This is a genomic window from Paenibacillus agricola (assembly GCF_011440305.1).
GTDB lineage: Bacteria > Bacillota > Bacilli > Paenibacillales > NBRC-103111 > Paenibacillus_S > Paenibacillus_S agricola.
The window spans coordinates 1-57,671 of record NZ_JAAOIW010000001.1 but is presented as its reverse complement, the minus strand read 5'-3'; the positions used below and the strand labels follow the sequence as shown (position 1 = coordinate 57,671).

Below are 57,671 nucleotides of genomic sequence, written 5' to 3'. Positions count from 1 at the left end.
TGATTATGGGAGCCGCTGTCGTTGGTATGCATTATACAGGGATGCTGGCAGCCAATTTTCAATTAAGCGCCAAATCGGAATTAACGACAGGTATGCTGCTGGATCAAAAATGGCTGGCTTATTTTATATCCGGAGGCACGCTCTTTACGCTTGGATTGTCATTGATCGGAATCTTCATTTCCAAAAGATTTTCATATAAAGATTCAGAAATTAAAGAAAAAACAGATGAAAATGTTCGGATCAATCAGGAGCTGCGCAAGCTCAACGAGCATTTGGAGCAATTAGTTAAGGAGCGAACAGCACAGCTGGAGAAAGCTCATGATGAAGCGATCCAGGCCAATCAAATTAAAAGCCAGTTTCTGGCCAATATGAGCCATGAGTTAAGGACGCCGCTTAATGCCATTATTGGATATAGTGAAATGCTCAAGGAAGATGCAGAGGAGCTTGGCGATCCGATGTTTGTGGATGATCTTGGTAAAATCAGCAAGGCAGGAAACCACTTATTGTCGCTGATTAATGATATTCTGGATATATCGAAGATAGAAGCCGGGAAAATGGAGCTGTACTTCGAGAGCTGCGATGTGGCTGGACTCGTCCACGATGTGTCAATGACGCTTAATCCACTAATGGAAGCCAATCAGAATCAATTGGAAATTCGCTGCGAACCAGACGATATGACGATCGATGTGACTAAGCTTCGACAAATATTGATCAATTTACTGAGCAATGCGAGCAAATTCACGAAAGAAGGTACGATTTTTTTTAATGGTTACCGCCAAACAAGAAATAACCGGGAAGGCTATTGCTTCAGCGTGAAGGATACGGGAATTGGCATGACGCCCGAACAGGTAAGCATACTATTTCAGCCCTTCACTCAGGCCGATTCATCCACTACACGCAAGTATGGAGGAACGGGTCTTGGACTTGCGATCAGCCAAAGATTTTGTCATATTATGGGTGGCGAAATTGATGTGGACAGTGAGCTTGGGTCTGGAAGCACCTTTACGTGCTGGCTGCCGGTCGCTCCGTTGGAGCCGGAGCCGGTCAAGGAATTGCCAGCCATCTATTTGGAGGATGTAGACGCAGCGAGCAAAGTCAGTATTCTTTTGATTGATGACGAGACTTTCAATCAGGAGCTGATGACGCGGTATCTGGCTAAAGAAGGCTGGACCTTAGCTTTTGCCGAAACGGGGCTGGAGGGGATTGCGATGGCGAAGCAGCTTCGACCCAAAGTGATCTGTCTCGATATCCTTATGCCGAATATGGATGGGTGGAGCGTATTAACGACACTGAAGAGTGACCCGGAGCTGATGGATATTCCCGTAGTGATCTGGTCCATGACCAGCGACAAGTATCTTGGTTATTCGCTGGGTGCATCCGAGTTTCTTATGAAGCCGGTGCAGCGTGACCGGCTTATTGATGTGATGAACAAATATGTCTCAAACCTTGCCGAGCATACGATACTAGTGATCGAGGATGACCAGCCAACAAGTGAACTCATGACAAGATTGCTCCATAAAGAGGGCTACTCTGTGACTCAAGCCCAAAATGGGCGGATCGCCTTGGAATATATGGAGCGGGCTATCCCAGAACTGATCCTGCTTGACTTGATGATGCCAGAGATGGATGGGTTTCAATTTGTTGTCGAGCTGCGTAAAAGGGAAGCTTGGAAAGCCATACCCATTGTTGTATTAACTGCCAAGTCGATAACGTCGGAGGATCGGTTGAAGCTTAATGGTTATGTCGCGAGTATTATTCAAAAAGGCTCGTATGGCCATAAATCGTTATTGGAGGAAATTCGCCAGTTTATAACGGTAGATTTGAAGGTATAGAGCTGCCCTGTACAGTGCTGACATTATAAGTAATATTGGAGGAATTATGGCTATGCATACTATTCTTTTAGTTGAGGACAACGAAATGAACCGCGATATGCTGTCTCGGCGACTAACCCGCAAAGGCTTTCGGGTTCTTACTGCTGAAGATGGTAGACAAGGTGTTGATCTGGCGATACAGGAGGCTCCAGATTTGATCCTTATGGATATGAGTCTGCCTGTTCTGGATGGCTGGGGTGCGACGCGACTGCTAAAAGCTACTCTTGAAACCCAGCAGATCCCGGTTATTGCATTGACAGCCCATGCAATGGCAGGTGATAAGGAGGAAGCGTACCAAGCGGGGTGCGATGATTTTGATACAAAGCCAATCGTGATGGAGCGGCTGCTGGAAAAAATATACGTAGGATTGGCAAAGCGTGAGAAAGAGCTACCCCTTAGTTTTGACCCATCGAATGGAGACCATCAATGAATGATATAGAGCTCTCAAAAATTTTAATTGTAGATGATCAAGAATATAATATCAGTCTTTTGGAGCGTATATTGGGTCGTGCCGGCTTTAAGCATATACACAGCACCATGGATCCCCAGCAGGTTCTGCTGATGCTTGAAGAGGTTAAACCGGATATTGTTCTGCTTGATTTACATATGCCGGGCTTGGATGGCCTGCAGGTTCTGAGGATGATCCGTGAGCAGACCGCGATGGATAGCTATTTGCCAGTGCTGATGCTTACTGCGGATGTTACATCCGAGGCCAAGCAGCGGGGCCTGCAAGCAGGAGTCAATGACTTTTTGACCAAACCGTATGACCGGACAGAGGTTATACTACGGATTAATAATTTGCTGAGAACCCGCAACCTCCATTTGCAGCTTCAGCAGCATAATAGTACGCTGGAGGAGAGGGTGCAGCAGCGCACGGAGGAGCTGCAGCAGGCCAAGGTCGAAATGCTTCAGCTTCTAGGGCGCGCAGCGGAATATAGAGATGATCTAACCGGACAGCATACGCAAAGGGTGGGATGGCTGTCAGGCTTGATCGCAGTCCGCTTGGGGCTGTCGGAGCAGCAGGTCAACCTGATCAAGAAAGCGGCTCCGCTTCATGATATCGGAAAAATCGGTATTCCTGACGAGATATTACTTAAACCTGGGCGCTTTGAGCCCCACGAATTTGAACGAATGAAGGCGCATACGTCCATTGGTGCCAGCATTTTGGAAGGGAGCTACTTCACGATCTTGAAGCTGGCCGGAATTATAGCACGTTCGCATCATGAGAAATGGGATGGCTCCGGCTATCCTGAAGGGCTGCAGGGAGAAGCGATTCCTCTAGAGGCGCGCATCGTCGCTCTAGCCGATTTCTATGATGCTTTAACCCATGAGCGACCTTATAAAAAAGCTTGGACACCGGAGGAAACCTTGGCCGAGGTGGAGAAGCAAAGCGGCCTCCATTTTGATCCGTATATTGTGGACGCGTTTATCCATGTGTTTCACGAATTTAATCTTGCCAGCATGGAAGTCTTGCCGATTGAAGGGCTTGATATATAACCGGTACTGAGCAGCGACGCTAAGCAAATGGATGCCTATTAAGGCTTATTATACAAAAAAAGCTTATAAAACCGTTACTGGTTTTATAAGCTTTTGTAATTATAGTTAAAATACCTTCGTCGTCCAGGATTCACAATTCCACGTTTCTGTAACGACATCGCGATAAAATTCCGGCTCATGAGAAATGAGCAGGATGCTGCCCTTATAAGCCTTTAGGGCACGTTTCAGCTCTTCCTTGGCATCAACATCCAAATGGTTGGTGGGCTCATCGAGCACTAGCAGGTTCGTTTCACGGTTAATCAGCTTGCATAGCCGCACTTTTGCTTTTTCGCCGCCGCTTAGCACCACAATTTTACTCTCGATATGTTGAGTCGTAAGTCCACATTTGGCTAGTGCTGCTCGCACCTCGAATTGGGAATAGGATGGAAACTCCTTCCAAACCTCCTCGATGCAGGTGTTATAGTTGGCCTCCTTTATTTCTTGCTCGAAGTAGCCGATACTGAGATGTTCTCCTCGTCGAACGGAGCCAGACAAAGCTTGAATTTCCCCAAGGATGCTCCGCAGCAACGTCGTTTTACCAATCCCATTTGCACCCACCAAGGCAATTTTTTGGCCACGTTCCATACGCAGATCCAGCGATCTGGATAAGGGCTCCTCATAGCCAATAACGAGATTCGTTGCTTCAAAGATCAGCTTGCCTGACGTTCTAGCATCCTTGAAGTTGAACTGAGGCTTTGGTTTCTCTCTGGCAAGCTCAATCACATCCATTTTATCGAGCTTCTTTTGTCTGGACATGGCCATATTTCGTGTAGCCACGCTTGCTTTATTGCGTGCTACAAAGTCTTTTAAATCAGCAATTTCCTGCTGCTGGCGCTTATAAGAGGATTCCAGCTGTTGTTTTTTCATTTCATGGACCTGCTGGAAATAGTCGTAGTCACCCGTATAACGGCTCAGCCCTTGATTTTCCATATGGTAGATTAGGTTAATGACGCTGTTTAAAAACGGAATATCATGAGAGATTAGAATAAACGCATTTTCATATTCCTGCAAATAACGTCTTAGCCAATTGATATGCTGTTCATCCAAATAGTTCGTAGGCTCATCCAGCAGGAGAATGTCCGGCTTTTCCAGCAGCAGCTTTGCTAATAATACCTTGGTACGCTGTCCACCACTAAGATCATGGACATCCTTGTCCAATCCGATATCGGTAAGTCCCAGACCGCGGGCGGTTTCATCGACCTTGGCATCGACCATATAAAAATCCTGGTTCGTCAATGTATCCTGAATCGTTCCTACATCCTCCAGCAGTTGCTCAAGCTCTTCAGGCGTTACCTCGCCCATCCTGAGGTACATATCGTTCATCTCTTGCTCCATATCGAATAGATATTGGAAGGCTCCTTTAAGGACATCGCGCATCGTCATGCCCTTGCTCAGCACCGCATGCTGGTCAAGATAGCCAACTCGCATACGTTTGGACCATTCGACCTTGCCTTCATCCGGCTGGAGCTTGCCTGTAATGATATTCATGAAGGTGGACTTCCCTTCACCATTGGCACCAATAAGTCCAATGTGCTCGCCTTTAAGCAGGCGAAACGATACATCCTTGAAGATAGCACGATCTCCAAAGCCATGGCTTAGCTTCTCTACATTTAATATGCTCATCATTAACACCTTTTCTTGTAAACTTTTTTCTCGCTTTATTATAAGCGTTAACGGGTGAACAACTCAATATAGGATTTATGAAAAAGTTGAAAATGGGGCTGTGAGCAGCTTTTTAATGAAGAATGTAACAGGTTCATGTAGAATGGGATAAAGTGAGGGAGGGGGCCATGGAAGATATAAATGAAGGAGTGGAAGTATAAGGATTGGGAAAAAGCTAGGAGGACTAAGGGATGGAAGTCGAGAAATTTCAGGCATTGGTTATTGATAAAAATCAAGAGGGTTTTCATATAGGCTTGAAGCAGATGGCTTTGGATAATCTGCCAGAGGGAGAAGTCTTGATCCGCGTCCAATATTCAAGCTTAAACTATAAAGACGGCCTGGCTTGCACGCCAAACGGCGGTATTGTACGCAGCTATCCGCACGTTCCGGGCGTTGATCTCGCTGGAGTGGTGATAACCTCGACGGATGTACGCTTCGAGCCGGGGCAGCAGGTCATCGTGACCGGCTTTGGGCTTGGCGTGTCGCACTTTGGCGGCTTTAGCCAGGTGGCCCGAGTGCCGGCCAAGTGGGTTGTGCCGCTGCCAGCCGGCTTACAGCCGCAGGAAGCGATGCTAATCGGGACAGCGGGCTTGACCGCTGCGATCAGCATCGAGCTGCTGGAGCATAACGGGCTGAGCCCCGAGCAGGGCTCAGTATTAGTGAGCGGCGCGACTGGAGGCGTCGGCAGCTTTGCCGTGGCGATGCTTGCCGCCAGGGGCTACAAGGTTGTCGCGGCAACGGGCAAAGCCAGCGAGCATGCTTATTTGCACGCGCTGGGTGCGCGGGAAATTATAGGCCGCGAGCAGCTAAACCCCGAAGTGCGCAAGCCTTTGGAAAAACAACAATGGGCGGCAGCTATCGACCCAGTTGGCGGCAGCTCGCTCGCCTTTATATTGGCGTCATTGCAAGCTGGCGGTGCGGCGGCTGTTAGTGGATTAACGGGAGGTGTGGACGTTCCAACAACCGTCCATCCTTTTATCTTGCGGGGCGTTCACTTGTTGGGTGTGGATTCTGTGAACTACCCGATAGACCGCCGCTCTTCATTGTGGGAGCAAATAGCCCGCGATTTAAAGCAACAAGGCCATTTGGAACACATAGCCAGATTAACTATACCTCTGCGGGAAGTGGCACATTATGCTGAAGAAATACGACAAGGGCGAATTCGCGGCAGAGTCGTCATTGAGGTTTAAATGTTGAAGGCTAGATCGCTTTATATATTTTCGATTGTTACATTAATCCTTCTTGGCATGGGCTCACGGCAATTTCCCGAAGCATTGCCTGCTTTTATTGTCCATCATGCTGGAGATGTTTGCTGGGCAAGCATGATCTATTATGTTTTCCGGTTTATTTATTTGGATAAGCCACGCTTATTTGCTCTGTTGATCAGTATGCTTTTTTGCAGTGCCATTGAATTTAGCCAATTATACCAGGCTGTATGGATCAATGATATTAGGCAGACGATACTGGGAGCCTTGATATTAGGAAAAGGGTTTTTAACTATAGATTTAATTCGTTATGCTGTAGGATTAATGATTGCTGTGTGGATTGACTATTATGGGTATAAACGAATAATGAATCGTACTTAAATGAAAGGAAGCCTTCGTATCCGCAGTTCTATGCGGCAGAGGGTTTTCTTTTTTATGCCCAAATGGCTTGACTCACTAAAATGAGTAGTGGTAAGACAAGAACGAATAAAAGGATATTAACAAAAAGGATGTTTCCATCTTGTTTTAGGATTCTTTCTAATCAAAACCCTAAACCGTTGTTAATTGAGTTCCAAACCCAACAACTCACTAAACCCAGAAGCGTTCGAACCAAAGCCGTCGCATGATCGGCCTCAAATAAATGTAAACAAAAAGGATGTTTCCATCTATTTGAGGCCGATCATAAAAATAAACCCGTTGTTAATTGATTTTTCCAATTTCCCTATTTCGAAGGCTCCTACAATTAGAGCGAATTAATAAACTAGAGGTTTGTTGGAGATGAGCTATGTAGGGAGAAGGCGTAGCGCTTTGAGCCTTCTGAGAATTAGAAGGTGCATACCTTAAAATTATTCTGGGCACGATAAAGGTGACTAATCTATGGGAGTGATTAGCTTTGAATGATCAAACATATTGGTACCTAGCATTAGCGTTAGCCAGTATTGCTCTTCTTATGTACATATCCGTTAAAACAAAGGATGTCAGATCATTTTGGTTATTTTTAGCGATAGTGGGTCTGGGTTATACAATCGAAGCTGTCATTTATTTCTTTGGAGGAAGCTATCAATACGATCCCGCAATCATCAAATATGATAGCTATTTTGATAGCAATTTAGGTGCAGTAGTATCTAATACCTTATCTTTACCTGTATCCGCAACCTTTATAGCGGTATTCCGCTTAAACTGGAAGTGGGTGCTTTTTATTATAGGCACCATTGTCGGGATAGAGTGGTTGTTTACAACGCTTCAAATATATAGTCATAATTGGTGGCGCTTGGAATATACAGCACTCGGCTTACCTGTCTATTATTTGATGGCAAAACTATTTTACCGGCACCTACTCAAGCCTATAAACAAATGGTTGGATGCGCTGGTGCTAGTTCTTATGACCGTGGCAATTACGGGTACGTTACATTTCATACCTATCCTTTTTTTAGCCAGCCGTTATTATCATCCAAATTGGTTTGCGTATACAGCACGAGATACATCAGCTTTCGCTGCAGTTCTCTATTCCGCAGAAAGCTTGTTTTATGTGTTTATGGCCAAGCTTCGTTGGATAAAACTTTGGATAAAGGCATTGATTAGCGTAGCTGTTATTTATGCTGCACAAAGGATTCTAAGCCTCGTAGGTATCTTGGAAAGTCATGTATGGTGGGATAGCTGGTACTACTTATTTGTATCGATAATCGTATTGTGGATCATTCAAAGAATAAGTAACCGCTTGGATATGAAAAGGGATAGCAGCTAAAATCCAGCCGCTATCCCTTGTTCAGTTTATTCATTGTCCTTATTTGCCAAAGTTAAAGTACGTGTCGGCATTGTTGTAGCAGATGCCACTCACCATATTGCCCAGCAGCTCGAAATCATCTGGTGCTTCGCCAAGCTCGACCCATTCTCCGATCATATCGCAGAGGATTCTTCTGAAATATTCATGTCTAGTATAAGACAAGAAGCTTCTCGAATCCGTCAGCATGCCCACGAAGCGGCTTAGCAGACCAAGATTGGCCAAAGCGCGCATTTGCTCCAGCATGCCGTCTTTGGTATCCAGGAACCACCAAGCTGCTCCTAATTGTACCTTGCCAGGAATGCCGCCGCCTTGAAAGCTGCCAATAATGGAGCCCAACACATAATGATCTTTAGGGTTCAACGAGTACAGAATTGTTCTAGGAAGAGCATCATCACTATCGAGTGCATCTAACAAGCGGACAATCGGCTGTGCCAAGGAGCTATCATTGATCGAGTCAAAGCCTGTGTCCGGTCCCAAGGTGTTGAACATCCGAATGCTATTGTTACGGTGAGCATTGATATGGAATTGCATAGCCCATCCCAGCTCTGCATAAAGCTTGCCCATGAATACAAGCGTATACGTCTTGTACTGCTTTTCTTCATCAAGGCTTACTGCAGACCCTTGAAGCGCCTTGGCAAATATAGCCGCGGCTTGCTCCTTAGTTGTTTCCGCATAAGCGACATAATCCAAAGCATGGTCGGATACACGTCCGCCAACAGAATGGAAGAAGCGGATTCTGGCTTCAAGAGCGCTTAACAATTGATCATAGCTACCGATCGCTTGTCCAGCAACCTCACCCAGCTTTTGTACCCATGGCACAAAGGTAGGACGATTAATTTCCAGCCCTTTATCAGGACGGAAGGAAGGGAGGACGGCCACATCAAAATCAGGCAATTCTTTAATTTTGATATGGTATTCCAAGGAATCCGTAGGATCATCTGTCGTGCAGATGACTCTGACATTAGATTTCTTGATTAAATCTCTGGCTCCAAAGCCTTCGCTATTCAATTGGGCGTTTACCGTTTCCCAGATGGCAGGCGCATTTTTTTCATTGATCAAATCATACACCCCAAAGAAGCGTTGCAGCTCCAAGTGGGACCAATGGTATAGCGGATTACCGATCGTCATCGGAACTGTCTTTGCCCATTCCAGATAGCGGTCATAATCGCTAACGCCTTCGCCACCCGTGACGAAAGGCTCTTTAACACCGTTGGCACGCATAGCTTTCCACTTGTAGTGGTCGCCGTACAACCAAGCCTCAGTCAAGTTTTTGAAGGTTTTATTTTCAAAAATTTCCTGTGGGCTTAAGTGGCAATGGTAGTCGATAATGGGTTGATCCTTCGCATAATCGTTATACAAACGGACTGCCGTCTCATTGGTAAGTAAAAAGTTGTCGTCGAGAAATTTTTTCATTATTACTCTACACCACCTGTATGATTATGGATTGACTATTTACCTAACAAATCCAAATGCTTGCCGATATGCTTGATCAAGGATTGCTCGAAGGCTTCCTCTTGGTCGTTAAGTGTGCTGAAGAACTCGTCCGCGAACAGCGACTTGCCTTGCTCGTCTTTGGCTTGTAGCAAAATCCCATAAGTGATATGAATCACTTGGCGGGCGTTATTTTCTTCCATATACGTTTCGTTCAAGTCTTCATCTTTAACTTGGTTAAGCGGTAAGATTTTGCTTAAATCAGTAGTAACATGGTAGTAAACAGTCGCTTCTTCAAAATGGTCTAACGCATATTGGTGCATACGGCGGTACAAATCCGGTTTCACCTTGGCAACCGTCCTTACAGCTTCCAGCCAATTCGTTCCGGCTGTTTTCACATGGAAACGACCTTTGGTGTGCTTGCCGATAATGGAGAACACGCTAAACTTATCGCTGCCGGAATGGATGCTAAGCTTGTAGCCAAAATCATCGGCAATATTGGAATGGATGATCAATTCTTCTTCGAATTTGGCGATATCTCCGATATAATCGATCCCTTTTTGGAACTCACCGATAAAACGTGGCGCCATACTATAAATCGTTAGGCCGCGCGAATAAAGCTCTTTGGCAACCAGAAAATGGGATTCTGGATCTGTAGGTGTTGCCGTTTCATCAATCGAAATCTCAAAATCGATTTCACGTCCAACGTTTTTAATATAAGTATTGTAAACATGCTCCATAAAGTCCACGGCAGGACCATAGATCAATACGTTTTTGATTATTGTAGCCTTATCGAAGGAGAAGGTGGAGCCGCCGCAGTCAAAGCTTTGGTCTAGATAACGCTGCTCATAATGGCTGCGGGTTGCTTCTGGAAGCTCGGCATACTTGGCTGCTTGGGCTTCAGCGGACAAGGCTTCAACGGAGTTGTCAATATATTCGGAGCAATCAAGCGTCAGCATTGTGAAGCCAAGGCCAAGCGCCAATTCAATGTCGGCCTCAACCTTAAGATGGTCGCCGTCAGCGCCATAGCCGTCTTTGTAGCCTTCTTGGAATACAGCGTAAGCAGCGGCATCCATAACTTGCTTGTAGTCACGTCCGGTTAAATTAAGCTCACGGATACTTTGTTGGGCGAGAACCGGTTGAACGCCTCTGCCTTTGATCGTTTTCAAGTGTCCAGGGGAAGCAATGCCCAGGCGGTCGCCTAGACCAATGGTTGAGCCTTGTGTACCGAAAGCGCGTGGAACTGTATAATCAAAGTATTTGTTCAATACTAGACGGTTCTCATGGGTTAAAGGGCAGATTTTGGTGCTGCCTTCAGCTTCGCCTTGCAGGTCATCAAATAAAGGACCTTTACCTGTTGCTACCAAATATTTGATGCCTTTGTTTTTGATCATAACTAGCTTGACATCACCGGACTCAGACAATGAATGCGGATACACTTTAATACTGCTTGAATTTTCAATACCAGTAACGCTGCCGTTATGCATAGCGTCTGTAATAGATTGATACGTGCTCATGAATGGAGCCTCCTTCAATATTTGAGTAACTCGATCATAACGCAAAAACCTATTATAATCTTTACCTATTTTGTCTATTTTGCTAACAAGTATGCGTATCTTGCTATGATGAAAGCGCTGATTCTGCTACAATGGACGGAGTAGCCAGAATAATGGAAGGCGGTGAATGGTAATGAGCGAGACGGTTTCACTTACCTACGGATCCGAAGAAGGTGATTTCTATATGCATCATATTAAAAGAACCGAGTTGTTTGAACGAAATAACCACTTCCACGGGACTTATGAAATTTATTATTTGCTTTCAGGGCAACGAAACTACTTTATAAAGGATCGCTCTTACTTGATTTCCCCAGGAGATCTCGTGTTTATTAATAAATATGATGTGCATAAAACGTCAGATGTGGGTGAACCGGGCCATGAACGGATTGTGATCAATTTCAGCGATAAATTCATCGATAAGGATCAACCCCTTTTTCATCCCTCGTTATTTAATGTGTTCGACCTGCCTGCCCATGTACTCAGCTTGAAGCTGCAGGAACAACTTTTTACACAGACGTTGATGGATAAGATGGATAAGGAGCTGAAAGAGAAGGCGGCAGGCTACGAGACTTACATTAAGCTGCTGCTTGTAGAATTGCTGCTATTCTCGAGCCGTTATGCGGAACGCAATGAAGCAGCTCCGTTCGAGCATGCAAGCCCTTTACATCGGAAAATATCCGAAATCGTCCAATACATTAACAGCAACTATGCGCTAACAATGACCTTAACCGGGATGTCTGAGCAGTTTTTCATGAGCCCTTATTATATGAGCCGTACATTTAAGGAGATTACCGGCTTCACCTTTATTGAATACGTCAATATGACACGTATTCGCGAAGCGCAGCTGCTGTTGCGCGAATCCGGCCGTAAAATTATCGATATTGCGGATGCTGTTGGTTTCGAGAACATTGCCCATTTCGGGCGGATGTTCAAAAAGCTGACAAAGCTGACGCCGCATGAATACCGCAAGCTGCAGCGGCAATCATGAAAGCGAATAGGAAGACTAAAGCGAATTAAGCCTTTTCTTGCGTTTATCGATCTCCTCAGTGACGATAAAAGCCAGATCCTCATTGCCGAATAGCTCCAGTACACCTAATAAGGTATGATCGGGAATATCGCCGGCTTCCTCCTTGGGCACGATCAGGTCAAGCGCATACTGTAACGACGCATTGGCTCCTTGCTCGGGATAGGCACGAAGATACAATTCGGCGGGGTCGAGATCGTGGTTCACACACCACTGGGCGAAGATATGTACCATTAATGATTCGTCACGCTGGTAATTACGGATCATCTCTTCATCGATTTCTTTTTGGCTCATGCTTAATCTCCTTTCACAATAGTTTACTATTCATTATAACGAAAGTTCAGGTGGATGCCTAATGATCATGAATGAAAAAATTAAAGCCCTGGAGGTTCAACTAACAGGGGTGGATGGCGAGGATCTGGGGGTAGTGTCCACCACGGCTGCGCTCGCACTAGCGAAAAAGCTTAAGGTTGACCTTGTTTGCACATCCATGATGAGCAGCCCGCCACCATGCAGGCTGATCAGAGCAGGAGCAGCTAAGCAAGCAGCCCAACAGGAGCGTAAACGCGAACAGGCCCCTAAATTGAAGGAGCTCCGTTTCACTCCACAGATCGAAGACCATGATTATGAAACGAAAAAGCAGCAGGCAGAGCGGATGCTCATCGCTGGGGATGCTGTCTTGCTGGTGGTTCGCATTCAAGGCAAGGAAGGTCCACAGGCTAAAGCCTTGCTGGAGAGGTTAGTGGGAGATTTAAAAACGGTTGGCAACCGAAAAACGGCCGTTCAAATAAGCGGCAAGCAAGCTGCGGTGCAAATCGATCCATTATTATGAAGCGGAATAACTGCTAGCCCTTCGTCTAAAGAACCCCGCTGGCCATGCTAGAAGGAAAGTTTCTTAAAGCTGCATAGACAAAAAAGCCCTCGATCCCGAAGAAAAAGGGCTATTCTATGCTTATATTCACTAATGGTTTGGAAGACAACACCTGTGGTTGCACTATCCTTATAAGGTTCCTTTTATGCGGTCTCTAAAAGTTCTACCAAAAAGATATTAGTCTTAATGGTTTGGTCGTTTCTATCGAGTTTCACAAAAATCCATTCATTCATTCTATTAGTAATAGTGCCTTTTCCATCGCGTGTTACAACTCTTGTTTCATTTAATTCGACTGTAAATGGATACTGTACGGATTGACTACGAAGTATTTTTCGCGGCATATAGACCATCCCTTTTCTCGTTATTTTCAAATAAAAAGCCTAATATCAAAATTGTCTATCTAACTGTTAAAAAGTCAGAGATTCAATGATGAAAAGGTAAATACTGAAATAACATACAAAGATGCTGACGGTGTTAACTAAAGGTTGGCGGATATAATAACGAATATTTAAGTAAGATACTTCTGTAAGATGTGTTACAGCTCAAAACAGTAATTCAGGTACAATCTACCATCTGAACGTTGAATGCTGGCAGTACCTGTAAAGTGTCTATGTTACCTTATAACCCATTATTGGTATTATCAATCAATTTATTGCTTAAAATTGATTGATAAGTATTTTTCTTAAAGGGTGCAGCGCCCGAAATGAAGAATATTGTTTAAGCGGATTCAGCTTGAGGAATGGGCCAACCTACGGATAAAGGAGGAAGCTTGAAAACTAATACATCTGGAAGCCGAGGCTGTCATAGCTCGGCTTCTTTGCGTTTTTTAAACCTATTCGGAGTGCATTTTAAAGGATATATCACTATCTAAAGTATTCTTTAGAAGATTCTCCAAATTAATCTAATTTCGACACCCTATTATTACATTATATTTAAATAATTTAAAATATTATGTAATTATGTCTTAAAAAATTACTAAAATACCTCATTTTATGTATTAATTTTAATGAACATGTCGTAACTCGGTGCTGGCATATCGATCAATTTCGAGACATTTTTTACAAAGTGGAGGGAAATTTAATGAAAAACAAAATGGCTAAAATTTTATTGTTCAGTATACTACATTACTTTATTTTAAGTTTATTTGGGGTGCCTTACTCCCTAGCTTCAGATGACCTCATGCCGCCAAATTCTCCATCCAATCTAGCAGTTCCTTCATTTACAGATACAACAGCTAATCTAACATGGAATTCTTCCACTGATCAAATAGGTGTTGTCAGTTATGATGTATATAAAAATTCGAATTATTTCACAACTGTCAGCGGAACTACCTACACGATCGCCAGTCTATCTCCGAACACACCCTACATGTTTAATATAAAAGCAAGAGATGGTTCAGGAAATATATCCATACCGAGTAATACCGCTACGATAACAACCCTCCCAATCATCATCTTGGATACGCTTACACCTAGTCCACCCACAAATCTATTGCTAACGAACAAAACAGACAAGAGTGCCCGATTAGCATGGACAAGCTCCACGGACAACATTGGGATAGCCGGATATGAGGTCTTTAGTGGTGACACCCTAATTGGCTCAGCTGGAACTACGGATTACACAGTTTCAGGGCTGCAGGCCGATACGACCTACAGCTTCACCGTAAAGGCGAAAGATGAAGCGGCCAACAAATCGGCATCAAGTGCGCCAGTTTCAGTCACGACACTGACGACCAATTTACTGTCTAATGGGGGCTTTGAAACCTATACCGGAAGCGATGGGGTTGCGGATAACTGGACGGCCTACCATGATCCGGGCACAACCATGGTCTCTGAGATAGCCAATTCGCCTGTTTATGAGGGTCTGAAAGCGCAGAAAATAACAGGGAGCTCGCTTGGTGAAGGCAACCCCGCTACTATTTTTCAACAAGTAGCGGCGACCCCTAATATGCCTTACCATGCTAGTGCTCAATACGAAGTCCAAAGCCTGGCCAATGCGGTGGTTCGCCTCTCAATCCAGCACTACGACGCGGCAAACAGTCTGCTCGCCTCCCACATTCAAGAACAAACAACGACCACTGTTGGGTACACTTTGGTAGAGAAGAACGGGGTTACGCCAGCCGGTACAGCTTATTCGCGGGTTTTTGCCTCTTTAAGGGGGACATCCACAAACGGATCGGGTACGGTGTTTGTCGATTCCATGTATTTTGCGGCAGACCCTGAGGTTGATACGCTAGCCCCATCGGTGCCTGCGAGTATTGTGGCAAGTGCAACTACAGATATCGCGATGAAACTATCTTGGGCAAACTCTACGGATAATGTAGGAGTGGCCGGGTACGAGGTCTATAGGGGTAGCACCCTTCTGGGGACGACAGCGACCCCCGACTATACCGTTACAGGGCTGGCAGCCAATACGGCTTACAGCTTCACCGTAAAAGCAAAAGATACAGCAGATAACAAGTCGGCATCAAGTGTGCCACTTTCAGTCACGACGCGAATGGCCAATATACTGGCCAATGGGGGCTTTGAGATATATACCGGAAGCGAAGGGGTCGCGGATAACTGGACGGCCTACCATGATCCGGGCACAGCTATGATTACTGAAGTCGCCACCGCACCCGTATATGAAGGGCTGAAAGCACAAAAAATAACCGGCAGTTCACTTGGCGAGGGAAACCCCGCTACCATTTTCCAACAGGTTGCAATCGGCCCTAACCAGCCTTATCACGCGAGTGGCCAATACCAAGTGCAGAGCCTAGCAAACAGTCTGGTACGCCTGTCCATCCAGTATTATGACTCAGGGAATAATTTACTTTATTCCCACATACAGGAACAAACCACCATCACTGTTGGGTACGCTTTGGTGGAAAAGGATGGGGTCACGCCAGCCGGTACGGCTTATGCCCGTGTCTTTGCTTCCTTAAGGGGGACCTCCACAAACGGGTCGGGCACTATTTATGTCGATTCCATGTACTATGGATCGGGTCAAGCTGTGGATGCCCAAGCCCCAACAGTACCGACAGGTATGACGGCAAGTGCTACTACGGATACATCCTTGAAGCTGACTTGGGCAAGCTCCACGGATAATGTGGGGGTGGCCGGGTACGAGATCTACAATGGAAGCAGCCTGCTGGGGACGGTGGCAATCACTGAATATACCGTTTCAGGTTTGGCAGCCGATACAGCTTACAGCTTCACCGTAAAAGCGAAAGATGCGGCAAATAATAAATCTGCAGCTAGTACGCTTGTTACGGCGTCGACACGCACTGCCAATTTGTTAGTGAACGGGGGATTTGAGGCATATACAGGAAGCAACGGGGTGGCGGACAATTGGATCGCCTATAAGGACTCGGGTACTACCATGGTCACGGAGGTTGTCAGTAACCCGGTATATGAAGGGCTAAAAGCCCAAAAAATAACCGGTAGTTCGCTTGGTGATGGGAACCCCGCTACGGTTTTCCAACAAGTGACGGTAGGCTCTAGTGTATATTACCATGCGAGTGCTCAATACCAAGTGCACAATCTTTTGGGCGGCGTAGTCCGCCTATCCATCCAGTACTACGATGCGGGGAACAGTTTGCTCGACTCCCACATCCATGAGCAAACAACAGACACTGTTGGCTACGTCCTGATGGAAATGAATGGGGTAACGCCCGGGGAAACGGCTTATGCTAGGGTCTTTGCCTCCTTAAGGGGGACTTCCACAAACGGGTCGGGCACGTTGTATGCCGATTCCATATACTTTGCACCAGGCCAAGGAGGAGATACCCAAGCCCCAACGGTTCCGGCGGGTATAGCGGCGTCAACACTCACCAATGAATCTATGCTACTAGCTTGGACTTCCTCTACAGATAATGTGGGGGTATCCGAATATGGCATTTATACCAACGGGATTTTATTGGGTACATCGAATGTAAACAGCTACTTAGTAACCGGTTTATCTCCCAACACAACCTACAATTTAACTATAAATGCAATAGATAGTGCTGGGAATGTTTCAAGCTTTAGTGGCAATTATACGGTTAGGACAGCACTTAACATTATGCCACTCGGTGCTTCCATGACAGATGGATATAACCTCCCAGGTGGATACCGAATTGGTTTATGGAACCAACTGCTGGCGGACGGTTACAACGTGAATTTTGTGGGTTCCCAGTCCAATGGCCCCATTACTTTAGGAGACCATGACCATGAAGGCCATTCGGGGTGGAGGATCGACCAAATTGATGCTAATGTCGAAGCGTGGATGGACCAATATAAACCTGATGTTATCCTGCTGATAATTGGCCATAATGACATGATTCAAAACTATTCGATTGGCACGGCACCCGGTAGGTTAGACGCATTGATTACAAAGATCGTTACTAGTAAACCCAATGTCCAGATCATTGCGTCATCATTGACACCGATGGAAGACCCGGTATATAACCAAAGGTCTTTAGATCATTACAACCCTTTTATTCCTGGTATTATAAAAAACCATAAGCAAAATGGAGAAAACATCAAATTTGTAAATATGTACAACGTTATCCAAGTCAATGAGTTGGCTGACGGCATACACCCCAATGAAGCCGGATATAGCAAAATTGCGGACGCATGGTATAAAAATCTCAGTAGCCTCTATGTCCCTGATACCGTATCCCCATCTGTACCTGTCTCTTTTAGAGGGCAAGTGGAAGGAAGCTCCATTCTCTTGCATTGGATAGCCTCAACAGATAACGTAGGCGTTACCGAATATGACATTTTTAATGGAGGTGTATATATAGGGTCATCAACCACAACTAATTATACGGCTTTAGGGTTGGCCCCAAATATGTACTCTTTGACAGTAAAAGCAAAAGACGATGCGGGGAATAGTTCACCTGCCAGCAATTCGGTTGAAATTTCAACAAATTAGGGATAAAATCCAGCGGCAACCAATGCTTCGATATCGGAATGGCCAAAGCTACTTATGGCACAAGAACCTCCGGGATGATGAATATAGAATGCTACCATGAAGGGAATATTAACCATAGCTGGGGCAACATTACGGGTGAAGAAATGATTTGCCGTTTCTGGTAGGGCTATTCAAAAAGCCCTACCCAAAGGAGTTATTTTTTTCATGTGTTTATTTACCTTCTTTTTTTCGGATTAGTTGTTCAACTACTTTCTTCATGGTGAGTCCTGCTCGATCCCATGAGTGGTTAAGCATATCCTTACGACCCTGCAACCCCTTCTTTCTACAAAGATCCGGATGATTGTAGGCGTATCTCATTTGTTTTTTTAAATGGCTCAAACTCGGTTCAGCCCACCACTGTCCCTTTTGGGCGAACAAATAATCGAATTTGCGGGATATGGAGTGTTTCATACTGGATGTTGTTGGCTTCAATTCGTAATTAATAAGAAAGGAATTACGTTCTTTAAGAAAGTCCATGTGGCCACCCCAACGTGTGGCAATAACTGGAATGCCACTGGATAAAGCTTCGAGGAAGGGAAGACCCACACCTTCACCTCTTGTAGGAAGTACAAATACATCCCCGGCAGTATAGATTCCTTTTAGCTTTTGTTGACTTGTATGATTGGTTAGCAGATGAATAGGTGCTGTATCGACGCGGAATCCCCGCTTCTTTTTGTAGGCATTGATGCGATTTTTAATCCATTGCCCCGTCTCATACCCGCCAAATCCTTTTGTTTTAATTACTAGAGCTACTCTATCTTTAGAAGAAAATTCTTCCCAGTAGGCTCGTAATAGCGTTTCAGGATTTTTTCGATGCTGAAAAGTAAATACCGAGACAAATACGAAAGAATTTTTAGGGATGGGCAAAGATAATTTTTTATTAGTAGGTGAAAACGTTTGGGTATTCACTCCGTGGGGTACGATGAATACAGGGATTTTTACACCACTGTTTTTCAATGCAGTCCAATTTTGCATAGAAGGTACGCATACAGCATCATACCGATTGATATGGGGAAACCAATTATTAGGTATTTGGGTAGTCTCCCAAACCGTGTTAAGAAGGATATATTTATATTGCTTCCTCGCCTTATTGAAGTCAAGTGACTGGGGTGAGCCGTGATAAATGAGAACTTTGGTTTGGATTTTTGAATTTGATTGTGTGCCCCGGCTTAAACGAAGTGGATTTGAGAATCGTTTTACTAACCGATCCTGTGGAGTTATCACCTCGAGGTTAACTCCTTGGCGGTGCAGTGCAAGAGCGTACTCCCTGCTCGCAGTACCAATTCCGGATTTGGTTAGTACGGGACCTTTCCATACCACTTGATAATTAGTCACGGGCAACCGTCCTTTCAATGTAGTCTTTGTATGGTAGGAGTCAATGTTTCTTCACTGTATGCTATGCTTCTATGTAAAAATTGGTTATTGCAAAAGATTACTGGCTGGGGGGCGGCAGGTGTTCGTGCCCACAGACGAGAACGGATTGCCCGAATATCGAATACACACATAGTTACTTAAAGGAAAATGGAGCAGCAGTAGAGGAATTACATACACTTGGGGGTATCCCTTCCCATAACACCGTATCTACGCGGAGGATCTACGGTCCTTGGTCTGCAAGAGGAGTTTCGGAGAAGACGATTCAGCAAATAACCCTGCACTGCCTAACCGCGTCGCGGCCACCCTTCAGGCTTAAGGCAGTGAGGTTCATAGATACCCAAACGTTACGTTCAATGCTTTGCAAGACATAATATGTGGGATTCAGACTAAGGACACAAGGAAACGAGCTGTGCCAGTTGTGCGGATTGTTAATCTAAAGCCAGTGTCGGACAAGAAATCGGGCGAAGGCTGAACACGTTCAGCTTGAACGCTTACAAGACGGGCGGAGCTGATCTTCTCACGAACAATGGCGGTGAGAGATGGATTATTGAGAGCATTTACTGCTCTTACGATACGCGCAGCATAAGCTCTGTCCTGTACGATAGCACGGTAGAGAGGAATGACAACCCGGGCGATGATCGTTAAATCTCCAGCGTTTGCTCTGCGGGTCTGAATCGTAGCAGGAAGTACACCGAATGAATCGGTTGGCTGCGGATTACGGAAACGAATATTAAAGCCATCTAATCCAAGAACATCGATCCTTGCCTGATAGAGCGGCTGAACGAGTCGCCTCACCTGCTCGTGGCCTGCTGCGTTTGCTCTTCCCAATGCAAGTGCAAAAGCCCGATCCGAAGCGGTTTTTTGAAACAATCGAAGCGCTCTGCCGGTTGTAATCCGAAGCGAGGAGACTGTTGCGGGAGGACCTTCGGGTATGGCCATTTTGCGCAAGCGTAATCCCTTTCTTTTTAGCATCGTCAACATAACCTCCTTAACACACAGAATAGATGGATAGAATAAGTAAGTCATACTCCATCTTATTCAAAGTGAAAAAAAGTGTTTGGATCCGTACCAGTCTACTTTGAGTCTGATCCCTCTATTTAGCATCATGAAAAATAATCCCCAGACTATACCTTGTCCCCGACGTAACCGTACTAACGCCGTGTCGGAGCGTGGTTTTATAATAGCCGCGCGTTCCCAATACCGGTCGATGATTGGTTGGGAATATAAGACCTTCTCCTTGTTCCAGCGTGAGGACGTGACCTTGGCTTTGCGCCCGTGGCCTCTGCTCAACTAGTAGAAACTCTCCACCCGTAAAATCATCTTCTTTTTGATTGAGGGCAATAACGATCTGAAAGGGGAAATATACGTTCCCATACAAATCTTGATGCAAACAGTTATATCCACCTGTCTCATATTTCAAAATCAATGGGGTTGAACGAGCCTGTTCCTCTTCGTGGCAATGATCCAGAAACTCCTTCAGATTTGCCGGATATGCGGCAGCATAGCCCAATTGTTCAAGCCAACAGTTGGCAGTTTTGGCAAGACCAGGGTAAAACCCTTCACGCAGTTGTTGCAGTAGATCCGGAAGGGGAGCGTTGTAATATTTGTACTCTCCGATCCCGAATCGGTATCTAGCCATATCGATGGTGCTTCGGAAATGGTCTTGAACTTCGTAGGTGGCGATAATTTCATTACATTCTGGTTTATTTAACAAGGTGGGAATTTTGGCATACCCGTGCATGTCCAATGATTGCTGGAGCGAATCCCAATCCAGATCAGCTATGCGTTCAGATAGACGGTACGACATGCTGAAAACCTCCCTTAACTAGAACGTGCCCATGAAAATCGTAAGGGAAGATAAAGCATTTGCTTGTACCCTGCAAATAATCGATGAGCTCGTCGACGTATGTCCAATAGATCGGAAAATTAGTTTTGTTTCTCATTTTCGTTCACCTCCACCCATAATATAACCACAGAAATAAATGTTTGTACGCATTCTAGAATGTAACAGCAAGAAAACGAAATATAAAAACGTTTGTGTTGTAGGAAAATGAATAGGAGCCAGTCTTGATGATAATGCTGCAATATAATCACCAAACATGTCTGGTTGTTCAAGACATGTTTTTTTCTATAAGCAACTATTGGAGGCTAGCCGTCCAAGACCAAAGTCTAGTACAAAACTAAACCTTAGCCAGTTCTGGGCATTGATTATTTAAGCTAAGCTAGACTAGGTTGAGTAAATAAAGGTACATAGTGGCTATTGAGGAGCTTAAGAAATGGAATGGATTAGCACTCTTTTTGAACAATATGGGTATTTTGTTTTATTTCTTGGATTATTTGCTGAATCTATGGCCTTGCCTTTTCCGGGAGAACTGGCCATGGCTGTATCCGGTCACATGAATAATCTGGGGAGTCTTAGTATCCCGTTAATCATCTTTTACTCCTATTTTGGAGCCATAGTTGGTACAACTCTCACATATTATTTAGGATATAAGCTTGGCACACCGTTCTTTGAAAAATACGGAAGGTTTTTTCTTCTAAACCCAGAACGGCTAGTTAAAATTACTAAATGGTTCGATAAATATGGTGACAAATTGATACTTGTTAGTTACTTTATTCCTGGATTACGACACTTCACAGGCTATGTATCTGGAATTCTAAGAATTCGGTTACGCACTTTTTTCTTTTATAACTACATGGGTGGAATGCTGTGGGTGTTGACTTATGTAATGATAGGGAAAATTTTTGGCCAAAAAATAGAAGAATGGCTTCACATTATTTCTCAATATTCTCTAGCAGTTGTTATTGTCTTGGTGGTTGGAGTGGTGATAGGATGCCTCATTAAACAAAATAAAACAGCAATTATTAATTGGATACGACGAACTAAATCTGTTAAATAGTCTGGGCTAGAGCATGGTGCAAGGATCATTAGAAGGGAGCTTGATAATGGCTAAAAGAGAAAAGATGCTAATACTTACAGGCTCACTGGGGGATGGTCATAATAAAGCGGCACAAGCCATAATTGAAGCAGCAAGGTTCTATCGTCCTGATGTGGAAGTGGAGGTGGTTGATTTTTTGGAATGGACACATCCATACCTGCATTCGGTTGGCAAATATTGCTACATCCAATGGGTAAAAAGTCTTCCATCGGTTTATGGTTATCTTTACAGCAAAACTCGCGATGTTAATACATTATCAAATTGGTTCAAACGTATGAGATCGTTTAGTACCAACAGGATGTTAGAGCTTCTTCACGAACACAATCCGACAGAGGTAGTCAGCACATTCCCAGGCGCTGCAGCGGCTATGTCATACCTGAAATCTAACGGCTTGACTTCGGTTCCGACGGTTACTGTCTTGACAGATTATACAGACCACAGCTACTGGATTCATCCGAGCACGGACCGATATTTGGTTGGTGCCGAGCACGTGAAGCAAAAGCTGCTGCGGTACCGCATTCCCGAGCATCGGATTGTGGTGACTGGCATTCCAATCAGGCTGCCGTTCACCCTAACGTATGACCGCCTCGTGCTTCGTGATAAACATCATCTGGATCGAATGATGCCAACGGTACTTGTGATGGGGGGTGGGCATGGCCTGATCGGTAAGCAGCTAATGTCCGTTCTGCAAGAGAAAGTGCTTTCTGCACCTGTGCAATTTATTTTTGTGTGCGGGCGCAATAAGAAGCTGAAGCAATGGCTTGAAGACGAGCTGCAAGGAACAAACATTCCTCATCGCGTAATTATCACTGGATTTGTGGATCATGTACATGAGCTTATGGCCTTATCCGATTTGATCGTAACGAAACCGGGAGGCCTTACGGTATCAGAGGCATTAGCGTTAGAGCTGCCAATGATGTTATATAAACCGATTCCCGGTCAAGAGCAGGATAATGCAGCATACCTTGTCGGTCTTGGGGCAGCGATGGAAGCCAAAAACGCCGCTGACTTGAAAAATCAGCTTCTACAGGTAATTCAGAATCAGTCTCTTCTTTTGAAATTAAAAAGAAATGCACGGTTGAGCCATTTGAAAGAAAGAGCACTTCACACGCTCAATGCCATACTGGAGACGAAGAGTCGATACAAGGTGGTAAGAGAAAAAAATCAACTCACCTATGCTAATGCAACAGTCGCTTTGTCATCTGTTGACTGAAAAGAAAAGCGGTTAGTATAATGAGTCTATGACTATTCCAATTATATCCACTAAACTCTATATGCCCCCGCCTCGTTCGAACGTTGTAATCCGCCCTCGCCTGAGCGAGCGGCTTAACGAGGGGCTTCACCGCAAACTGACCCTCATCTCTGCCTCCGCCGGCTTTGGTAAAACGACGCTGGTCAGTGAATGGCTCGCCGGTTGCGGACAACCGGCCGCCTGGCTGTCGCTGGACGAAGGGGATAACGACCCAACTCGTTTTCTGACATACCTCGTTGCTGCTCTGCAGACGATTGCAGCGAATATTGGAAAAGGTGTGTTTGCTGTGCTCCAATCTCCTCTATCACCGCCAACAGAAACGATTCTGACGGTCTTGCTCAATGAAATCAATACCATTCCGGACCATTTCACTCTCGTCCTTGACGATTACCACGTTATTGAGACCAAATCAATTGACGATGTCCTCACCTTTCTGCTCGAGCACCTGCCACCACGGATGCACCTGGTCATCACCACCCGTGAGGATCCATCTATACCCTTAGCCCGCTTACGCGTCCGGGGTGAATTGACCGAACTACGCAGCACAGACTTGCGTTTTACCCCCTCCGAAGCCGCCGGATTTCTCAACCAAGCGATGGGCCTAAACCTTTCACCAGTAGACATCGCCCTGCTTGAAAGCCGCACGGAAGGCTGGATTGCAGGTCTGCAATTAGTAGCGATTTCATTACAGGGACATAAAGACGCCACCAGCTTCATTAAATCTTTCAATGGTAACCACCATTTCGTGCTGGACTATCTGGTTGAAGAAGTTCTGCAACAGCAATCCGAAAGCGTTCATGCATTTTTGTTGTGCACATCTATCCTCGACCGTCTGTGCGGATCCCTTGCTGATGCCGTTCTGCTCGATCCTTCAACTTCCGGGCTAGAAACCCTTGCATATCTCGAACGCGCTAACCTGTTCATTGTCTCCCTGGACAACGATAGGCATTGGTACCGCTATCACCATCTCTTTGCTGATTTGCTGCGGCAGCGACTGCACCAGGCCACTGCTTCGTCTAAAGGGGATGAGGGGAGAGGTGTAGCTGAATTACACAAACGTGCCAGCATATGGTATGAAAACCATGATCTAGAGATTGAAGCTTTTCACCATGCTGCTGTTGCCAATGATGTGGATCGGGCCACGAGACTGATTGAAGGAAAGGGGATGCCCCTGCACTTTCGCGGTGCAGCGGCTCCTGTGCTGAACTGGCTGGAGTCGCTGCAGACGGCGGTACTGGATGCTAGGCCCTCGTTGTGGGTGGCGTATGCCTCGGCGTTAGTATTTGCCGGTAAACTGAACGGCGTCGAACAGAAACTAAGAGCTGCTGAAGCAGCTCTTCAAGGTGCTGAGTTAAACGACAAGACACGAGACCATGTAGGACATATTGCCCTCATAAGGGCCACTTTGGCAGTTAGTCAGCATCAGGTAGAAACCATCATTACCCAGTCGCGCCGTGCCCTGGAGTATTTGCATACCGACAACCTGCCCGTCCGCACTGCCACGATCTGGACGCTGGGGTATGCCTACCATCTCCAAGGTGACCGTGCCGCAGCAAGCCAGGCCTATACCGAAGCTATAGGTATCAGCCAAGCGATTGGGCATAACATCATCACCATAATGGCTACAATCGGTCTGGGCAACTTACAGGAAGCAGATAACCAACTCGATCTGGCGGTCGATACGTACCGGCTCGTCTTACAGCTGGCAGGGGATCCGCCGCTGCCGGTTGCCTGTGAAGCGCATCTGGGCCTCGCCCGTATAAGCTACGAAAGGAACGAGATGGATGCGGCTTTACAGCACGGGCAACAAAGCGCCCAACTGGCGCGCCAGATAGAGAACACGGACAGATTCATTTCCTGTGAGGTAGTTCTCGCCCGTCTGAAGCTTGCCCAGGGTGATGTGGCCGACGCGGCCGCTTCTCTGGCTAAGACCAGTCAGCTCGTGCGCCAGCATAACTTCAGGCATCAGATGCCTGAGGTTGCTGCCACACAAGTGCTTGTTTTGCTTCGCCAGGGCAATCTGGCGGCCGCCGCTCAGCTGGCTCAGACGCACGAGCTCCCGGGCAGCCTGGCTCGGGTACATCTGGCTCAAGGAGACACGGCGGCGGCACTTGCGGTGCTAGAGCCAATGCGCCGGCAAGCGGAGGCAAAGGGCTGGGAGGATGCACGGCTCAAGGTTATAGTTCTGCAGGCGGTAGCTCTCCATGAGCATGGCGATATGGACAGGGCTGTTCAACTGCTAGGTGAGGCGCTGTTGTTGGCAGAGCCGGGTGGCTTCATCCGTATATTTGTCGATGAAGGTATTCGGATGGTGGGGCTATTGTCTGAAGCAGCTGCTCATGGGAGGATGCCAGACTATATAAGTAAGCTGCTGGCTGAATGCGAATCTGGTCTGCGCCCGGCCCCACCTGCCAAGACCCTTATCGCGCCATTGAGTGAGCGCGAGTTAACCGTGCTCCAGCTCATTGCCCAAGGGCTCTCGAATCGTGAGATTAGTGAGCGGCTTTTCCTCGCGTTGAGCTCGGTCAAAGGGCACAATCAGAATATCTTTGGCAAACTACAGGTCCAGAGGCGCACCGAAGCTGTAGCGCGTGCACGTGAGTTGGGTCTGTTGTAGCCTACCCTCTTAATAACCCCACAGCAATACCCCCAAACAACCTAAAACAATACTTTAGTAGCTATACGCTAAAACCGTATTGCTGATATGATTCTTGTAAATTGAGCATGTGGCACAGACGGTTATGCCATCTGGGGCCTCAATGGACAGATTGGTTCGGGGGTCTGACCATCACGCTGGAAGATAACGGTGACACGTTACTAACCGGCCTGGTAGTCGATCAGGCTGGATTGCATGGATTGCTCAAAAAAGTGCGTGATTTAGGAATGCCACTGCTCTCGGTCAATTGTGTTAAACCAAAACAGACGCAATAGCTACAGAGCAAGATCTCCAATCAAATAAAGGAGGATACACAGATGAAAGCAATCGTATGCCAGAAGTACGGACCACCCGAAGTTCTTGAATTAAAAGAGGTAGCCAAACCTACTCCCAAGGACAATGAGGTTCTGGTTCAGATCCATGCGACAACCGTAACATCAGGGGATTGTAGAGTTCGAGGCTTCGAGTGTCCTGCTTTGTTCTGGATCCCGATGCGAATCATTATAGGCTTCAGAAAACCAAGAAAGCCTATATTTGGTGTGGAGTTAACCGGAGAAATTGAAGCAATAGGCAAAGCTGTAAAACGATTTAAAAAGGGTGACAAGGTTTTTGCTTTTACTGGGATGCGTTTTGGTGCTCATGCCGAGTATATATGTTTGCCAGAAGACGGATTGGTGGCCATGAAACCGGCCAATGTGACCTACGAAGAAGCCGCTGCCGTTCTTTTTGGGGGAACCTCAGCATTGTATTATCTTAGAAAAGGCAAAATCCAGAACGGACTTAAGGTTCTTGTCTATGGAGCTTCTGGAGCGATAGGGACTTCCGCGGTACAGCTTGCCAAGCACTATGGGGCAGAGGTTACCGGGGTTTGCAGTTCCACAAATTTAGAATTGGTGAAATCGCTGGGAGCCGATAAAGTCATTGATTACACGAAAGAAGATTTTAGGAGAAGAGATGAGCTATATGATATCATCTTCGATGCGGTAGGGAAAATCTCGAAATCAAGCTGCAAAAAAGCACTAGCTCCGAACGGGACATACGTATCAGTCACACAAGGGATTGTAAAGGTGCGTACGGAAGATTTAATTCTTCTCAAAGAACTCACTGAGACGGGGAAAATCAAATCGGTCATAGATAGGAGCTATCCGCTGGAACAAATTTCAGAGGCTCATCGTTATGTGGATAAAGGTCACAAAAAGGGGAATGTAGTCATCACAGTGGAACATGCTAACCATATCTAACAAAGCACTGCACTCATGGTTAGAATTATTCGGATGTAAGCATTTTACCTTGAATGAAACGAGGGGGTTTGCTATAATGCACTCACAATCGCTTTATGATAGGAGTATCATACCCATGACAAAGATCAAGCACACTTACCCCCCCAATTGCAAAACGTTCGGATTGGCACTGCAGGCATTGGTCGTAATGGCCAAGAATCCGAACCGTTGTCCAAGCGGTGATATCGCCGATTACTTGTGCTCTGAAGCAACGCTGATTCGTCGTATTATGGCTAAGCTGGCGCAAGAACATATATTGGAGGCTAGAGAGGGACGTGACGGAGGGTACCGACTCAAGCTGCCACCAGAGTCAATTACCTTTGCCGATATTTTTCTAGCACTTCAGGTAGGAGAGTCTATGTGCGAGGGTATGCTGGAGTCGACGGGAGACCATCCGTTGGGCCTTCAAATGCATGATGTTTTTTCCGATATGGTGACAGAAATGAAACAGAGTATGTTGGATATATTGAAACAGCACACGATTGCGGAATTGGCCAATGGACTAATGATTAAAAGAGATTGACACGGAGGATAACATAATTTATACTGTGGTTAATATCGCACAGTTAAATTTATGTCTTCATTTTTTTTGGCTTAAACTGTGCGTATTTTAACTCAGAATAGCGTTCATACATGATTTAAAAAGAGAATCGGAGGTAGAGAGGTATGGAAACTAATATCAAGGAAGTCCAAGATTTTTATGGAGTTATTAAAGAGAGGCGTTCCGTGCGGCATTATGACCCCACATTTAAGATTTCAGAGCAGGAGCTGAAAGATATATTGACGGAAGCGACCCTTGCACCGTCTGGCGCTAACCTTCAGCCTTGGAAGTTTATTGTATTCAATGATGAGGCTGTGAAAGAAAAACTGCTTCCGATTGCGAATAATCAGAAACAAGTGGTTGAGGCTTCGGCTGTAATTGCGGTTTTGGGCGATTTGGAAGGGTATATGCAGGCGGAGAAAATCTACGCTTCAGCCGTAGAAGCAGGTAACATGACCGAGGAAATTAAAAAGAACCTGGTAGCCAATATTATGGGTGTTTTATCAAAAATGGACTCGGATAGCCTCAGAAATGGCGTGCTTATTGATTGCGGATTGGTCTCGATGCAGCTTATGCTTGTTGCCAAGGCTCGTGGTTATGATACCGTTCCGATGGCTGGGTTCCACGCGGGCAAGCTCAAAGAAGCGTTCAGTATTTCGGATCGCTACGTTCCTGTCATGCTGATCGCCATAGGAAAGGCAGTGCAGGCAGGACATCCAACTGGACGTTTGCCGATTGAAGATATTACGTTCTGGAACGGAATCGCCTAACGCTAACTCCTCCTGTCAAAATATAGAACCAACTCACCAGCCAAATTTCAAAGCATTATTGCGGCCGCCAAGCTGGTGGATGAAGCTATGCTAGCTCTTGAATAGGGGAGCGTCATCGCATGTCGGAGATAAGCACCATATTTTATAAACTGTCGCGTAAATCGCGGCTTTTTTGTTTTGTATGCCTACCATTCAAACCGATTTGAATGACCAGAGAGTGTCCTACGAATAGGTAGGGAGGCTTCTGGCAACTGAAACCAGCCGCAACAATGGTTATGAAACTCCCAAGGATATCCCTATTATTGGGATTTTTGATAAGTTAATGGAGACGAGTACATACTAATAGTGATGATGACATGACAAGCACAGATGCCAAACTATGGTATGGAAGTCTATATACGGAGGGGTTTTTCGGTGTCAGAATGCTCTGAGATTAAAAAAACGGAAGTTATTATTGTCGGGGCAGGATTTGCTGGTATCACTGCAGCCTTAAAGCTGGTAGAAGAGGGAATCGAAGTTATCGTGCTGGAGGCTAGGAACCGTGTCGGAGGGCGCGTTTTCAGTATCGAGAACGAGCAGGGAATTCAGGTTGATTTGGGAGCACAATGGATCGGACCCTCCATGAAACGTATGCATAGACTTATTGAGCAAGAAGGATTGACTAAGGTTAAAACCTATCATAAAGGGAAATCCAATTTCTTTTTAGCGGATAAAGTAAGGTTTGGACATGGTGATCTGCCGCCGCTGTCCCCCTTGTATTTAGCAGATGTGTGGCAATTCATAAATAAAGTGTCCAGAAAATTTCGCCATATCGATCCTGTTGCTCCTTGGAATTTCTTAAATGCAAATCATGTTGATGCTGAAAATATGGCATCCTTTATAGAAAATAACGTTTATACTCAAATGGGAAAAGCGTATTGGCGTATTTTCCTTCAGGAAGCGCTTTGTATGGAGCCCTCTGAGGTCTCTCTCCTCGATGTCCTTTGGGGATGGCAGACAAATGGAACAATGGGAAACACTTTTGCAGCGGAGAAGGAATGGATCAAGGAGAGTGCTTATTCGCTTATCGTGAAACTTGCCAGTAAGTTAAGAGAGCGTGTATTGCTTCAGAGCCCAGTGAGATCAATTGAATATAATGATGATACCGTTTGTATAAAAACCGATAAAGATTGTTGGGTGGCGAAGCGGGTAATCGTAGCCGTTCCGCCTGAGTTGGCTGGAAGAATAACCTATATACCACCTATGCCACCCAGAAGAGAAAAGCTAACTCAAGTGTTCAAGCAGGGTGCCGTCTTTAAATGTATAATTAGCTACGACTGTCCATTTTGGCGTCAACAAGGGCACAGTGGCATTGGCTATTACGAGCATGGACCCGTAAAAGCAACTTTAGATAGCTCTCCCCCAGATCGTGACGAAGGCGTGCTAATCGCGCTTGTTAGTGGCAATGATGCGAAATACTTTAGTCGAATTACTGGGGAACAGCGTAAAAAAAGCGTTCTATCGTGCTTAGAGAAGGCATTTGGCATAAAGGCTCAAAACCCTTTATCTTATATTGATAAGGATTGGTCAGCAGATGAATGGTCCATGGGTGGGTATGGAGCGCACTTTAAATCAGGGATGCTGACTGCATATGGACCTTCATTATACGAACCCATAGGTGCCATCCATTGGGCAGGCAGTGAGACAGCTACGGAGTATCGGCTTTTCATGGAGGGCGCTATACAATCGGGTGAACGGGCAGCAACTGAAGTCTTACATGTCCTCGACTGTCCAGGATTTATTTGTTGAAATTAAAAAATGGGTATGATAAGATCCTTTTAATATGATGATTGGAGTTGAAAAGTATAATGTAATTTTTCTTGCTGATATTATAAAAAAATAAAACAACAATAAAAGCGGTATTTTCCGCATGTTTTATTATTTATATGCAAGAGAGTTACTCATTCTTTTCACTCAAACAATATATCCTTATCTAACTCAAAATTGGGTTGGATTAACTGTATCTATTTGAGCTACAAGAAAGTAACTTTCTTGTAGCTTTTATTTTTATCATACAGGAGGATTACTTCATGTCATTAATAAATGTTACAAACCTGACGTTTGCCTATGATGGCAGTTACGATAACATATTTGAAAACGTAAATTTTCAAATCGATACCGATTGGAAATTAGCATTTACGGGAAGAAACGGTAGAGGTAAGACAACATTTCTGAGCTTGTTGCTTGGTAAATATGAATACAGTGGAAATATATCTGCTAATGTCAGTTTTGAATACTTCCCTTTCCATGTCGAAAACAAGGAAAATAATACCCTTGATGTAATCAGCGACATTTTTCCAGACTATCTACACTGGAAATTAATACGTGAACTTTCATTGCTAAAGGTATCTGAAGATGTTTTATATCGGCCCTTTGCTTCATTGTCTAACGGAGAGCAAACGAAAGTGTTACTGGCTACTCTATTTATTAAGGAAAATAGTTTTCTGTTGATTGATGAACCAACCAATCATCTTGACATGAATGCAAGAAAGCTTGTCAGTGATTATCTTAATTCCAAAAGTGGATTTATTTTGGTGTCTCACGACCGATCATTTCTTGATAACTGTGTAGACCACATACTTTCAATCAATAAGACCAACATAGAAATTCAAAAAGGTAATTTTTCCGGTTGGTGGGAAAATAAAAAGAGACAAGATAACTTTGAGCTCGCAGAGAACGAAAAACTTAGAAAAGACATTAAACGCTTGTCGGATTCTGCTAAACGGACGGGCAACTGGTCACACGAAGTGGAAAAAACAAAAAACGGAACAAGAAATTCTGGTTCGAAGGTAGATAAAGGATATATTGGCCACAAGGCTGCTAAAATGATGAAACGCTCTAAAGCAATTGAGCAAAGACAGCAATCGGCTATTGATGAAAAGTCTAAACTCCTTAAAAATATCGAAAGCTCTGACAGCCTAGAGATTTCGCAACTTGCTTTTCATAAAAGCCGACTTGCTGAGCTTGAAGATGTTTCGATTTTTTACGGTGAGAAGATGGTTTGTGCAGATATAAGTTTTACTATTGAGCAAGGTGAGCGAGTTGCTCTTTTGGGTAAAAACGGCTCCGGAAAATCAAGTATCATCAAACTTATTTACGGTGAGGATATAAACTATACAGGCACCTTCAGGAAGGATAGTCAGTTGGAAATATCCTACGTATCGCAGGACACATCCCATCTTCAAGGCAATTTATCTGACTATGCTGCAAACAACGGAATTGACGAAAGCCTTTTTAAATCGATTTTAAGAAAGCTTGATTTTTCCAGAGTTCAATTTGAAAAGGATATTTCAGCTTTTAGCGGAGGGCAAAAGAAGAAAGTGCTGATTGCCAAAAGTCTTAGCGAGAACGTTCATTTGCACATTTGGGATGAACCGCTTAATTTTATTGATATTATTTCTCGTATGCAAATTGAAGAGTTACTGCTTGAATATTCACCAACCATTCTATTTGTAGAGCATGATAGGGAATTTTGCAAAAATATTGCTACAAAAATTATTGAACTCTAATAGATCAGTTGGACATGATCTTTCAAACGTTTGAACAAGTAGTCGAATTCCGGACATCAGCTGGACGGGTTCGCTGCGGTTCTCTCCCAGCAGGCCGGGGTTCCTTGATAGATAAGGAGTCCCAGTCTAATACTTTATTATCACTTAACTACACGGCATCAATCGCAAGCTGCTTCAGCAATTGCACGCCCGCATCCGTGAAGGTAGCGGATTCATGCTCTACGAAGCCTAAATAGCGAAGGCTCAATAAAGCTTGCTTATACTCATTTTTGAAGAAATCTTCACCAGCCTTCTTAAGCGCTTGATCGTTCAATGTCGCTAATCGCTCTGGGCCGATTTGCTGAATAAGCGCATGTAGAGTGGATTTACGGAAGTGATAGAGGAAATCTAAGGTTTTATTTTAGATGGGTTACTTGAGCTAGTGTAGAGAATTACATTGTTTCCTCTGTTATTAAAACATAGATAGCCAGATTAAAGTTTTTTGATTTGAATAAAGTTCGGTATGCCAAGGCTTTTAGAACAAAAATGACTCTCCAGTGTGGAGAGTCATTTTTCATAAAAAAACGTCCATTTGAATGCAAGTAATAACCATTGTGTTTAATCTTTTGCTTTATGAAGTTGTATCTGTATAGCTTCTAAACAATACGGATACAACTTTTTTTTGTTAAAGATAAAAAAAGTATTTACAAAAAATGAACTGCAGCTTATAGTTACTTTTATAAGTTTCCCTCGGGAAACAAAATGGCGTTAGACTAAATAATTTGGTACTGGCATAAACTTATTCAACTGTGAATAAGTTGCCTAACTTGGGATGGAGGGTCCATTATGAAGGATAGTAAAAATTGGTCCAGAAGGGCGATTGTAAAAGCAGGAGTGGCTGGAGCTGCTGCTTTTATTGGATCTACGTGGCTATCTCCGAACTTCTGGGCTGCGAAATCGGCATTGGCAACGGGCACCCATGAGAATCATTTATTGCCCAATTCACCGAATTCGCAACTGCATAAGGGAATGAAGCACGGGTACGATCCTGGGACAGAAGTAACAGATGGACTTAAAGCTGCAAGAAATGCCCTTACTTCTTTTGACTATGGCAAGGTGAGCACATCTGCTGATGGAAAAACGATTCGCGATTATGAAATGATTGCAGTTGAGCAAGAAGTGGAAATTGCTAAGGGCATCAAGTTTCCGGGTTGGACCTATAATGGAACGATCCCAGGCCCAACGCTAAGGTGCACAGAAGGTGATATCATACGGGTGAAATTTTACAACAATTCGACGCACCCACATTCCATACATTTCCATGGAATCCACCCAACGGGGATGGATGGTTTGGAGTCCGTAATGCCTGGTGAGACCTTTGTATATGAGTTCGCAGCAAAACCAGCAGGCATGCAAGTCTATCATTGCCATGTCGCACCCCTGCGCAGGCATATCCATAAAGGGTTATACGGTAATTTGATTATCGATCCAAAGAAACCACGAATTGCTGCTAAAGAGTTTAATATGGTTATGAATGGCTATGATCTCGATTTGGATGGCGAGAACGAGGTATACACAGTGAATGGGTATGCATTTGCCTACCAACAGGAGCCAATCCGGGTAAAGGCAGGGGAATTAGTCCGTATTTATTTAAGCAATCTTACAGAGTTTGATTTAATTAATTCTTTTCATTTACATGCGAACTATTTTAATTATTATGCTACAGGCGCAGATCCGGAAGCTCGGCCACAATTTACAGACACGATCATGCAGTGCCAAGGGGAACGTGGTATTTTAGAAATTACTTTTCCTGAGCCAGGCCGTTATATGTTTCATGCGCATCAAAGTGAATTTGCTGAGCTGGGCTGGATGGGCTTTTTCTTAGCTGAATAGTGGAAGGAGGACAACGTATGAATCCTATTGAAACTCATACCCAAGGTTCTCGAATGGGTGGTGGATGGAGTTTTAAAACAATAGTATTGGGGCTATTGCCGCTTATCCTATTGGCAGCAATTGTTGGTTTTATTGCTAAAGTAGGAACGGGAATAGAAGGAGAAGCAGCAGCGCCGATCGAACAATTGAATGTGGAACGGATTAAAATGAATACAGACGGATTCGTAGTTACGGTACTTAACTCCGGTCCGGAAGCCCTTACCATTGCACAGACTATCGTTGATGACTCTTTTTGGAACGCTTCCTATGAACCAGGACCTACCTTGGATCGTTTTAGCAGGGGCACGATAACCATACCCTATCCTTGGGTTTATGGAGACCCTCATCAAATCAAGTTTATTACTACCAAAGGGTTGATTTTTATTGGAGAAGTTGCTGTTGCTGCACCCACTCCTGAGCCGGACTCGGAACGTTTTTCCCAGTATGCTTTAATTGGTTTTTACGTGGGCATCATCCCAGTTGGATTGGGGCTTCTATGGTATCCTTTCATGAGGAGGTTTTCAGTTAGAGGGACGCAAGCGGTATTAGCTTTTACGGTTGGATTATTAGTTTTTCTTGTTGTAGATACATTCGAAGAAGGGTTTGAACTTGCTGCAAAAAGTCCTGGTATATTTCAGGGAAGTGGTCTTGTCTGGTTCGGAGCACTGCTGAGTTTGCTGTTCCTCCTGGCTGTAGACCAAATGAATGAAAGACGAATGGATCGTGGACTACGGGAAGGACGCAGCGTTTCATATAAGCTGGCAACCGGCATTGGATTGCATAATTTTGGCGAAGGCTTAGCGATTGGGGCGGCTTTTGCGGCAGGAGAGGCTGCGCTGGGGACATTTTTAATCATCGGCTTTACACTTCATAATATCACTGAAGGGGTTGGGATTGCTGCTCCATTGCTCAAGGATAAGCCGACCTTGAAAACATTTGTGTTTCTTGCCCTGATCGCAGGCGGACCGGCGATTCTTGGAACATGGACAGGAGGATTTTTGTTTAATGACACGCTGGCTGCTTTATTCTTTGGAATTGGCGCAGGTGCTATTTTACAAGTCATTTTGGTTATCTCCAGGATGATTTGGAAAGAGTCTATTGAACATCGCATGGCATCTGTCTCGTGGTCTAATTTCATGGGTTTAACCTTAGGAATAGCCCTTATGTATGTTACAGCAATGCTCGTTAAATTCTAATGTGAATAGAGGAGGATGGGAAAATGATTGGGAATTTAGGGGTTGGAGGCGTTTTGCTTATAGTTACTACGGCATTGGTTATGTTTGGTCCATCTAAGCTTCCCCAGCTTGGCAGGGCTGTCGGCACTACAATTAGAGAATTCCGCCAAGGAACTCAGGATCTTTTAGAAGATAAAGCTTCATCTGGCGACGATAAAAAATAATTGGCTAAAATGGCAATTATACTTGAACAATGACTGGAATTAATATTCCGGTCTTTTTCCTGTTTCATGATATTGTCATTATTAAACTATGCATCATAGTGTTTTATGTCGCAATTTGTGGTATTTTATAATTGAGGTAAGAAAGAAGAAAATAGTGTGGAATTGAGGTGTAGGGGAGGTTTATAAATTAGTCATACATTAGCAATTGAGTTGAAATTATATGCAGTTGTCTGATAGCGCCCATATTTGGGTTCAACTGGATATTTATTTAGGGTGGTTACAAGAAAATGCAAAGGGGGAGTAGCGGTGTATATAGAGGTTATTGCTAAAATTATAGGAGCCGCTGCTCCGGGTATAAGTCTCCTTGCTTACTTTTATTTAAAAGGCCAACACCAAACGGAACCGCTTTCCCGTCTGATTAAAATATTTATTGCAGGAGGGCTGGTCGTCTTTCCATTGTTGGTCATTCAAAGGGTGTTAGCTCCTCTTGGGGACGGGTTTTGGTTGGAATCGGTTCTATACTCTGGATTACTCGAAGAATTTGTGAAATGGTCCTTAATGTATGGGCTCATCTGTCATCATGTTGAATTCAAACAGCTCTTTGACGGAATCGTATACGCAGTCGCGGTTTCTGCTGGATTTGCGACAGTCGAAAACCTTTTTTACGTATTCCTGATGAATGGAAATACGGTTTCTATCATTTGGACAAGGGCGTTGCTTCCTGTTTCAGCCCATGTTTTATTCGGGGTTACGATGGGATACTATTTGGCTAAGTTAAAAACAAATCCTAGACCCCATTTTCTTCTCCTGTCTTTGTTCTTGCCGGCTTTATTTCATGGGGCTTATAACAGTATAAATAGTATGTTAACTCCTGCAGGTGATATTTGGTTAATTGCTTTTATGGTTTTTCTTTGGTGGTTCAATATTAGAAAAATGAAAGTCCGTATCCGTACCATGATTTGAGCGGGCGGCTAGTATTAGCGTGCTAAGGAATTTATACCGTTGCCATCAATTCCCTCGAGGATAAAGCATCTGTTTCGAAAGGGACTGATATTTCAACGCGAATAAACAAACTGCTACAGGGACAATAACTCTTTGCACTTAATGTTCGCAGGAAGAAAAGCTTTCTGTATTAAACTACAAAACGTTTGTGAAAAGGTGTGAGGAATAGTGGATATGGGAACTATGAATAATTTCGACCATGCTTCGTTTTCAGATCTTTGGAGCCCAGGGGTATTTGTTATAGCTATACTTATAGCCGTTTTATATTTTTATAAGTTAAGGAAGTACGAAAGCCAAGTAAATAATACTGGAAGTATCCCCATGCGGCAAAAAACCTGTTTCATCGCAGGCCTGGGCGTATTTTATTTGGCACAAGGGAGCCCATTGAATTTCCTTTCCCACCATTATTTATTTAGTGCGCATATGATGCAACAATCACTTATCCTATTTGTTATGCCGCCGCTTATCTTGTTTGGCCTACCTGCAGGGCTTATTAAAGGAATGTTGGATGTGCCTTGGATGAAGAAAATACTGCCCATCGCACTCCATCCTATCCTTGCAGTTGTTGTGTTCAATTCACTCCTTTCCTTTTATCATTTCCCTTTCATTTATGACTGGCTGATGTCAGACCGAGCCATGGTTTTTGGTACCTTGTACCATTTCATTCTAATACTCTCTGCTTTTCAAATGTGGTGGGTTATCATATGCCCATTACCAGAACTGGACCGTTTATCTGAATTGTTGAAATCGACTTATATTGTCATTAACGGCCTGTTATTGTATCCTGCATGTGCGTTAATCATATTTGCTAACGACCTGATATACAAAACCTATGCCCATGCCCCCCAGATAACTGAGTTACTAAATTCGATGGAGGACCAGCAATTGGGCGGTGTCATTATGAAAATTATGCAGGAGGGTGTATTTGCTGTTTTACTAGCCATTCTATTCAAACGCTGGTACCGCCGTGAAAACGTTGAGGAGGCTATTTAATGATAGGAACCTGCTTATTGCTGCAAAGGAAGCCCTGAACTCGTTGGAAAATAAAGAGGAGGCATTAGTGGGAATTTCCGAAGAACAGGAGCGTAAGTTGATGGAACTAGCCGGCAAGGAAGCCGCTTTATTAAGAAAAAAGAGTGCTGCCACCCCTGCTAAGGCGATTACGTCCAGTTATGGCACACGGGTGGACCCGATTACCCGTAAGCCGGGAGCGTTTCACTCTGGGTTAGATATCGGAGCTCCGTCAGGAACCTCCATTTTGGCGGTCATTGTGGCCCAGTTTTGGAGTGGGCATGGAAACACGGATATGGTTGACCATGGCAACGGGCTTTGGACCTTGTATCCGCATATCCGGATGGATGGCTTCAAAGTTGAAAAAGGAGACCTTGTTAAAAAGGGGCAGCTATTAGCTGAAGTCGGGTTTACCGGCCGCTCTACAGGCTCCCATCTACATTTCGAAGTCAGGTTAAATGAGCGTGCGGTAAATCCTTCATCCTATCTCAATTAAACAGTTCCGCATTTCCAACGGGTTACGGCTATGGTTCTAACAGTTGTTCTTTGCAGCTTTCCTTATATGATTCAAAAGCCTGTTTGGAAAGGGATGGATACAATGGTCGTGGTTTATATCAGCGAAGCCTTCTTATACCTATGTTTTTCATTATTGCTTGGGGGCCTGCTGTCCTATGTGATTCCACGTACCTACCAACCAGGTATCGAGTTTCCACAAAAGCACATGGTTTTATGCATACTGGGAATCGCCTTATTTTCTTTTATGCCAGTGATTCGAATTGTCATGGTTTTTGCCCCAGATATTGGATTTTGGCTCACTTTTAAAAGTGTGATGACTACGTTTGAAGAGGGAAAAGCTTATGTATTAACACTCGTCCTTTCTGTATTGATTTTGCTGGTTATCCTTAATAATGACATCAGAACCCATGTCCATTTAGCTGTTACAAGCCTATTCATCGTCCTTGGCATGATTGTTGCATTGGGATTCTCAAGCCACGTATATTCCTTGGCAGCAGGAGTTGTAGGTGGGGTGGTCCATAGCGTCCATTTTCTAGCCGTATCTGTGTGGACGGGTTTATTATTTATGGGCGGTTGGTACGCTAAAGACCGTACACGTTGGCTTCCTTTCCTGAAATGGTTTACCCCCTTATCAGTTGCTTGCATGGCCACTATTGGTGTGTCAGGGCTGATTATTATGCAATATACAGTCCCCCAGTATATCAATTCATGGATTTTGACATACGGACAAGCATTATTGCTCAAACACATTCTCATCATTCCGTTGGTCACATTTGCTTTTATTAATGGATTTGTGGTGAGAAGGAGGATCACCCAATCCCCTGGTTACAATGGGTTAGCTTGGATACAAGCAGAAAGTGCCATAGTATTCTGTATATTTGCAGTTACCGGGTTTATGGGCCAACAATCTCCGCCCCACGATGTATCATTGACGCTGCTAGAGAATAAGCCATCCGTATTATTTAATGCCTTGTACCAAGGTGGCAGCCCGTTTCAACTTCCACTAAGCATCGCTGTGAATATGCCCAGCTTGTTGTTAGGCGTACTTGCCCTTGCACTACTATGTATGGTCGTATTCACCTTTATTAACAAACAAAAAATGTCTGCCGCCCTTGTGTATAGTGGTTCTTTTATACTAGCGGCTTATCTTTCCTTGATGCTTGCAGTTAAATAAGGGTGTTTTCTGGTATACTGTAAGCAGAAGTATTCTTGTATGGGATAAAGATTACGACGTTATGGTGAAATTATTTCAAGACCAGTGCGATGTAACCTGTGAAGGAACCTCAGATAGTGAGGAAATGAAGCAAATGGCTCTCGGATATTTTTAAGCTCTGGGTGACCAAACCCGTGTGAAATTATTGCAAAAGGAGCTTTGTGTACACGACCTGACTGTGGCTGTCCAGATGGGCAATCGGTCATTTCCCACCAGCTCCGTTACTTGCGGAATTTGCGGATCGTAAAACGACGCAAGGCAGGCAAAACGGTTTTCTATTCTTTGGATGATGGACATATCGAACAAATTTTTGTGCAAATGCTGTAGCATGTGAAGCATGATTGAATCCTATGAATACGGAGAGAGTGTTAAACAAATGAAGATTAATAAATATATGTTCCAAGAAGAAGGGCTGCACCGTTTTTTGGGCTCTTTGGAAGCCAAGATCATGGAAGTATTTTGGGTTTCTGAAGAACTAAGCATTAAACAAATGCACCATAAGTTAAATGAAGAAAGTCCGTGTTCGATTAATAGCATCATGACGGTCATGAACCGGCTTTATGACAAGGGGCTGCTGCACAGGCATACGGAGGGCAAAGGCCGGACGAAGCTTACCCATTTCAAGGCAGCGTCGACGAAAGAACAGTTTTTGGCCGAACAGACGAAAAACGTGACCCGTGGTTTGATAGGAGATTTTGGCGAATTGATGGTGACCCATATCGTGGATGCCATTGATGAAGCAGACCCGAAACTTATCCAAACGCTGGAGATTAAGCTCCAAGAATTAAAAAAGAGGAACCATTAAATGGGGAGATTGTTAAAGCCCAGCTTTGCCATTTGGTTTATCTATGTTGTCGCCGCTTGGATTGTATTGCAGATGTGCCTGGCATTGTCCCACCAATTGGGCGATGTTGATTTACAATCCGATATGCTGTTGCTTATAAAAATCGTGTTGTTAGATTTATTGACAGGGCATTCATTCTTTGAAACGCTTTTTGTTTTATTAATAGCCCTTACTTGTTTTCGGATGTTTGCCTATTTAGGCAGGCAAATCTTTGTCTCCCAAAATTGGAACCGTTATGTACAGAACCGGATCCACCCCCAATTGACCAAAAGATGGACTAGAAAATATAAAATGTGGCACATAAGTATTGATGTGATCCGTGAACGGCAACCGGTAGCTTTAGCGTCCGGCTTGCTTTACCCCAGGATTGTGGTCTCCACAGGTCTATTGGAGATACTCTCCGCGGAGGAGGTACATGCAGTTTTGCTCCATGAACGTTACCATTGCTTACAGCGCGACCCTTTAAAAAAGTGGCTGGTTAGAATGATTATCAAAGGCATGCCTTATGTATCGGCCTTGAAAGGGTTGGGCCAATACTACGAGATTTGGATGGAGTTGCTGGCTGACCGTTATGCCATCACACAGACAAACTCAACCTTCCCAATCGGCACGGCATTATTAAAACTTGTCCAAACCCCTAAATTCGATACCTCTTACCAGGGGGTGGGCTTTTCCGAATCTGCGATCAACTATCGATTGTCCCAGCTCATAAATCCAGATGAACCGGTCCATGTACCCGCTGTTTCTGTGTTATCGGCATGTTCTTCATGTGTGGTTCTTATCATTATCTCGTTAGTCATTTTATTTCAGTGTATATAAAAAGGCAAATAAAGTAGGAGAGATATTCTCCTGCTTTTTTGTGCATACGCCCAGCGCCCAGTATGGGCGCGATCTTAAGGTGATAGTCTCGAAGCGGGCTGGAGAGCGTCCGATTGAAGCAATAATTAGCATCCCGGTGCTCAAAACTTGAGGCGATTGTGATAACCGTAGGTATGATTCCCAGAATATGTATAAAGAAATTGACATTAAGGTAAGGCCATTAATAAATGCAGCTAAAACCTCAAAACCGCCAATCGCTTCGACAATCATATAAATTGAGATGATAATAAAGGAAAGCTTTAATGCCTGTTTATTGGCGCTCTTTCCATGGTTATGCGAATGAGCGGAACCATGTGGTTGAAATATATGAATAAATATTGAATTATTCATTTGTTTATTGACATTTGATCACATGTTTAATAAAGTTGGGTAATAAATAGACTACGAAGGATAGTTTAAAAATTTTAAAATTGTTGAGTTTCATACTAAAGTTGTAGGTCGGATTTTTCTACAAATAGTAAAGAGAGGAATGTTATTTGTGCATTTTCATTTTAGCTCCCTACTGGACTATAAAACTGTGAGGAAGAGCGCAACCTTACTCGTTCTCATTCTGGTTGCCATGCTCGCAATGGATTATTTCATCCGGTTTAATGACAATTTAAGAATTTATTTTTACGCCGCACCGTTCTTCACGCACGCAATTGTTTCCGCTTTTCTAAAGAAAAAAGAGTCATGGCTGGTTGGCGCCATAGTGGGGACATTACTAACCCTTGTTTTAGTAGTCCTTGCGTTTTTTCTATTCATCAATTAAATCTCATTCATAGGATGGCCATATTAAACTATGGTGAGTAGTTTATTCATGTGAAAAAATGTGTTACTTTTAGAAGAGGCGCATGGGCATTATACACTAACAGGTGGGATCGGAGGCAGATGTGAATTTTTCTCTAGGGTATTTGGCAACTGGAAGATTCCGATGGGTGGTTTATGCAACGATTTTTTCCCTGGTTATCACCATCATCTTTTGGGGACAAGGATACGTTAAAGATCATATGGTGGAGCGATATCTCGTTTACAAAAACGGTGAAAAATTGGGAGCTGTCAGCAACCCGGAAGTGATCAATATCTGGTTGGAGCAAAAACAAAAGGAACTAAGCACGAAGAACCCACAAGTCATTTTGGTGGCTGATGCTGGTGGGCTCACCTATTCGTATGAAAAGGCGTTTCGAGCGAAAATTGACAATTCGAGTGTGATCCATAGGTTGGAAAACGGACTGCTCCTAAAAGCAACTGGGGTAGAAATCCAGATTGATGGAAAACCGGTGGGTACTGTCAAGGATACGGATACAGCACAAGGGATACTGGACCAAATTAAAAGTAAATATACCCCTGAAAGAAAAGTACTGGCTTTGTCCTTGAACGAATCACAAAAGGCTGGGAAGCCCATGGTTGAAACCAATGACTTTTTGCAAAAAGTGTCCATGGTAAAGGTGAACACGAATCCGGAAAACATCACTACGCCTGAGAAAGTGGCAAGCATGCTGGAGTCTGGCAATGCCCAGCCTGTAACCTACACAGTACAAGCTGGCGATTGTGTGTCATGCATTGCCAAAAAATTCAATATATCCAGTGATGTGATCTACCAAAACAATTCATGGATCGAGAATGATTTTATCAAAATTGGCGAGCAATTGGATTTAACCGTTCTCCAGCCTATGCTATCTGTGAAAACCGTGGAGACAAGGACGGATGCGTTGGAAATACCGCTTGGGGTCATTTATGAGAAAGATGATGCTATGAGAGCGGGCACTTCAGAAATCGTGGCGGAAGGTAAAAATGGGCTGAAAAAAGTGGTGTACCGAGTTACTAAGATTAACGGCCGGCTAGTTGAAGAGGTTCCTATTGATGAAACTTTAGTGGAAGCCCCTATAGACAAGATCGTGAAGCAAGGAACCAAAGTGGTTAAAGGGAATGGGACGGGTTCATTTGCTTGGCCTATTTATGGGGCAAAGCTGACAAGTGAATTCGGTAAACGCTGGGGTAAATTGCATGCAGGGACTGACACGGTGTCGAGTAACCGGACGATTATGTCAGCGGACCATGGCAAGGTCATTTTTGCTGGGGAGAAGTCGGGTTATGGCAATTGTATTATGATTGACCACCAAAACGGGTATACAACCTTGTATGCACACTTAAGCAAAATTGAAGTCACAGATGGGCAATTGATCGAAAAAGGAGAGAAAATAGGTGTTATGGGCAGTACGGGTGATTCAACCGGTGTCCACCTTCACTTTGAAATCCAAAAAGATGGCCAACAGGAAAATCCTTTAAAATATTTAAGCAAATGACCGATTGGATGACATCCAACTTATAACCGGTTATTGGGGCCATGGAAAAAAGGGACAGAGGAGTTTATGGAATGAATATGTGGATAGGGTTTAGATGGTTTAAAAAGAAAACGATATTACCGCTGATAGCCTTTATATGGATCCTTATTCTTCCTGGAATGGCTTTAGCGCATACTGGATTAGAAAGCTCAAGCCCAAAGGAAGGGGAAGTAGTTACTGCAGAGCTTACGAAAATCAGCTTGGTTTTTAAATCAAAAGTAGAAAGCTTAAGTACTTTTCAACTATTCAATAAAGAAAACCAGAAAATAGACGTGTTGGATTTACAAATTAATGAGACAACGATGACAGGCACGTTGGCTAAGCCAGCAGCCAATGGAGGATACCAGGTCCAATGGAATATCGTAGGGACAGACGGCCACCCGATTAAAGGCCAGTTCTCCTTTCAAGTGGACCGGCCTGCCAGCGATAGCGCAAAAATAGAAATACCTGAGCAAACGGCCAGCAAGCCAGGCACAGACCTAAAACCGGAGGCGCCAAAGGTAGAACCTTCGGTTCCAGCCACTCCTAGCCAACCAGCAGAAATCATGGCCAACCCACCAGAGAAAAATACAGATAATTCCATGCTCCTCTACATTCTCATTGTATTAGCTGTTCTTTTGGGGCTTACTATTTACAGCCTAAAAAAACGGAGGAAATGAAATGTACGTAGTTAGTGAAGCCATACTCTATATCTGTTTTGCCCTATTGGTGGGCGGGTCTTTAATTAACCTTATTCCAGAATCAAAAAAGCCCTCTATCATCATCCATAACCATGTCATATTGGGGGCAATCGTTGGGATCGTTATTTTTTCATTTGTGCAGATCATCCAGCTTATTATTTTCTTTAGGGTCAATTTAGGCTATGAAATCGGGTTTATTACCTACAAGGTCATTACGGATTATAAAATCGGGAATGCTTGGGTTTTGACGCTATTAATAGCCATCGCCCTTTTATACCTGCACAAATTAGGCGACACCTCAAGCATCTATAGATTTAAATGGAAAGGAATCTTTGCCCTATCTATTCTCTTGGTAGGCTGTTTTGGATGGGCAAGCCATTCAGCTACGGTTTATGAATGGCAAGGTTTCATGGCGCAGTCGATCCATTTTCTTGCTGTCACGATTTGGGTCGGGGTGATGATGGTTGTAGGTTGGTTTGCCAAGGGCAGCCAGAACTGGCCGGCATTCCTGAGGTGGTTCTCACCGCTATCGATCAGTTGTGTGGTTGTTGCCATTTCAGCTGGATTCTTTTTGATGAGCAAGTTAACCCCCCAGTATATAGACTCATGGATGACCTCATATGGCCAAGCTTTATTGGTCAAGCATCTTCTCATTATCCCCTTGTTAGGCATAGCTTGGATTAACGGTTTTTTGCTAAAAAGGTGGGTCATTAAAAATCCAACTTACAGCCCATTGCCATGGCTAAGGGCGGAAAGCATTGTCGTTTTGATGGTTTTGGTGGCAACTGCCTATATGGCAAAACAATCACCCCCACATGATGATCTCCAGGCCTTTTTAAAAGAAGAAGCGCCTTCATCTCTATTTGTATGGTTGACTGGTTTTGACCACGGCCAAGGCAATAGCATCCTATTGGGTTATAATCCGGTTAGCCTAGTTTTTGGTGGGGTATCGGCCTTAGCACTTTTGCTAGGCATGCCATTATCATGGAAAAGAAAATCCTATGGACTGGCCGTGGGGGCTGGACTGCTATTTGTTGGTACCGGCTATTTATCTTTAATGTTTGCAGTCAGGTAAAACCAAACTATCCACACCGTAATTGGATACTGGAAAGGATCTTGTACATGCTCGCACTAGTCGCAATGATTACCATTACAGGTTCTTTTTTTAGTGGAGCCTTTGTCCTATTTTTTCAACATAAACCCAAAAGGGGTACGGTGTCACTTATCCTTGGTTTCATCAGCCTCTATGTATTTTATTATGGTATCTATAACGGATGGATGGCCATTCCAGAGCAAAAATGAGGAGTTACGGATGAATGAAGAAACCAACCCGATTTTTGGATAAATGGAAATCCAAACGCCAATTAGGCAAAAAAAGTTCTCCATTATCTTCTTGCTTATACGATTGGGTTTACGGCCCCTTTTTCTCTTGTTATATACGGACCAAATGACAAAAATTACGATAGTGCTGATCCGCTTATATGGAGGATTTACCGGTTTCTAAAGTGCGGAGAATCCTTGTTAATGGAAAGACGATAACATTCAAAAGAGGTGCATGATGGCTAAAAGCAAAAGTGGCTCGAAAACGATGGTTCTCCTTACGCTCGCCGTTCTAGTTGTATTATTTTCATTATTCCTGGTTACAAGAATGAGCGGAAAAGTAGACCAAACGGAGGCTTTAAAAAATCAACCTTCCTTAGAAAACCAGCCGACCATGGGCAATCCAAGCGCAGGCATTAATATTGTGGAGTTTGGTGATTATAAATGCCCATCCTGTAAAGCTTGGGGAGAGCAGGTATTCCCGCAATTAAAGAAAGAGTATATGGATACCGGCAAAGCCAAATTTTCTTATATTAACGTGCTTTTCCATGGTGAAGAGTCTAAACTGGGTGCGCTCGCGGCAGAATCTGTGTTTGCACAGGACAACGATGCCTATTGGAAATTCCATAAACAATTATTCGATACCCAGCCTCGTGAAAACCACGATGCACCTTGGATTACTGTAGATGTCCTTTTGAATATCGCAAAAGCTTATGCACCCCAAGTGGATGCCAAGAAAGTAGGAGACGATATCAAAAACCAGATCACGATGCCCCAAGTAAATATAGATGAACAATTAGTGAAAACTTATAATATCCAACAAACACCAAGTTTAATGATCAATGGGGTGATGGTTAAAAATCCCTTTGATTACAATGAAATCACTTCAATCATCAATAAGAGGTGAGAAGATGCAGACGGTGAAACAAAAGTTGAACTTATTGGATTACACGTTATATTTGGCTTGGGTTGTTTCTGTAGTAGCCACTTTGGGAAGCCTATATTTTAGCGAAATCATGGGCTATATCCCTTGCGAGCTTTGCTGGTACCAACGGATCATGATGTACCCCCTAAGCCTTATTTTGGGGATAGCAGCCTACACCAATGAGAAGAATCTTAAAAAATATATCTTGCCGATGTCTGTTGTAGGGGGATGTATTTCGTTATTCCATTACCTGGAGCAAAAGGTCCCTTATTTAGCGACGATAAAACCTTGTACGCGAGGTGTGCCTTGCAATGTGGACTATATCAATTGGTTTGGGTTTGTAACGATTCCGTTCCTTGCCTTGATTGCATTTATCCTGATCACGTTGTTGATGGCATGGACACGCCCAAATGGCGCCCGGAGTGACGGATAATAATAGAAAACATTGACATCCATGCAATAGGGGGAATATAATAGGCCTATCTCACAAACGCATGAATATATGTTCATGTGTTTTAGACTAGGGGGTGTCATTTATGGAAGCCGCTAAAGAATTAGTTAAAAAGGAGTTTCTGTTAGAGGGTTTGGATTGTGCAAACTGTGCAATGAAGATCGAAAATGGAGTCAAGAAAATTTCAGGGATATCCTCTTGCTCCGTGAATTTTATGACGAAAACATTAACATTGGAAACGGAACATGAGCAGGAAGAAACGGTCGTTGAAGAAACCAAGAAGAAAGTTAAACAATTGGAGCCACATATACATGTAAAAGAAAAAGGTGCTAATGGAAATACGCTAAAGAAAACAAGTTTGGATGCTCACGGTCATGACCATGGCAAAGAAGGTCAAAAGCACGACCGTCCGGGGCATGACCAACATGATGAAGAAGAGGGGCATAGCCATGGGGATGAAGCACATAACCACGGCCATGAAGGGCACAGCCACGACCATGGGGGCAAAAACACATCGCGTATGATCCTGCGATTGGCGATCGGCTCCATCTTGGGTGGAATTGCACTATTAGCCCCAGTTAACGGTTATGTGGAGTTGGGCCTGTTCTTTCTAGCTTATATCATCATTGGCGGAGATATTGTTCTCCAAGCTATTAAAAATATAGGCAGAGGGCAAGTATTTGATGAGTATTTCCTGATGTCACTAGCAACGATTGGTGCATTTGCTGTCCAACAATATCCTGAAGGCGTTGCGGTTATGTTGTTTTATCAGGTAGGTGAATTATTCCAAAGCATAGCGGTTAATAAGTCCCGTAAATCGATTACCGCATTGATGGATATCCGTCCTGATTTTGCAAACGTCAAGTCTGGAAATGACATCAAACGGGTGTCGCCGGAAGAAGTCCAAATTGGCGAGCATATCGTTATAAAGCCGGGAGAAAAAGTCCCGTTGGATGGGAAAGTTATCGAAGGGCAATCGATGGTGGATACCTCAGCTTTAACAGGGGAGTCCATTCCCCGTGAAGTCGAAGTGGGCAACGATGTATTAAGCGGGTTCATCAACAAAAATGGGGTATTAACCGTCGAAGTCACCAAAGTTTTCGGGGAATCTACCGTCTCCAAAATTTTAGATTTAGTACAAAATGCTAGCAATAAAAAAGCACCCACAGAAAATTTTATAACCAAGTTTGCACGCTACTATACACCTGTCGTAGTCATTGGTGCATTGTTGTTAGCCATTGTCCCTCCTTTACTCATTCCAGGCGCAACCTTTTCAGATTGGATCTATCGGGCTTTAGTATTTTTGGTCATCTCTTGTCCATGTGCCCTTGTGATCTCGATCCCTCTTGGATTTTTTGGAGGCATAGGCGCTGCTTCAAAGTCGGGCATTCTGGTGAAAGGCAGCAATTACTTAGAAGCATTAAACCATGTTAAATATGTCGTATTTGATAAAACGGGAACCTTAACTAAAGGTGCATTCAAGGTAACAGCTATACAGCCGTCAGGTGCATTATCCAAGGATGAGCTATTGGAAGTTGCGGCAATGGCAGAAATGCATTCCAACCACCCGATTGCAGAGTCGATACGGACTGCATATGGCAAAGATATCAACAAAGAGAGTATAGTAGGATACAATGAAATTTCCGGCCATGGCATCCAGGTTACGGTCAATGGCAAAGAGGTACTGGCAGGTAATGTAAAGTTGATGCAGAAAGAAAACATTGCCTTCCAGAAGCCCAATGAAGTCGGCACTACGGTCCATATCGCGATAGATAAGCAATATGCGGGCTACCTTGTCATCGCAGATGAGATCAAAGAGGACGCATTGAAAGCAATCCAGTCGTTGAAAGCACTGGGCATCAAAAAGACCATTATGCTCACAGGTGATGTCAAATCTGTTGGGGAGGCAGTTGGCCGCCAGCTTGGCTTGGATGAAGTCCACTCCGAATTGCTTCCGCAGGACAAGGTCGAGGAAATTGAAAAGCTGGATAGGCTGAAGTCGCCCAAAGAAAAGATCTTGTTTGTCGGGGATGGCATCAATGACACACCTGTACTGGCTAGGGCGGACGTAGGGATGGCGATGGGTGGTTTAGGGTCTGACGCAGCCATTGAAGCCGCGGACATCGTGATCATGACGGATGAGCCTTCCAAGATAGCTACAGCCATCCATATAGCCAAACGGACACGCAATATCGTATGGCAAAACATCTTTTTTGCCCTCGGAGTTAAAGGTGTGTTTCTTATATTAGGTGCTTTTGGAATAGCCACGATGTGGGAAGCCGTATTTTCAGATGTCGGTGTCACTTTACTTGCTGTATTAAATGCCATGCGGGTGCTGCGAACGCAGGCATGATTCAATGACACAAAAGTTCTATATAGTTTAATACACTCCTGCTGTCCATTGAGATGGCAGGATTTTTGTATTCTTTAAGTTTTATGCAACATACGAAAACCTGTTCTGAAAATTGGATTATAGAAGGTGCCCATAATCATGATTGGGTATTCAAAAGTTTCCAGAATGCCGATTTAATTATTTTTTTGGATACACCTTATACAAAATTAAGCGTCAAATCGAGCACACATGGAAGTGAGCCCAGTACGATGAGAATATGAGTATAGCGGCCGCGCGAGGCATAGATAGGGAATAGAGAAGGCAAGGTAAGCCAAATAGCCCTCCACTGTACATGGAGAGCCATACGTTTGCCTTATTTTGAGAATAGGCGGCAGGTCAGCGGCAAGGATGGCGACCAGGGCGCCAGTTTGCTCAAAGCATCTGGATCTTTCGGATCTGCAAGCTGTGGCAACTGCTCAAACAGATGCTGGAGGTACAGCTGTGGCTTCAGCCCATTAGCCTTTGCCGTTTCCGCGATGCTATAGATCATAGCGCTGGCCGAAGTGCGCAAGGACCTGCTGGGAACGCTGCGGAATCGGGAACTGGCGCAGGCCCGCCAAGGACATTGCCGCCGAAACCGGCTTGGAGCACCGCCCAACGGCGGACGGGCAGCGCGTGGCCGGGATCTACCGGCGCTCCGTCATGCTCGCCAGCGGGCGAGGATCACGCGCTGCCCGCGCCGGGCGCTACGCGATACTGGACGACGGCATGGGATTCAGACTGGTGCCGTGGCGGCCAGTGATCGAGCAGCGGCTGGGGCAGCAGATCGCCGCGACGGTACGCGGCGGTGGCGTGTCGTGGGAAATCGGGAGGCAACGCAGCATATCAATTTGAGCCATCCACGATTAGGTCAAAATTTATTTTTCCTGTTTGTTGGGCGTTGCCTGGACATGATTTGAGTTTCTGGAACCGTCACCGCACGCTGATGCCGTCGAGGAACAAGCTGACCAAATGAGCAATGCGAGATTTCGGCGAGCCATCTCGTTCAACAGCAAGGGAGATCGCGGTTACGACGTACACCAGATCATCGAAGGTGATATCGGAACGAATAACCCCGGCCTTCTGCGCATGGTCCAGCAACCGCACCCCCTCCTCGATTGTCGCATGGCAACCCGGCGTACCGACTTGAAGAACAGTTCCTAGTGAGGCAGTAAGGCCACGATAAACGCTCGTGTGCAGGACGAGTTCTTCAAGATAGGCACGTACCGCACTTGCTGGATCAAGCCCGGCAGCTCTTTCCCGACTGGCTTGTGCGAATGACAAGAAGCGGTCGTTGTAGGATGCAGCCAAGAGTGCGTCGCGCGTAGGAAAGCGCCGGTAGAGCGTTCCGATTCCAACACCCGCCCGCTTTGCAACGTCTTCCAGCGAAACACCAGCACCTCGCTCCAGGAAGACATCTTCAGCCGCAGCAAGGATACGTTCGCGGTTTCGTTGGGCGTCTGCCCGCAGTGGATTTACTTCAGTCAATGCGGTTCAACCCCCTAACCTTGGACAGTTTCGTCCTAATGCTTTCGTGCCGTAAAAACGTCTTTTCACCGACATTTCCTCCGCTCTCTTTAGTGTAATGGAAGTCGGAGAAAGTGTCAAAAGGGATTAGGGGGCTAAAAAGCAATGGTGTTTTTCTCGTTGTCACTTGCAAAGTGGAGGGTGACTCCGTATAATAAGTGGAGTAATCATCCACTTTAAGAGAAAGAGGGTAGAAGAAATGACGAAGCGATTTGAAAACAAGGTCGTGGTGATCACGGGCGGTAGTGATGGCATCGGCTTGATGACGGCAAAACTCTTCGCGACAGAAGGCGCGCATGTGTACATCACAGGGCGTCAGCAAGAACGACTGGACGAGGCCGTGAAGGGGATCGGCCGCGGTGCCGTCGGCGTCCAGGGAGACGTCAGCAACTTCGCCGACCTCGATCGACTCTACGAGCGCATCCAGCGTGACCACGGCAAGGTTGACGTCGTGTTTGCTAACGCAGGAATTTCCGAGTCCGCACCACTCGGCGGCATCGAGGAAGCGCACTTCGATCGTGTGTTCACCACGAACGTAAAGGGTTTGGTCTTCACCGTACAGAAGGCGTTGCCACTAATGAAGGCTGGAGGCACGGTGATCCTTACAGGATCGGCGTCGGGCAGTAAAGGGCTTCCCAATTTGTCGATCTATAGTGCCACGAAGGCCGCGATCCGCTCGCTCGCGCGCACGTGGACGACCGACCTTAAAAGCCAGGGCATCCGCGTGAATGTGGTTTCCCCTGGAGTGATCCTCACGCCGGCACTCCAGACGTATCTTCGAGACAACGAGGGGGCCGAGGAGGCGCTGAAGCAGATGACGCCATTCGGGAGACTCGGCCAGGCAGATGAGGTCGCCAAAGCGGTGCTATTCCTGGCATCGAACGAGAGCAGTTTCATCGCGGGCGAAGAACTGTTTGTGGATGGCGGTTTCATGGCGGTCTGACGACCCCTCAGCAATATCGAATGTGAGACACGAAGGAGGCGGGGAATAACAAATGGAACTTCGTCACCTTCGTTGTTTCTTGGCTGTTGCCGAAGAACTCCACTTCGCCCGTGCAGCGGAGAAGCTGCATATCGAGCAATCGCCTCTGTCGCGCACCATCAAGGAACTGGAAGAAGACCTTGGCGAACAATCGTTCGTCCACACCAACCTTAGCACGCGCCTGTCACAAGCGGGTAGGCTTTCTGGGTAAGCGTAAAATAGCCCCCACCTTGAAACAAAGTGAGGACTAGAATATGCTTATTTCTTGGGGATTTTGCATATCTCCGGCAGCATAGCTGACCAAGGAAGTAATGCATCAATATTCTCAAGATGTTTTGTATCTAAATTGGGCAATTGCTCAAAGAGATATTTAAGGTATTCAAAAGGATTCAGCCCATTTTCTTTAGCGGTTTCCATTAGATACATGCCGGATATCGCGTTCAATGGCCGGCCAAAAACCGACAAGGATGCTTGCCCGCCCGCGTTGTCTGATAATCGTACAGAATAATCGGCGGAACCCCTCGCCCCGTACGGTACAACCACATATATGATTTTTGGCTTGCCGTTCGCCCAGGCTCATGAAGCACCTGTAATGGCGTTTCATCCGCTTGCAGTACTTCCTGTTTCAAAAGAAGCTAATGCATGCGCTCATAGACCAAGTTTAGCCATGGGTCTGCACCATGCAGCATCCAGTTGGCCAGGGTTTGACGAGACAATTCAATCCCTAATCGTTCGAATTGCTTTTCCTAGCGATACAAAGGCATGCTCTCCACATATTTTTGGCTCATGACATAGGCCATAATGGAAGGAGATACGAGACTTTTAGGAAGTATGGGTGCAGGCATAGAAGCACGCAAGATGGTGGGATGAATTTCGGTACGCTCACAAAGCCTACATAACTCCGTCCTGACCTCCGTGCTCATCTCATGCAGAGGTCCATTGCAGCAAGGACACACTTGTTCCGCCTCAGACAGCCGATATTCAATGACTTCCGTAGGCAGATCTTTAAGCATGTTTTCGCGGTGACCGACTTGCTTACGGCGTTTGTACGTAATGGATTCTAGCGTGGGCTCTGCTAAAGCCAGTTGAGCTTCCTTCTCCGCTTCATCAAACAGATCTAACTGGTCTGGAGGCGTTTTTTCGCTGGATGCACCGAAGAGTCTATGCTGGCTTAAGCGAAACTGCTCTTCAAACCATTTCACTTTGGCTGCCAATTCAGCATTTTGCTTCTCGAGCTTCATGCCAGCATTGGGCGAAGGCAGCGGTGAACGACATGGGCTCGCGCATGGTCGTAAGCGGCAGCGGTACTGAAGGGTTCAATCCTGATCAAGAAATTACACGCGCGGAGTTTGCAGCGATTATGGTTCGGGGATTGGGACTGAAGCTAGAGGGCGGTTCAAGTCCATTTGCGGATGTGAAGACTACGGATTGGTATAACAGCGTGATCCAAACCGCTAATGCGCACAGGCTGATCAGCGGGTTTGAAGACGGCAGCTTCCGTCCGATGGACAAGATTACGCGGGAACAAGCGATGGCGATCATCACGAGAGCGATGGCGATAACCGGTCTTGCGGCGAGCCTTCCAGCTCAAGCTGCAGGAGAGCAGCTGAGCCCCTTCGCGGATGCGGGCAGCGCATCAGAGTGGGCGAAGGACAGTATCGCCGACTGCTTGCAAGCAGGAATTGTTACTGGCAGAAACAGCACGGAGCTTGCGCCCAAAGCGTATATCTCAAGAGCGGAGGTCGCAGCCATCGTGCAGAGGCTTCTGCAAAAGTCTGAATTGATTTAACTTATTCGGAAAGATTTCAAGGTTATTCTACAAGCGGGGAAAAAACTGCTTGCAGAATAACCTTTTTTCATTCCCGTGGCGGAACATATAATGACACCTAAGAAAAGAGTGTCCACCCTATGGTATAAACTAAAAAAGCTAATTTGTTTTTAGGCAGGTTGTAAAGAAATACCGTTACAATCCTGCAAGGCGTAAAGTAATTTTAACGACAGAAACACATTGACACATACTGTAGGGTGGTATAGTATATGAATTAAGTCGCGCTTTCAATCGAATCGATTAAAGCTGATACGATCTATGATCAGGGACGATGCATCAATGGAGAACTGCGCCCCAATCAATTGATTCCGTTTGCAATTACGTACTATAAAAACTGAGATATACTGTACTGGGGTACACTACAATAATAAAGGGGAATACCTATGATTGTAAGACTACTTGGAATGGGTCTGTTATCGGCGGTTTTGTTATCATCTTGTACAGCCAAGCAGCCTGAGGACCACAACCAGCATAATGCTGCAAGCAGCGGTAATGAACAAGGGCAACATGCAGGACATGGGACAGCCGAGCCCGCTCCCAGCATGAATGTAAAAGCAACATGGAAACTTTCTGCTGACAACCCCCCATCCAACCAGAAGGCCAACATTTCGATACAAATTGATGATTCTAAGGGCGTGCCTGTCGAGAAGTTTGAAGTGAACCATGAAAAACAATTGCATCTTATTTTAGTTAGTAAAGACCTCAGCTATTTTGATCACATTCATCCGGAGTACATGGGCAAAGGGTTATTTGAGATCAGCACCATATTTCCTAAGGATGGGGATTATAAATTAATCGCTGATTTTGTCCCTACCGGCACCCAGCAAAAGACAGAAAGCCACTGGATACAAGTTGGAAACGATAAAGCTCCTATAGAAAGCATAACTCCCGATTCAAGCCTAACTAAAACAGTCGATAATAAAGAGATTACGCTCCAATTTGATAAACTGCAGGCAGGCAAGGAAGTTCAAATGAATTTTTCCTTTACAGACAGCAAGACAAAATCTCCGATTACGAACCTTCAACCTTATCTAGGCGCTGTAGGGCATGTCGTTATCATTAGCAGCGATGTGGAACAGTATATTCACAATCATCCTCTGGAAGAGAAAGCAACAGGACCTGATGCCAAGTTTGCTACTTCTTTCCCCAAAAGCGGCGTCTACAAAATATGGGGGCAATTTCAACAAAACGGGCAATTGTTTATCGTTCCCTTCGTCGTTCAAGTGCCGTAAATTGCATTCTGTTATAAAAGCAAGACTCTACCGCTCGTACCGGCTTTGCCGAGATCAATCTTCCCCTCTGCGAATATCCCCATCCGTTAAAGCTAAATCGAATGTAATGAGTTAATCCTGAATGACGGAAATGTTGTTTTCCCCGCCTACATATATGCGGTTCGTTCGCGGGTTTAGCGCCAAATTACCTGACCTTTTACTAGTACGAAGAGATGCGATACGCTTCAGGCTGCTGCCATTATAGACGGACAAGGGAGCTGTCCCGGTCTCTGGAAATTCCGAAATGAACAAATGGTTCGTATTTGGATTAATCAGCACACTAGTAAAAGTAGGAATAGTTAAGGTTTTGATCACTCGGTTTGTGTTGCCATTTATGACAAACAGTCGCCCCTTTACTGAAACTTGCGCACTTGTTACATAAAGCCGATTCATTACTGGGTTAAGAATGATGTCACTTTGCAGTCTGCCGAGTTGAATGTTGCGAACCGTATTCGTTCGGAGGTCTAAAACGGAGCAGAAACGGCTTAGGTTGTTAGCGATATAGAGACGGTTCGTCTTCGTATTTAAGGCCGGTGTTGTTACCGGATTCCGCCCCACTTTTACTGTCGTCAGGATGGTATTATTACTTCCATCAATCACGGATACTGTATCTTTGACCGTATTGGTCACATAAATACGGTTGGTCAATTCATTAATTGTAATTTGGGAGGGTCGGCCAGGGAATTTGATTCTTTTTTGTACCTTGTTGGTATTTCCGTTCAGGACAGCGACATAGGCGTTATTAGACGATAAGGATATTGTCGCCGTATAAATTAAATTTGTACGGGTATTGACCGCAATGTTATCGCAGCGTTCGCCCACTTTGATCGTAGTGATGACCCGGTTCGTTCGGCCATTAATAACGGAAACGGTACCGTCACGGAAGTTTGTAAGATAGATACGGTTTGTTCGCGGATTGACAACCATGTGGAAAGGCAATCGACCCGTTTTCAGCGTGGTTATGATTTTGTTCGTTTTCCCGTCAAGAATGCCTAGTTCGTTTTCACCTTGAACAAAATATATGCGGTTTGTCACTGGATTTATGGCTATATTTGCGACCGGGCTGCTTACAGAAATAGATGCAATAATGCGAGGTAATGATTGTTTTACTTGTAGCTTCGAGACGCGCAAAGCTATACGTTTCATGCTTGCCCCCCTTCCAATAATAGGCTCATGCTCCATGCATTATATTCATGCCATTACGGTAGGGAACTGAATCGATATTTGAACCTGGGGAAATATGCCAAGGTAGTACAGGGAATGGAGGGGAAGCCGCAATACCGCAAACGGGTTCCCTTTTTTTTACGGATGAAAATAAGCAATCGATAAGAAATATAGTAGCTGGTTCATGTTATAATCTAGATAACAATCATGCAATTACAACAATATGTGTTTAACCAATAATGAATGGGAGGAATGGGCTTGAGCAAGCAAATCAAACTGCTAGTTGGCACAAACAAGGGGGTATTTGTATACACATCGAGTACGGATAGGGTTCATTGGAAGTTAAATGGTCCCTATTTGTCTGGATGGGAATCTTACAGTGTTTATGGAGATAGCACCAACGGCGATCGGCTATTTGTTGGTACTTCCCACGCGGCTTATGGCACTACGATTCGCGTAAGTGAAGATTTCGGGCTAACCTGGACCCAGATTGAGAACGGCCCCAAATATTCAGAAGCAAGCGGCTTTCATCTAAACCGCATTTGGCAAATCACATCTGGAGCACCTTCCGAGCCTAATACGCTATATGCCGGAGTTGAGGAGGCAGGTATATTTGTTAGTCGTGATGCAGGACGAGCCTGGACGGAATTGAATGCGCTTACTAAGCATCCCACCCGACCGGGATGGTTCCCAGGTGCAGGTGGAATGTGCTTGCATACAATTCTGGTGCATCCGGAAAACCCCAAGCGGATTTGGGTTGCTATCTCAGCAGTTGGTGTATTCCGTTCTGACGATGGCGGGGAATCATGGAATTCCTGTAATACAGGATTGGCAAGGGTTCCTACAGGCCAGCCATATCCTGAAGTGGGCTATTGCATTCATAAAATGGTGCTTGACCCCGACAACCCCGATATTCTGTATATGCAGGAGCATAAAGGCGTATTTAAATCCGAGAACGGAGGGGATTCATGGTATCCAATCGAGGAGGGTCTTTCGATGCAGGATGGCGAAAGTCCGTTCGGATTTCCGATTTGTATATCCCATACGGGAGACGTGTTCCTGATTCCGCTGGAAAGCTCCGAGCAGCGTACGATGAAGGACGGTAAAATGCTTGTATACAGGCGTAATCGGGATGAGGCAGCATGGCTCCCTATTGGTGATGTTGTTCCTGAGGAGCAGCGGCATGTAAGTGTGCTTCGGGATGCGATGGATGTTGATACATTAGATCCATACGGTTTGTATTTTGGCACAACATCCGGCGAATTGTATGGCTCGCTGGACAGAGGGGTCAACTGGCAGCGACTGCCTGGGCAACTTTCGCGTATTTTATCTGTTAAGGTGTGGGAGGTTGATGTCGAAGATGGAATTAGCAGTTAGCGTCCCATCCTTGCTAAGGGACTGTACCGGCGGCAAAAGCCATTTTACATTAGAAGCCGATACGTTGGATCATGCTATGAAACGTCTGTTGGCTGACTATCCGCTCCTTAACCACCATATCTTCGATGAGGCTGGTAAGTTGCGCCAGCATGTGCTCATTTATTACAATGAGGATAATATTGAATGGCTTGAGCATCGGCAGATTCCATTGCAGGTCGGTGACAAGCTAATGGTACTGCAGGCAGTATCTGGCGGCTAAGATTAGTAATCTCTTCCCAACCCAACAAAGCTGTAAATTAAAAGAGCCTAAGGAATTAAACTAGACCCTTAGTCAAGGACACTTAAAAAAAAGAGTGCTAGGCCACACATAAGAGATGATTCCTGTACTGAACAGGAGTCATCTTTTTTAGTCCCCACTGATATCTGTGATGATTATAATAAC

At 44.8% G+C, this 57,671-nt stretch carries 55 protein-coding genes and 3 pseudogenes (1 of these 58 running past the window's edge); 42 read left to right on the top strand and 16 right to left on the bottom strand.

Annotation, left to right across the window (positions count from 1 at the left end):
• The 3 genes in view from G9U52_RS00275 to G9U52_RS00265 are tightly spaced (at most 52 nt apart) and all read left to right on the top strand, a layout consistent with a single transcriptional unit that may run on beyond the window.
• A protein-coding gene (locus tag G9U52_RS00275) for a response regulator (protein WP_166144461.1) crosses the window boundary here: on the top strand, positions 1-1,832 show its 3' portion. The gene continues 538 nt to the left of window position 1, outside the view; 1,832 of the gene's 2,370 nt are visible here — the last part of the coding sequence; the start codon falls outside the window, past its left edge; its stop codon occupies positions 1,830-1,832.
• Positions 1,833-1,884: 52 nt separating this feature from the next.
• A complete protein-coding gene (locus G9U52_RS00270) occupies positions 1,885-2,301 on the top strand; it encodes a response regulator (protein ID WP_166144458.1) in 417 nt (138 codons plus the stop codon).
• Positions 2,298-3,368, top strand: a complete 1,071-nt coding sequence (locus tag G9U52_RS00265; RefSeq protein WP_166144455.1) for an HD-GYP domain-containing protein — start codon at positions 2,298-2,300, stop codon at positions 3,366-3,368. Before G9U52_RS00270 ends, G9U52_RS00265 begins: the two co-directional genes overlap by 4 nt.
• A gap of 105 nt (positions 3,369-3,473) precedes the next feature.
• On the opposite strand, the gene G9U52_RS00260 is transcribed toward G9U52_RS00265, so the two are convergent.
• Entirely contained in the window at positions 3,474-5,030 is a 1,557-nt protein-coding gene (locus tag G9U52_RS00260; protein WP_166146581.1) for an ABC-F family ATP-binding cassette domain-containing protein, read from the bottom strand.
• A 230-nt stretch (positions 5,031-5,260) separates the two neighbouring features.
• On the opposite strand from G9U52_RS00260, the gene G9U52_RS00255 reads away from it, so the two are divergent.
• From G9U52_RS00255 to G9U52_RS00245, 3 genes are all read left to right on the top strand, one after another.
• Entirely contained in the window at positions 5,261-6,259 is a 999-nt protein-coding gene (locus G9U52_RS00255) for an oxidoreductase (protein ID WP_166144452.1), read from the top strand.
• A complete protein-coding gene (locus G9U52_RS00250) occupies positions 6,260-6,655 on the top strand; it encodes a ribosomal maturation YjgA family protein (RefSeq protein WP_166144449.1) in 396 nt (131 codons plus the stop codon).
• A gap of 511 nt (positions 6,656-7,166) precedes the next feature.
• Positions 7,167-8,018 carry a hypothetical protein gene (locus tag G9U52_RS00245; protein ID WP_166144446.1) on the top strand — a complete coding sequence of 284 codons (852 nt, stop codon included), beginning with the start codon at positions 7,167-7,169 and terminating at the stop codon, positions 8,016-8,018.
• A gap of 39 nt (positions 8,019-8,057) precedes the next feature.
• Here G9U52_RS00245 and uxaC read toward each other — a convergent pair whose 3' ends face one another.
• On the bottom strand, positions 8,058-9,470 hold the full coding sequence (uxaC, locus tag G9U52_RS00240; RefSeq protein WP_166144443.1) for a glucuronate isomerase: 1,413 nt from the start codon (positions 9,468-9,470) through the stop codon (positions 8,058-8,060).
• A 35-nt stretch (positions 9,471-9,505) separates the two neighbouring features.
• Positions 9,506-11,005, bottom strand: coding sequence for a tagaturonate epimerase family protein (locus G9U52_RS00235; RefSeq protein ID WP_166144440.1), 1,500 nt, complete (start codon positions 11,003-11,005; stop codon positions 9,506-9,508).
• 172 nt (positions 11,006-11,177) lie between these two features.
• On the opposite strand from G9U52_RS00235, the gene G9U52_RS00230 reads away from it, so the two are divergent.
• Positions 11,178-12,032: an AraC family transcriptional regulator gene (locus tag G9U52_RS00230; RefSeq protein ID WP_166144437.1), complete on the top strand. Its 855-nt coding sequence runs from the start codon at positions 11,178-11,180 to the stop codon at positions 12,030-12,032.
• Between the two features lie 15 nt (positions 12,033-12,047).
• Here G9U52_RS00230 and yxiS read toward each other — a convergent pair whose 3' ends face one another.
• A complete protein-coding gene (gene yxiS, locus G9U52_RS00225) occupies positions 12,048-12,362 on the bottom strand; it encodes a protein YxiS (RefSeq protein WP_166144434.1) in 315 nt (104 codons plus the stop codon).
• A gap of 61 nt (positions 12,363-12,423) precedes the next feature.
• On the opposite strand from yxiS, the gene infC reads away from it, so the two are divergent.
• From infC to G9U52_RS40730, 3 genes are all read left to right on the top strand, one after another.
• Positions 12,424-12,900, top strand: a complete 477-nt coding sequence (gene infC / locus G9U52_RS00220) for a translation initiation factor IF-3 (RefSeq protein ID WP_166144431.1) — start codon at positions 12,424-12,426, stop codon at positions 12,898-12,900.
• A 1,119-nt stretch (positions 12,901-14,019) separates the two neighbouring features.
• The gene (locus G9U52_RS00215) at positions 14,020-17,835 is read left to right on the top strand and encodes a fibronectin type III domain-containing protein (protein WP_166144428.1); all 3,816 of its coding nucleotides are present in this window, start codon (positions 14,020-14,022) and stop codon (positions 17,833-17,835) included.
• 38 nt (positions 17,836-17,873) lie between these two features.
• The gene (locus G9U52_RS40730; protein WP_279538521.1) at positions 17,874-17,999 is read left to right on the top strand and encodes a hypothetical protein; all 126 of its coding nucleotides are present in this window, start codon (positions 17,874-17,876) and stop codon (positions 17,997-17,999) included.
• Positions 18,000-18,045: 46 nt separating this feature from the next.
• On the opposite strand, the gene G9U52_RS00210 is transcribed toward G9U52_RS40730, so the two are convergent.
• From G9U52_RS00210 to G9U52_RS00195, 4 genes are all read right to left on the bottom strand, one after another.
• Positions 18,046-18,849: a glycosyltransferase gene (locus tag G9U52_RS00210; RefSeq protein ID WP_243767070.1), complete on the bottom strand. Its 804-nt coding sequence runs from the start codon at positions 18,847-18,849 to the stop codon at positions 18,046-18,048.
• Between the two features lie 780 nt (positions 18,850-19,629).
• Complete coding sequence (locus G9U52_RS00205) at positions 19,630-20,220, bottom strand: hypothetical protein (RefSeq protein WP_166144422.1); 591 nt, start codon at positions 20,218-20,220, stop codon at positions 19,630-19,632.
• A gap of 121 nt (positions 20,221-20,341) precedes the next feature.
• On the bottom strand, positions 20,342-21,055 hold the full coding sequence (locus G9U52_RS00200) for a 2OG-Fe(II) oxygenase (protein WP_166144419.1): 714 nt from the start codon (positions 21,053-21,055) through the stop codon (positions 20,342-20,344).
• Positions 21,036-21,191 carry a hypothetical protein gene (locus G9U52_RS00195; protein WP_166144416.1) on the bottom strand — a complete coding sequence of 52 codons (156 nt, stop codon included), beginning with the start codon at positions 21,189-21,191 and terminating at the stop codon, positions 21,036-21,038. Before G9U52_RS00195 ends, G9U52_RS00200 begins: the two co-directional genes overlap by 20 nt.
• 333 nt (positions 21,192-21,524) lie before the next feature.
• Between G9U52_RS00195 and G9U52_RS00190 the strand changes: the two genes are divergently transcribed.
• The 9 genes from G9U52_RS00190 to G9U52_RS00155 all read left to right on the top strand — a co-directional run bounded on the left by G9U52_RS00190 (position 21,525) and on the right by G9U52_RS00155 (position 32,234).
• The gene (locus G9U52_RS00190) at positions 21,525-22,148 is read left to right on the top strand and encodes a DedA family protein (protein WP_166144413.1); all 624 of its coding nucleotides are present in this window, start codon (positions 21,525-21,527) and stop codon (positions 22,146-22,148) included.
• A gap of 46 nt (positions 22,149-22,194) precedes the next feature.
• The gene (locus G9U52_RS00185) at positions 22,195-23,400 is read left to right on the top strand and encodes an MGDG synthase family glycosyltransferase (protein ID WP_166144410.1); all 1,206 of its coding nucleotides are present in this window, start codon (positions 22,195-22,197) and stop codon (positions 23,398-23,400) included.
• 28 nt (positions 23,401-23,428) lie between these two features.
• Positions 23,429-26,056 (top strand): winged helix-turn-helix domain-containing protein, encoded by a 2,628-nt coding sequence (locus tag G9U52_RS00180; protein ID WP_166144407.1) that lies wholly within the window; start codon positions 23,429-23,431, stop codon positions 26,054-26,056.
• Positions 26,057-26,163: 107 nt separating this feature from the next.
• Positions 26,164-26,370 (top strand): DUF8691 family protein, encoded by a 207-nt coding sequence (locus G9U52_RS42170; RefSeq protein ID WP_512699200.1) that lies wholly within the window; start codon positions 26,164-26,166, stop codon positions 26,368-26,370.
• Positions 26,371-26,412: 42 nt separating this feature from the next.
• Complete coding sequence (locus G9U52_RS00175; RefSeq protein ID WP_166144404.1) at positions 26,413-27,336, top strand: NAD(P)-dependent alcohol dehydrogenase; 924 nt, start codon at positions 26,413-26,415, stop codon at positions 27,334-27,336.
• A 115-nt stretch (positions 27,337-27,451) separates the two neighbouring features.
• Complete coding sequence (locus tag G9U52_RS00170; protein ID WP_166144401.1) at positions 27,452-27,898, top strand: RrF2 family transcriptional regulator; 447 nt, start codon at positions 27,452-27,454, stop codon at positions 27,896-27,898.
• Positions 27,899-28,041: 143 nt separating this feature from the next.
• The gene (locus G9U52_RS00165) at positions 28,042-28,686 is read left to right on the top strand and encodes a nitroreductase family protein (RefSeq protein WP_166144398.1); all 645 of its coding nucleotides are present in this window, start codon (positions 28,042-28,044) and stop codon (positions 28,684-28,686) included.
• A gap of 414 nt (positions 28,687-29,100) precedes the next feature.
• Positions 29,101-30,474 (top strand): flavin monoamine oxidase family protein, encoded by a 1,374-nt coding sequence (locus tag G9U52_RS00160; protein WP_166144395.1) that lies wholly within the window; start codon positions 29,101-29,103, stop codon positions 30,472-30,474.
• A gap of 281 nt (positions 30,475-30,755) precedes the next feature.
• Positions 30,756-32,234, top strand: a complete 1,479-nt coding sequence (locus tag G9U52_RS00155; RefSeq protein ID WP_166144392.1) for an Lsa family ABC-F type ribosomal protection protein — start codon at positions 30,756-30,758, stop codon at positions 32,232-32,234.
• Between the two features lie 148 nt (positions 32,235-32,382).
• Here G9U52_RS00155 and G9U52_RS00150 read toward each other — a convergent pair whose 3' ends face one another.
• Positions 32,383-32,547: a hypothetical protein gene (locus G9U52_RS00150; RefSeq protein WP_166144389.1), complete on the bottom strand. Its 165-nt coding sequence runs from the start codon at positions 32,545-32,547 to the stop codon at positions 32,383-32,385.
• Positions 32,548-33,059: 512 nt separating this feature from the next.
• Here G9U52_RS00150 and G9U52_RS00145 point away from each other — a divergent pair.
• The 10 genes and pseudogenes from G9U52_RS00145 (at position 33,060) to G9U52_RS00100 (ending at position 40,949) form a co-directional block, all read left to right on the top strand.
• Positions 33,060-34,106, top strand: coding sequence for a multicopper oxidase domain-containing protein (locus G9U52_RS00145; protein WP_166144386.1), 1,047 nt, complete (start codon positions 33,060-33,062; stop codon positions 34,104-34,106).
• Between the two features lie 17 nt (positions 34,107-34,123).
• Positions 34,124-35,341: a ZIP family metal transporter gene (locus G9U52_RS00140; protein WP_243767068.1), complete on the top strand. Its 1,218-nt coding sequence runs from the start codon at positions 34,124-34,126 to the stop codon at positions 35,339-35,341.
• 23 nt (positions 35,342-35,364) lie between these two features.
• Positions 35,365-35,544 carry a twin-arginine translocase TatA/TatE family subunit gene (locus tag G9U52_RS00135; protein WP_166144383.1) on the top strand — a complete coding sequence of 60 codons (180 nt, stop codon included), beginning with the start codon at positions 35,365-35,367 and terminating at the stop codon, positions 35,542-35,544.
• Between the two features lie 306 nt (positions 35,545-35,850).
• Positions 35,851-36,507 (top strand): PrsW family glutamic-type intramembrane protease, encoded by a 657-nt coding sequence (locus tag G9U52_RS00130; protein WP_166144380.1) that lies wholly within the window; start codon positions 35,851-35,853, stop codon positions 36,505-36,507.
• 213 nt (positions 36,508-36,720) lie between these two features.
• Positions 36,721-37,539: a cytochrome c oxidase assembly protein gene (locus G9U52_RS00125; protein ID WP_166144377.1), complete on the top strand. Its 819-nt coding sequence runs from the start codon at positions 36,721-36,723 to the stop codon at positions 37,537-37,539.
• A 67-nt stretch (positions 37,540-37,606) separates the two neighbouring features.
• Positions 37,607-38,053 (top strand): M23 family metallopeptidase, encoded by a 447-nt coding sequence (locus G9U52_RS00120; RefSeq protein ID WP_311764786.1) that lies wholly within the window; start codon positions 37,607-37,609, stop codon positions 38,051-38,053.
• 30 nt (positions 38,054-38,083) lie between these two features.
• On the top strand, positions 38,084-39,247 hold the full coding sequence (locus G9U52_RS00115) for a CopD family protein (RefSeq protein ID WP_207952729.1): 1,164 nt from the start codon (positions 38,084-38,086) through the stop codon (positions 39,245-39,247).
• 61 nt (positions 39,248-39,308) lie between these two features.
• A pseudogene (locus G9U52_RS00110) lies at positions 39,309-39,613 on the top strand (ArsR/SmtB family transcription factor).
• A 49-nt stretch (positions 39,614-39,662) separates the two neighbouring features.
• Positions 39,663-40,091: a BlaI/MecI/CopY family transcriptional regulator gene (locus G9U52_RS00105; protein ID WP_166144371.1), complete on the top strand. Its 429-nt coding sequence runs from the start codon at positions 39,663-39,665 to the stop codon at positions 40,089-40,091.
• The gene (locus tag G9U52_RS00100; RefSeq protein ID WP_166144368.1) at positions 40,092-40,949 is read left to right on the top strand and encodes a M56 family metallopeptidase; all 858 of its coding nucleotides are present in this window, start codon (positions 40,092-40,094) and stop codon (positions 40,947-40,949) included. It begins immediately after the preceding gene.
• On the opposite strand, the gene G9U52_RS00095 is transcribed toward G9U52_RS00100, so the two are convergent.
• A complete protein-coding gene (locus tag G9U52_RS00095; RefSeq protein ID WP_166144365.1) occupies positions 40,932-41,339 on the bottom strand; it encodes a cation diffusion facilitator family transporter in 408 nt (135 codons plus the stop codon). The genes G9U52_RS00100 and G9U52_RS00095 overlap by 18 nt on opposite strands.
• 542 nt (positions 41,340-41,881) lie before the next feature.
• Between G9U52_RS00095 and G9U52_RS41255 the strand changes: the two genes are divergently transcribed.
• The 6 genes from G9U52_RS41255 (at position 41,882) to G9U52_RS00065 (ending at position 49,062) form a co-directional block, all read left to right on the top strand.
• Positions 41,882-43,294 carry a peptidoglycan DD-metalloendopeptidase family protein gene (locus G9U52_RS41255; protein WP_166144362.1) on the top strand — a complete coding sequence of 471 codons (1,413 nt, stop codon included), beginning with the start codon at positions 41,882-41,884 and terminating at the stop codon, positions 43,292-43,294.
• A 71-nt stretch (positions 43,295-43,365) separates the two neighbouring features.
• A complete protein-coding gene (locus G9U52_RS00085; protein ID WP_166144359.1) occupies positions 43,366-43,992 on the top strand; it encodes a copper resistance CopC family protein in 627 nt (208 codons plus the stop codon).
• A 1-nt stretch (position 43,993) separates the two neighbouring features.
• Positions 43,994-45,088 (top strand): CopD family protein, encoded by a 1,095-nt coding sequence (locus G9U52_RS00080; protein WP_166144356.1) that lies wholly within the window; start codon positions 43,994-43,996, stop codon positions 45,086-45,088.
• 483 nt (positions 45,089-45,571) lie between these two features.
• Complete coding sequence (locus tag G9U52_RS00075; protein ID WP_166144353.1) at positions 45,572-46,240, top strand: thioredoxin domain-containing protein; 669 nt, start codon at positions 45,572-45,574, stop codon at positions 46,238-46,240.
• Between the two features lie 4 nt (positions 46,241-46,244).
• Positions 46,245-46,691 carry a disulfide oxidoreductase gene (locus G9U52_RS00070; RefSeq protein WP_166144350.1) on the top strand — a complete coding sequence of 149 codons (447 nt, stop codon included), beginning with the start codon at positions 46,245-46,247 and terminating at the stop codon, positions 46,689-46,691.
• A 103-nt stretch (positions 46,692-46,794) separates the two neighbouring features.
• Positions 46,795-49,062, top strand: a complete 2,268-nt coding sequence (locus G9U52_RS00065; RefSeq protein ID WP_166144347.1) for a heavy metal translocating P-type ATPase — start codon at positions 46,795-46,797, stop codon at positions 49,060-49,062.
• Positions 49,063-49,414: 352 nt separating this feature from the next.
• Here G9U52_RS00065 and G9U52_RS00060 read toward each other — a convergent pair.
• Positions 49,415-49,600 (bottom strand): annotated as a pseudogene (locus G9U52_RS00060) (transposase domain-containing protein); the annotation flags it as partial.
• Between the two features lie 83 nt (positions 49,601-49,683).
• Here G9U52_RS00060 and G9U52_RS41550 point away from each other — a divergent pair.
• Positions 49,684-49,935, top strand: coding sequence for a DUF3363 domain-containing protein (locus tag G9U52_RS41550; protein WP_207952728.1), 252 nt, complete (start codon positions 49,684-49,686; stop codon positions 49,933-49,935).
• 78 nt (positions 49,936-50,013) lie between these two features.
• On the opposite strand, the gene G9U52_RS00050 is transcribed toward G9U52_RS41550, so the two are convergent.
• Entirely contained in the window at positions 50,014-50,568 is a 555-nt protein-coding gene (locus G9U52_RS00050) for a TetR/AcrR family transcriptional regulator (protein WP_166144344.1), read from the bottom strand.
• Between the two features lie 238 nt (positions 50,569-50,806).
• Between G9U52_RS00050 and G9U52_RS00045 the strand changes: the two genes are divergently transcribed.
• Both G9U52_RS00045 and G9U52_RS00040 read left to right on the top strand, forming a co-directional pair.
• Positions 50,807-51,550 (top strand): SDR family NAD(P)-dependent oxidoreductase, encoded by a 744-nt coding sequence (locus G9U52_RS00045; protein ID WP_166144341.1) that lies wholly within the window; start codon positions 50,807-50,809, stop codon positions 51,548-51,550.
• Between the two features lie 52 nt (positions 51,551-51,602).
• On the top strand, positions 51,603-51,800 hold the full coding sequence (locus tag G9U52_RS00040) for a LysR family transcriptional regulator (RefSeq protein ID WP_207952727.1): 198 nt from the start codon (positions 51,603-51,605) through the stop codon (positions 51,798-51,800).
• 47 nt (positions 51,801-51,847) lie between these two features.
• Here G9U52_RS00040 and G9U52_RS41545 read toward each other — a convergent pair whose 3' ends face one another.
• Both G9U52_RS41545 and G9U52_RS00035 read right to left on the bottom strand, forming a co-directional pair.
• Entirely contained in the window at positions 51,848-52,006 is a 159-nt protein-coding gene (locus G9U52_RS41545) for a transposase domain-containing protein (protein WP_375790210.1), read from the bottom strand.
• A gap of 29 nt (positions 52,007-52,035) precedes the next feature.
• Positions 52,036-52,830: pseudogene (locus tag G9U52_RS00035) on the bottom strand (transposase); the annotation flags it as partial.
• Here G9U52_RS00035 and G9U52_RS00030 point away from each other — a divergent pair.
• Both G9U52_RS00030 and G9U52_RS00025 read left to right on the top strand, forming a co-directional pair.
• Positions 52,737-53,378: an S-layer homology domain-containing protein gene (locus G9U52_RS00030; RefSeq protein ID WP_166144338.1), complete on the top strand. Its 642-nt coding sequence runs from the start codon at positions 52,737-52,739 to the stop codon at positions 53,376-53,378. The pseudogene G9U52_RS00035 and the gene G9U52_RS00030 overlap by 94 nt on opposite strands.
• A 422-nt stretch (positions 53,379-53,800) precedes the next feature.
• Entirely contained in the window at positions 53,801-54,649 is an 849-nt protein-coding gene (locus G9U52_RS00025; protein WP_166144335.1) for a DUF8832 domain-containing protein, read from the top strand.
• Between the two features lie 111 nt (positions 54,650-54,760).
• Here the strand turns inward: G9U52_RS00025 and G9U52_RS00020 are convergent, their stop codons facing one another.
• A complete protein-coding gene (locus tag G9U52_RS00020) occupies positions 54,761-55,834 on the bottom strand; it encodes a YncE family protein (RefSeq protein ID WP_166144332.1) in 1,074 nt (357 codons plus the stop codon).
• A gap of 276 nt (positions 55,835-56,110) precedes the next feature.
• On the opposite strand from G9U52_RS00020, the gene G9U52_RS00015 reads away from it, so the two are divergent.
• Positions 56,111-57,229 carry a WD40/YVTN/BNR-like repeat-containing protein gene (locus G9U52_RS00015; protein ID WP_166144329.1) on the top strand — a complete coding sequence of 373 codons (1,119 nt, stop codon included), beginning with the start codon at positions 56,111-56,113 and terminating at the stop codon, positions 57,227-57,229.
• A complete protein-coding gene (locus G9U52_RS00010; protein WP_166144326.1) occupies positions 57,213-57,488 on the top strand; it encodes a MoaD/ThiS family protein in 276 nt (91 codons plus the stop codon). Before G9U52_RS00015 ends, G9U52_RS00010 begins: the two co-directional genes overlap by 17 nt.
• Positions 57,489-57,585: 97 nt before the next feature.
• Here G9U52_RS00010 and G9U52_RS00005 read toward each other — a convergent pair.
• Positions 57,586-57,671, bottom strand: an 86-nt coding sequence (locus G9U52_RS00005) for an IS3 family transposase (protein ID WP_166146575.1), incomplete at its 5' end; no start/stop codon positions are given.

What these genes read in the sequence shown, in the direction of transcription:
- G9U52_RS00100 (WP_166144368.1), top strand. Translation starts at nt 40,092, where the DNA reads ATGGGGAGATTGTTAAAGCCCAGCTTTGCCATTTGGTTTATCTATGTT.
- G9U52_RS00155 (WP_166144392.1), top strand. Translation starts at nt 30,756, where the DNA reads ATGTCATTAATAAATGTTACAAACCTGACGTTTGCCTATGATGGCAGT.
- G9U52_RS00260 (WP_166146581.1), bottom strand. Translation starts at nt 5,030, where the DNA reads ATGAGCATATTAAATGTAGAGAAGCTAAGCCATGGCTTTGGAGATCGT.
- G9U52_RS00250 (WP_166144449.1), top strand. Translation starts at nt 6,260, where the DNA reads ATGTTGAAGGCTAGATCGCTTTATATATTTTCGATTGTTACATTAATC.
- G9U52_RS00215 (WP_166144428.1), top strand. Translation starts at nt 14,020, where the DNA reads ATGAAAAACAAAATGGCTAAAATTTTATTGTTCAGTATACTACATTAC.
- G9U52_RS00270 (WP_166144458.1), top strand. Translation starts at nt 1,885, where the DNA reads ATGCATACTATTCTTTTAGTTGAGGACAACGAAATGAACCGCGATATG.
- G9U52_RS00200 (WP_166144419.1), bottom strand. Translation starts at nt 21,055, where the DNA reads ATGTCGTACCGTCTATCTGAACGCATAGCTGATCTGGATTGGGATTCG.
- G9U52_RS00265 (WP_166144455.1), top strand. Translation starts at nt 2,298, where the DNA reads ATGAATGATATAGAGCTCTCAAAAATTTTAATTGTAGATGATCAAGAA.
- infC (WP_166144431.1), top strand. Translation starts at nt 12,424, where the DNA reads ATGATCATGAATGAAAAAATTAAAGCCCTGGAGGTTCAACTAACAGGG.
- G9U52_RS00175 (WP_166144404.1), top strand. Translation starts at nt 26,413, where the DNA reads ATGAAAGCAATCGTATGCCAGAAGTACGGACCACCCGAAGTTCTTGAA.
- G9U52_RS00115 (WP_207952729.1), top strand. Translation starts at nt 38,084, where the DNA reads ATGGTTCTAACAGTTGTTCTTTGCAGCTTTCCTTATATGATTCAAAAG.
- G9U52_RS41545 (WP_375790210.1), bottom strand. Translation starts at nt 52,006, where the DNA reads ATGGAAACCGCTAAAGAAAATGGGCTGAATCCTTTTGAATACCTTAAA.
- G9U52_RS00030 (WP_166144338.1), top strand. Translation starts at nt 52,737, where the DNA reads ATGCACCGAAGAGTCTATGCTGGCTTAAGCGAAACTGCTCTTCAAACC.
- G9U52_RS00020 (WP_166144332.1), bottom strand. Translation starts at nt 55,834, where the DNA reads ATGAAACGTATAGCTTTGCGCGTCTCGAAGCTACAAGTAAAACAATCA.
- G9U52_RS00230 (WP_166144437.1), top strand. Translation starts at nt 11,178, where the DNA reads ATGAGCGAGACGGTTTCACTTACCTACGGATCCGAAGAAGGTGATTTC.
- G9U52_RS00045 (WP_166144341.1), top strand. Translation starts at nt 50,807, where the DNA reads ATGACGAAGCGATTTGAAAACAAGGTCGTGGTGATCACGGGCGGTAGT.
- G9U52_RS00070 (WP_166144350.1), top strand. Translation starts at nt 46,245, where the DNA reads ATGCAGACGGTGAAACAAAAGTTGAACTTATTGGATTACACGTTATAT.
- G9U52_RS00125 (WP_166144377.1), top strand. Translation starts at nt 36,721, where the DNA reads ATGGGAACTATGAATAATTTCGACCATGCTTCGTTTTCAGATCTTTGG.
- G9U52_RS00135 (WP_166144383.1), top strand. Translation starts at nt 35,365, where the DNA reads ATGATTGGGAATTTAGGGGTTGGAGGCGTTTTGCTTATAGTTACTACG.
- G9U52_RS00145 (WP_166144386.1), top strand. Translation starts at nt 33,060, where the DNA reads ATGAAGGATAGTAAAAATTGGTCCAGAAGGGCGATTGTAAAAGCAGGA.
- G9U52_RS00075 (WP_166144353.1), top strand. Translation starts at nt 45,572, where the DNA reads ATGGCTAAAAGCAAAAGTGGCTCGAAAACGATGGTTCTCCTTACGCTC.
- G9U52_RS00190 (WP_166144413.1), top strand. Translation starts at nt 21,525, where the DNA reads ATGGAATGGATTAGCACTCTTTTTGAACAATATGGGTATTTTGTTTTA.
- G9U52_RS00105 (WP_166144371.1), top strand. Translation starts at nt 39,663, where the DNA reads ATGAAGATTAATAAATATATGTTCCAAGAAGAAGGGCTGCACCGTTTT.
- G9U52_RS00210 (WP_243767070.1), bottom strand. Translation starts at nt 18,849, where the DNA reads ATGCAAAATTGGACTGCATTGAAAAACAGTGGTGTAAAAATCCCTGTA.
- G9U52_RS00040 (WP_207952727.1), top strand. Translation starts at nt 51,603, where the DNA reads ATGGAACTTCGTCACCTTCGTTGTTTCTTGGCTGTTGCCGAAGAACTC.
- G9U52_RS00080 (WP_166144356.1), top strand. Translation starts at nt 43,994, where the DNA reads ATGTACGTAGTTAGTGAAGCCATACTCTATATCTGTTTTGCCCTATTG.
- uxaC (WP_166144443.1), bottom strand. Translation starts at nt 9,470, where the DNA reads ATGAAAAAATTTCTCGACGACAACTTTTTACTTACCAATGAGACGGCA.
- G9U52_RS00085 (WP_166144359.1), top strand. Translation starts at nt 43,366, where the DNA reads ATGAATATGTGGATAGGGTTTAGATGGTTTAAAAAGAAAACGATATTA.
- G9U52_RS00165 (WP_166144398.1), top strand. Translation starts at nt 28,042, where the DNA reads ATGGAAACTAATATCAAGGAAGTCCAAGATTTTTATGGAGTTATTAAA.
- G9U52_RS00180 (WP_166144407.1), top strand. Translation starts at nt 23,429, where the DNA reads ATGACTATTCCAATTATATCCACTAAACTCTATATGCCCCCGCCTCGT.
- G9U52_RS00095 (WP_166144365.1), bottom strand. Translation starts at nt 41,339, where the DNA reads ATGAATAATTCAATATTTATTCATATATTTCAACCACATGGTTCCGCT.
- G9U52_RS00010 (WP_166144326.1), top strand. Translation starts at nt 57,213, where the DNA reads ATGGAATTAGCAGTTAGCGTCCCATCCTTGCTAAGGGACTGTACCGGC.
- G9U52_RS00235 (WP_166144440.1), bottom strand. Translation starts at nt 11,005, where the DNA reads ATGAGCACGTATCAATCTATTACAGACGCTATGCATAACGGCAGCGTT.
- G9U52_RS00065 (WP_166144347.1), top strand. Translation starts at nt 46,795, where the DNA reads ATGGAAGCCGCTAAAGAATTAGTTAAAAAGGAGTTTCTGTTAGAGGGT.
- G9U52_RS42170 (WP_512699200.1), top strand. Translation starts at nt 26,164, where the DNA reads ATGTGGCACAGACGGTTATGCCATCTGGGGCCTCAATGGACAGATTGG.
- G9U52_RS40730 (WP_279538521.1), top strand. Translation starts at nt 17,874, where the DNA reads ATGGCCAAAGCTACTTATGGCACAAGAACCTCCGGGATGATGAATATA.
- G9U52_RS00185 (WP_166144410.1), top strand. Translation starts at nt 22,195, where the DNA reads ATGGCTAAAAGAGAAAAGATGCTAATACTTACAGGCTCACTGGGGGAT.
- G9U52_RS00170 (WP_166144401.1), top strand. Translation starts at nt 27,452, where the DNA reads ATGACAAAGATCAAGCACACTTACCCCCCCAATTGCAAAACGTTCGGA.
- G9U52_RS00025 (WP_166144335.1), top strand. Translation starts at nt 53,801, where the DNA reads ATGATTGTAAGACTACTTGGAATGGGTCTGTTATCGGCGGTTTTGTTA.
- G9U52_RS00140 (WP_243767068.1), top strand. Translation starts at nt 34,124, where the DNA reads ATGAATCCTATTGAAACTCATACCCAAGGTTCTCGAATGGGTGGTGGA.
- G9U52_RS00205 (WP_166144422.1), bottom strand. Translation starts at nt 20,220, where the DNA reads ATGCTAAAAAGAAAGGGATTACGCTTGCGCAAAATGGCCATACCCGAA.
- G9U52_RS00195 (WP_166144416.1), bottom strand. Translation starts at nt 21,191, where the DNA reads ATGAGAAACAAAACTAATTTTCCGATCTATTGGACATACGTCGACGAG.
- yxiS (WP_166144434.1), bottom strand. Translation starts at nt 12,362, where the DNA reads ATGAGCCAAAAAGAAATCGATGAAGAGATGATCCGTAATTACCAGCGT.
- G9U52_RS00255 (WP_166144452.1), top strand. Translation starts at nt 5,261, where the DNA reads ATGGAAGTCGAGAAATTTCAGGCATTGGTTATTGATAAAAATCAAGAG.